The following is a 40,451-nucleotide window of genomic DNA, read 5'->3' as shown; positions in this document are numbered from 1 at the left end:
AATAAAAAACACCAACACACACCCCCCCGCCCCCGCCCCGCGGCGCGGGGGGGGGGGGGCGCGCCCCCCCCCCCCCCCCCCCCCGCCGATTTCCGCCTGCCCGCCTTCGACACCGTCACCTTGCAGAACGGCCTGACGGTCTACCTGATGGAACGCCACGAGGTGCCGCTGATCTCGGTGCGCGCCGTGGTCAAGGCCGGCGCCGTCAACGACGCCAAGCAGCCCGGCCTGTCCAACCTGACCGGCGACGCCCTGCTGCTGGGCAGCAAGCAGCACGACAAGAAATCCATCGACGAAGCCTTCGACTTCCGCGGCGCCCGCCTGGCCGGCGGCGCCGGCACCGAAGCGAGCACGGTGCAGGCCAATTTCGCCCGCGCCGACACGGCCGCGCTGCTGCCGCTGTTTGCCGAAATCGTCCAGCAGCCGAGCTTTGACGACGCCGAGCTGGCCAAGCTGCGCGAGCGCAAGGTGAATGGCCTCAAGCAGGCCAAGGAAGCGCCGCGCAACGTCGTCGGCAACTACTACCGCGCCATGCTGTTCGGCGAGAGCCCGTATGCGATACCGGCCGGCGGCACGGTCAGCAGCGTCGGCGCGCTCAAGCAGGGCGACGTGCAGCGCTACTACCAGCAGTACTACCGTCCGGACAACGCCGCCATCATCGTCGTCGGCGATTTCCAGGCCGCCGAGATGCGCAAGCAGATCGAGTCGCTGTTCGGCGCTTGGCAAGCCAGCGGCCCGGCGCCGGCGGCGCAGGACAACGGCAAGGTGCATGCCGACAAGGCCCGCGTGTGGCTGGTCAACAAGCCCGACGCCATCGAGACCACCTTCCTGATCGGCGGCGCCGGCATCGCCCGCAACGATCCGGACTACGTGCCGCTGCAGGTGCTCAACACCATCGTCGGCGGCCGCTTCACGTCGTGGCTGAACGACGAGCTGCGCGTCAACTCCGGCCTGACCTACGGCGCGCGTAGCGAGTTCGCCACCTTGTCGCAGACCGGCACCTTCGCCATCTCCAGCTTCACCGCGCTGCCGAAGACGGAAGCGGCCTTGGCGCTGGCGCACAAGACGTACCAGCGCCTGTGGGACAAGGGCATCGACAAGGCCACGCTGGAATCGGCCAAGGCCTACGTCAAGGGCCAGTTCCCGCCACGCTACGAAACCGGGGAGCAGCTGGCGGGCCTGCTGGGCGACATGTACGCGTCCAAGGTCGGCCGCGAGCAGATCGACAACTTCATGAAGGACGTCGACAGCCTGACGCCGGAGCGCGCCAAGGCGCTGGTGGACAAGCACTTCCCGCGCAACAATCTGCAGACGGTGCTGGTGGGGAAAGCCGAAGCGATACGGGGCATCGCCGCCCAATACGGCGACGTGACCGAACTGCAGATCAGCGCGGACGGCTTCCAGCCCTGAGGCCGCCATGCCAGCTTTTCGCATCGCCGTTGACGATGTCGTGGTCGCCACCATCAGCACGGACGGCCATGACATCATCGCCATCCGGGTCGCCGGGCAGCGTCACTGGGAAATGCCCGCCATGTTGAGTGCGGACGGCGGAAAATATCCGAAGGATGCGCCGTCCACGCACTTGATCTGGATACCGGAACAGGCGCTGCGGATGGGCCAGCGGGTCGACATCGATATGCTGGCGGACGGGGTCACCGCTCCGCCGGGCAGGACGATTGCAGAACTGTACCCGGACGAGCCGGAGGTGGACAAGGATTACGACTTCAGGCTCACCGATGAGAAGCTCGCAGAACTTGCCAAGCTCGAAGTGCTTCATCCGCGGCATGCGTTCGAGTTTCGCGGATCGGATGGCGCCTGCCTGTCTGCACGGACGCAACTGGGAGACGACGGTTACAGCCTCACCGTACTGTGGGACTGGGCACGTCCAGCTCAGGCGCGCCTGATGTTAGGCAGCTCCAACCTGGCCGACGCCCGGGCGGGCATCGAGAGACAATACCACGCCAGGGAAAACCTGGCTGTCGGCGCCAGCATATCGCTGCTGGTCAAGGACGCCGGTCCGCCGCATTAACCCGGCATCTAGCCACTAGGCTGCGGCAGGGTCCATCCGGCGCAGTTGCTGCTCGACGTCGTGCATCGCGATGGGGCAGGCGTCCAGCACCAGCGCCAACTGATCCCACGCGGTGGCGTTGGCGCCCTGCTTCAGCGCGCGCTCGGCCAGCCCTGCCAGGCCGGCCAGGCGATCGGCGCCGACGGTGCCGGCCAGGCCTTTGAGCGTATGCAGCGCCTGCAGCGCCTGCAGGCAGCCTTCCACATCGGCGTCGGCGAACGAGGCTTGCAGCAAGGTCACCAGCTTGGCCGCTTCCACAGCAAAACTGCGCAGGGCGATCAGGTAGACCGATTGCAGCCCGCCCATCCGCTTCAGCGCGGCGGCGCTGTTGAGGCCGGCCTCGGGCAGCGCCGCCGCGCCATTGCCGGCGTCGCCACCGTCCGTCGCGGGCGCGGCCGCGGCCGCCGCTCCCGAGCCAAGCACATGCCGGCGTATCACCTCGATCAACTGTGCCAGATCGAACGGCTTGCCGATGTGATCGGCCATGCCGGCGTCCAGCGCGGCCACGCGGTCCGCCGCCATGGCGTTGGCCGTCATCGCGACGATGGGCGGCGCGTCCGCACCCAGCAGTTGCTGGATCGCATAGGTGGCTTCGTAACCGTCCATCTCCGGCATCTGGATGTCCATCAGTATCAGGTCCGGCAGCGGGCGTGAGCCTGAGACGGCGTCGATCGCCATCTGGCCGGAACTGGCCACCTCCACTTGCGCGCCGTCGTTGCCCAGCAGTTCGCTCGCCACCTGCTGGTTGGCCGGGTTGTCGTCCACCAGCAACAGCCGCAAGCCCTCCAGCCGGCGCATCGACGGCACCGCCACCGCCGCCAGCGGCGTGCGCTTTTCCATGCGCGCGTCGGCCACCGCGTCGAACAGCATCGACGCCGTCACCGGCTTGACCACGAAGCCATCGAGCACCGGCTCCATTTCCGCATAGCGCTGCGCCAGCAGCTCGCGGTCGTGCGCGGTGACCATGACGATCAGCGGCATCTTGCCGGCCGGCGCCAGCTTGCGGATCTGGCAGCTGGTCTCCCAGCCGTCCAGCCCCGGCATGCGCCAGTCGATGAAGACGATGTCGTACGCCTGCTGCCGCTCCAGCACGGCCCCGACGGCGGCCAGCGCCTCGTAGCCGCCCTCGGCGATATCGACCTCCCAGCCGAACGAGGCGGCCATCTCGCCGAGCACGGTACGGGCGATCGGATTGTCGTCCACCACCAGGCATTTCAGGCCGCGCATCGATTCCATCGACGGCATGCCTGCCGTAAATTCAGCCAACGGCGCCTCCGGCTGCTCCGCCGCCACGCCGAACTCGACGACGAAATCAAACAGGCTGCCCTGCCCCGGTTCGCTGGTCACGCGCAAGGTGCCGCCCATCAGCTGCACCAGGCGCTGGCTGATCGCCAGCCCGAGGCCGGTGCCGCCGTAGCGGCGCGCGGTCGACGCCTCGGCCTGCGAAAAACCGTCGAAGATGCGCTGGCACTGCTCGTCCGAAATACCGATGCCGGTGTCGCGGATCGCAAACGCGACCGACATCGCGCTCTCGCTGCGCGACAGCAGTTGCGCCGACAGCACGACCTCGCCCTGCTCCGTGAACTTGATGGCGTTGCCCGCCAGGTTGAGCAGGATCTGCTGCAGCCGCAGCGCATCGCCGATCACCAGCGCCGGCAGAGCCGGGTCGATGCGGAACAGCACTTCGATATTCTTGGTGCCGACGTTGGCCGACAGGATCACCGCCAGGTCGCGCCACAGCTTGTCGAGCCGGAACGGATGCGGGTCCAGCGCCAGCTTGCCCGCCTCCACCTTGGAGAAATCGAGGATGTCGTTGAGCAGCCCCAGCAAGGCGCTGGCCGCCGAATGCGCCTTGGCCGCGTAATCCTGCTGGCGTTCGCTCATCTCGGTCTGCTGCAGCAGTTGCAGCATGCCCAGCACGGCGTTCATCGGCGAGCGGATTTCATGGCTCATGTTGGCGACGAATTCCGACTTGGCGCGCCCTGCCTTGTCGGCCTCGTCCTTGGCCAGCTGCAGCGCGGCGTGCGCGGAGCGCGACTCGGTATGGTCGGTGCTGCTGCCGACCCAGCCCAGTATCCTGCCGCGCTCGTCCTTGCGTGGCAAGGCGCGGTTGTCGAACACCCGCCAGTCGCCGTCGTGGCGGCGCAAGCGGCAATCGACGCGGAATTCGTCGCCGGCCGCGGCGGCGCGGCGCCATTCGGCTTGCAGCGCCGCGCGGTCGTCCGGATGCAGCACCGGCGCCCAGTCGCCCGCCGCGATCAGCTGCGCGGCGGGAACGCCGCTGAAGCGTTCCCAATGGTGGCTCATGAAGTCGATGCGCAGTTCCGGCGTCACGGTCCAGACCATCTGCGGCAAGCCCTCGGTCAGCGAGCGCCAGCGCGATTCGGACTCCGTCAGCTGGGCCAGCGAGCCTTGCAGCGCACGGTCGGTTTCGATCAGTTGCAGCAGCGATTGGTATTGCTTCCTCAGCGCATACCACACGCCCACCAGCAGCGCGGCCGCGAACGCCACCAGCAAGCCGAGGAAGATGATCGAGTTGCGCACCTCCTTGCGCCATGGCGCCAGGAAGTCCTCGCTGGCCAGGGCCACGGCCACGAAGATCGGATAGCCGCCGACCCGCTCCACGCTGGCGGTGCGCTCCATGCCGTCGCGCGGGCTGACAGTGTTATAAGTGGCGCTGTTGCGCTTGCCGTCGAGGATGGCCTGGGTCGGCGCCGTGACCTGGACGGCGGTGCCGATTTCCACCTCCTTGATCATGGGGTAGCGGTGGATCACGCGCCGCCGGTCGTCCAGCAGGACAATCGAGCCGTGCTGGCCGACGTTGAGCGACGAGAACAATTCGGTCAGGCGCGAGCTGTTCATGTTGACGTAGGCCGTGCCGCCGAAACTGCCGTCCGGCAGCGCCAGCGGATACACCAGCGGCAGCACCCACTCGCCGCTGATGCGCGACTTGACCGGCACGCCGATGATCAGGTCGTGTTCGGTCCGGGCGCGCTGGAAAAATTCGCGCACGCTCATGTCCTGCGGATGAGCCAGGTCGATTTCTTCGCCGTAGATCACGCGGCCGGCGGCGTCGGAGCCGCGCACGGAGCGCGCGTTGGGGATGCGCTCCCGCAGCGAGCGCAGGAAGGCGCTGAACTGGGCGTCGTCGAAACGCCCGTCGCGGTGCATGGCGGTGAATTCCTTGCCGGCGCGGCGCATGGCCAGGTCGACTTCCTCGAAATGCGAGTGCAGGAAGTTTTCCAGCGTGATGGCGAGATTGTGGGAGGTTTCGGCAGCGTTGTCGTAGTAGCGCTGCTGGCTTTGCTGCAGCACATGGGCCACGAACAGCGACACCACCAGCAGCACAGCGGCGACCGCCGCCGCCAGCATGCCGAACAGTTTCCTGAACTTCCGCAAAGTTTCGAATTTCATGGCGTTTGGCGCGCTCTCATTGCTGTTTTATAACTCTACATTACAGCAAAAAAAACCCGCCGTGTACGCCACTAGCGTCTTACAAGCCTTGACTGGCGATATCGGCCAACGATTCCCTGCCCTTGTCGCTGATGTCGAAGCCGCCCTCGGCGCGCGGCACGATGTGGGATTTCTTGCCGAGGAACATGGCGACATCGGCATCGATGGCGCTGGCCGGGTCGGCCTCGATGGCGCGCAGGCCCAGCACGCAGCGGCGCAGGAACAGGGTCTGCTCGCCCTTGTCGGTCAGCGAGATGCGGCCGTTCTTGGCGATGGTGAACAGTTTCAGGCCGGCCAGGCGCTTGGTGTTGCGTCCGACGCAGGCGCTGACGCGCTCGCCCTTGATGCCGCGCTTGACTTCATCGAGTGCGTTGTATTCGTCCTGCGTTAATTTCTCATTCTTCATTGCTATTTTTTCCATAAGAGGCTGCTGCGGCCCTCATGGTACGCGCCCGGCCGGGGGACGGCAAGAAAATGCGCCCCCGCAGCCAGAAACGATAACAATGCGCGAGAAATAAAGTGCGTTCAGAACGCTCGGATCGCCAGCCAGATCAGGCCGATGGAGGCAAACGCCGCTACACAAATCAAGGCTTGTACACGCTTGGTGCTCAGGGCAACGCTGCGACGGCCGAGGTAGATTTTGTTGTGTAATGAATTGCCCATGATGCTCTCCGTGAACGAAAAACCGATGACATGACTAAATTATAGAAACTCTTTCTTGACGCTGGTGTGACGAAGAACACAAACATGAAAATATGTATCCCTTGAGCAACAACCATCACACTTTCTCACTTGGCAAGATCAAGTCTTGATCGGCGGTTGTTTCGGCGTCGGCTCTTCGATCGGCGCCTGGTCGGGCAGCGGCATGTTGTCCGGCGGCGGATCTTTTTCCGGCTGCGGCGGCGGCATGTCGGGTTCGGGCGTGGTGTGGGCACGGATATCGGTAGCGGCCATGGCTGTTCTCCTTGAGTTGGCAGTCAAGTGACAGATCGGGCGCAAAGCGGAATAAACAAGCGGCCGATGCGGCGCCTGCGTGCGGCAGCGCACGCAGGCTGTCGCATGGCGTCGTCTGGCTTATTTGATGCGGAAAATCACGTCCACCGTTTGCGACCAGCGCAGCGCCTGGATCGACAGGAAGTCCTTCTCCGCCGACGAGGCGTTGGTGCCGCGACGGGCGTTGTAGAAGTCGGTCGGCATCAGGCCGACGGCATTGGTCAGGTTGCGCAATTGACCGGACGAGATCGCCGTCACCGCGCCCACCTTCTTGCCAAAGCCGGCAGCCATGCCTTCGGCGCGACGTTGCGCGTCCTTGATCGCTTCGGTCGTCAGTTCCTGCTCGACCTTGACGCGGTCGGACTTGCCGAAGGTGGTTGCCAGGCGGTCGATGTTGGGCTTGCCCAGCAAGCCCTGCATGACGGCGCGCCATTTGCCCAGGTCGCGCACGACGATGTGGACGGCGCTGCGGATTTCGTACTCGGGCGCGGCGTTCGGATCGGCGTTGGCGGCGGCCTTGCGCATTTCCTTGCGCATGTCGCGAAAGCCCGCCTCGGCCACGCTGTCGCCGGCTTGGGTGTTGCCCTGCTCGGCCAGCAGCGCCTGGATTTCCGCCACCCGCGCCTGCACCAGGGCCACGGCGGCATTGCTGTCGGGGTCGAAGGCGCTGACATCGAAGTCGATCTCGCCCATGTCCGGCATGACGAACACAAAACCTTCGCCGGCGGTGTGGATGAACGGATAATCGGGCAGGTTGGACGCCTGTACGGCCAGCGGCAGCAAAGCGATGGCGAGAACGATTTTCTTCAGCATCTATCTTCCTTGGTAAGCGAGATGCTGGAGTATCCGGTATTTTTTACAAATTAACAACTTACTTGGCCTTGTTGATTTCGCTCAGCAGCACGAACGCTTCGTGATGAATGGCCGGCTCGGCCGCCTTGAACTCCTGGCTGGCCTTGACGTAGGCCGGCTTCTTCAGCTCCAGCTTTTCCGCCGGCGTCGGCTTCGGATCTTCCGGATACAGGCGCGGCGGGCCATTGTAGGTCTGCATCAGCACTTTCTGGCCGTAGCTGGACTGGTAGTAGCGGGTCATCTCGGCTGCCGTCTCGGTGCTGAGCAGGCGCGCCACGGGCAGCGCCAGGCGGCTGTAGATTTCTTCGGCGGGCAGCTTGACCACCTTGGCCATCACGATTTCGCGCTGCGCCGGGCTTGGATACTTGCTCATGCCGGCCGTGGTGCGCAGCATTTTTTCCGCCTGCATGGCTGCCAGCATGTCGTGCGCGGCCTTCACTTGGGCGGCGTCCGGCGCGGCAGTCGGGGCGGCGGCGGCCCAAGCCGCGCTCATCAACAAACTGGCTGCGGCCAGCATTTTTATGGTTGTCATGTCTGCTCCTTGAATGATCGTATTGAATGGTGCCTTACCGCATCATATTGCTAAACTCGCAAACATGCCCACACGAGTAGAATGACGGCTTTCCACGCACGAGAACACCATCATGCCCAGCACGCCCCTCAACGACGACGAATACGATGACCTGGACGACCTGCTGGCCGCGCTCGGGCCGCAGGCGATGGACGTTTCGAAGCTGGAAGGATTCCTGACCGCGATCGTCATCGGCCCGCGTCAGCCGCCGCGGGAGCAATGGCTGCCGCTGGTATGGGGCGCCGATCCGGCCGGCCAGACCGTTGCTGCCGCCGGCCTGGTGCTGCGGCACTACCAATACATGGTCGAGTGGATGGCCAAGGATCCGGGCAGTTTCGAACCGATCTACGAATGCGGCGGCACCTGGACCGCCGACGCGTGGTGCGAGGGTTTCCTGGCCGGCGTGCAGCTGGATGCGGAAAGCTGGGCCCCGCTGCGGGCCAGCCAGCCGGCCTTGCTGGCGCCGTTCCAGCGCGATGACGCCAACCGCGCCGCGAAGATCGCGCCGGCGGTGATCCAGATCCACGCCTTCTGGCACAAGCCCCTGCCCAAGGCGGCCAAGGTCGGCCGCAACGATCCCTGCCCTTGCGGCAGCGGCAAGAAGGCCAAGAAGTGCTGCGGTTGACATGAACCGGCACTCAGACCCGGCGACGCCGAAATTGGATATTTGGTCCGTCAAATCCCGTCAATTCGGCTTTTCACGCCTGCGTTCCACCGACGAAAACGTCGGCAGACTGCCGCTACCCGACGCTGCAACCGACTACCTGCTGTCGATCAACCTGGCATACCTGCATCCTTATACAACCACGGCGGACGGCATCGATCGGATGCATGATCCTATCGATGAGGGCAAGATCTGCCTGATCCCTGGCGATCGCAACGTCAGCCTGAGGGTTGACCAACCGTTTGATCTGCTGCGCTTTTACAAGACCCGCAACGGGGAGGAACAACCCGTCCTGGAACCTCTGTGCGGCCACACGGATTCCATCGCCTTGAATCTGATGAAGTGCCTGCTGGAAGCTGTCGACCGGCCCAAGTCGGTGACGCCCGCCTTCGTTCATCATCTGGGACTGACGCTCGATTCGCATCTGACAAGCTGGTACGCCACGGCGCCGCGGGCGGCGCGCGAGTACCGCGGCACCCTGGCCGGCTGGCAGGTCAACCTGGCCAAGGAGATACTGGCCGCCAGCGTGGGGAAAGACGTGCTTGTCAGCGACATCGCCGAACGCTGTGGCTTGTCCACCAATTATTTTTCCACCGCGTTCAAGAACGCGACCGGAAAGTCGCCGCTCAACTGGCAACTGGAACTGCGCATAGAGCGCGCGCGCAACCTGTTGGTCAACACCGCTGATACGCTGCTCGCCATTTCGGACGCCTGCGGGTTCGCCGACCAATCGCACTTTACGAGAATATTCGCAAGGGTGGTTGGCCTGCCACCGGGAAAATGGCGATTGCAGCAGCGCAGCGGGGTTAGCCCGGCGGCTTATCGCCAGCAAAATTGAACCGATAATTTCGCCGACGCCCTGCATTCCGTGAAGGACCAATCTTTACCCAAGCACCGTTCCAAAACCGGTGCTTCGTTCAATACTTTGTGGCCGGCCGCTGCCTAGAATTCCTAAGTTCAACACCTGGGATGGGAGGATTCGATCCTGCAAACCCTGGTGAACTTACGCTAACAAGGAGCACGCATGCACAACATCTCATCCAACATCGCCCCCTCGTCCCCGCTGCCGGCATCGGTCGGCATCCCCAAGGCCGCGGCGGCCGACGACGACAAGGGCAAGCTGGTGCCGGCATCGTTCGCCCAGATCTACCGGGCGACGGTGGCGGCGGCGGTCGATACCAACGGCGACCAGGTCATCTCGGCCGACGAATACCGCACGCAAATCAGCGCCGCCGGCGGCGGCTCCGGCCAGGCGGCGCTGCAATTTCAGCAGCTCGACACCAACGCCGACGGCAGCGTCTCCGTCGGCGAGCTGGCGGGCGCGATCCACGATCCGCTGGGCGACGACTATTCCGCCGTCATCCAGCAAGTGATCCAGGAAATCCAGCGGGGACTGGGGACATCGCCGCCCGCCGGCGATGTGCTCAACGCGCAAGGCCAGGTGCGCGACAGCCATCAGGTGATGCGGTATGTGGCCGCGAACTTCCCGGGCAACATCGGCTACTGAGCCCTCCTCCGAACGGTTCACTTCCTCCCAATAGGATAGGAGCATCCCCCTCCAAAAAGAAAATCCTGACTGCCCGGCCATGCTAACTTATAAAACATGTACGAACGTATTTTATTAAAAGGAGAGCAAGTCATGGATCGTCATCAAAAATTGGCCACGGCCGGGGTGGTCGCCATCGCCGCCATCATCGGCGGAGCGATGCTGGTGTACGGCGCCCCGGCGCAAGGCGGCGCCGCCGATGCGCCGCCGCCGGCAGCGGAGATCGAGGCGGCCCAGGCGGTCGGCAGCACCATCACCGATTACCAGGGCTATTCGGGCCGGCTGGAGGCGATCGACAAGGTGGAGATCCGGCCGCTGGTGGGAGGCGCCATCGTCGCCGTGCATTTCAAGGACGGCGCGCTGGTGAAAAAAGGCGAGCCGCTGTTCGATATCGATCCCCGCCCCTACCAGGCGGAAGTCAACCGCGCCGCCGCGCAAGTGGCGCTGGCCAAGGCCAACGAGCGCTACACCAGCACCGATGCCGGCCGCGCGCAGAATCTGCTGGGCGACAACGCCATCGCCAAACGCGACTACGACCAGACGCAAAACGCCGCCAGTGCGGCGACGGCCAGCCTGCAGGCGGCCCAGGCGGCGCTGGACGCTGCCCGCATCAACCTGATGTACGCGCACATCGTGGCGCCGGTGTCCGGCCGCATGTCGCGCGCCGAGCTGACCGTCGGCAATGTGGTCTCGGCCGGCCCCGGCGCCCCGCTGCTCGGGACCGTGGTCTCGCTGTCGCCGGTCTACGCCGCGTTCGAGGTCGACGAGCAAACCTACCTGCGCTACCTGAGCCACAGCGGCAAGGCCGTGGTGCCGGTGGCGCTGGGCCTGGCCGATGAAAGCGGCTACTCGCGCAACGGCAGCGTCGACTCGATCGACAATCGCCTGGACCAGCGCTCCGGCACCATCCGCGTGCGCGCCCGCTTCGACAACGCGGACGGCGTGCTGCTGCCCGGCCTGTACGCCCGCATCAAGGTCGGTGGCGGCGCCCCGCACGCGGCGGTGCTGGTCGACGACGCCGCCATCGGCACCGACCAGGAAAAGAAATTCGTCATGGTGGTCGACGCCGCCAGCCGCGCGCAATACCGCGAGATCGAGCCGGGACCGCTGTACAACGGCCAGCGCATCGTCACGCGCGGCTTGAAGCCGGGCGAGCGCATCGTCGTCAACGGCCTGCAGCGGGTGCGCCCGAACGACCTGGTCAAGGTGAAGGCGGTGCCGATGCCCGGTGCCGGCAAAGCTGACACGCGCACGGGAACCTGACATGAACATCTCCAAATTTTTCATCGACCGGCCGATCTTTGCCGGCGTGCTGTCGATGCTGATACTGCTGGGCGGTGTGATCTCGATGTTCAAGCTGCCGATTTCCGAATACCCGGAAATCATTCCGCCGCAAGTGCTGGTACACGCGCAGTTCCCCGGCACCAATCCGAAAGTCATCGCCGAGACGGTATCGGCGCCGCTGGAAGAATCGATCAACGGCGTCGAGAAAATGCTGTACATGCAGTCGCAGGCCAACAGCGACGGCAACACCACCACCACCGTCACCTTCCAGCTGGGCACCGATCCCGACCTGGCCCAGCAACTGGTGCAGAACCGCGTGTCGCAGGCGCTGCCGCGCCTGCCCGAAGATGTGCAGCGGCTCGGCGTGACGACCGTCAAGTCGTCCGCCACCCTGACGCTGGTGGTGCACGTGGTCTCGCCCAACGGCCGCTACGACATGCAGTACCTGCGCAACTACGCGCTGCTGAACCTGCGCGACCGCCTGGCCCGCGTCAAGGGCATCGGCGAGGTCACACTCAAGGGCTCGGGCGACTATTCGATGCGGGTCTGGCTCGATCCGCAAAAAACCGCCCAGCGCGGACTGACCGCCAGCGACGTGGTGCGCGCGATCCGCGAACAGAACGTGCAGGTCTCGGCCGGCATCATCGGCGCCTCGCCGTCGGGCCCCGACGTGCCGCTGCAGCTCGATGTCAACGCCAAGGGACGCCTGACCACCGAGGAAGAGTTCCAGTCCATCGTGCTCAAGGCGTCAAGCGACGGCAGCGTCACCTATCTGCGCGACGTGGCGCGGGTGCAGCTGGGCGCGGCCGACTACGGCCAGCGCGCGCTGATCGACAACCAGCAGGCGGTGGCGATGTGGATCTTCCAGCAGCCCGGCGCCAACTCGCTGCAGATCGCCGAGGACGTGCGCAAGGTAATGGCCGAAGCCGCGACCGAGATGCCGGCCGGCGTCGAGTACCAGATCGTCTACGACCCGACCCGCTTCGTCAAGTCCAGCATCGAGGCGGTGGTGCACACGCTGCTCGAAGCCATCGCGCTGGTGGTGTTGGTGGTGATCGTCTTCCTGCAGAACTGGCGCGCCGCCATCATTCCGCTGCTGGCGGTGCCGGTATCGATCGTCGGCACGTTCACGCTGATGCTGGGCTTTGGGTTCTCGATCAACGCGCTGTCGCTGTTCGGCATGGTGCTGGCGATCGGCATCGTCGTCGACGACGCCATCGTGGTGGTGGAAAACGTCGAGCGCAACATCGCTTCGGGGCTGTCGCCGCGCGAGGCCACCTACCAGGCCATGCGCGAGGTGAGCGGGCCGATCGTCGCCATCGCGCTGACGCTGGTGGCGGTGTTCGTGCCGCTGGCCTTCATGTCGGGGCTGACCGGCCAGTTCTACAAGCAGTTCGCCATGACGATCGCCATTTCGACGGTGATCTCGGCCTTCAACTCGCTGACCCTGTCGCCGGCGTTGGCGGCGCTGCTGCTGCGCGGCCATGAGACGCCGCCGGACTGGCTCACGCGCTCCATCGACCGCGTATTCGGCGGCTTCTTCCAGCGCTTCAACAACGTGTTCCAGCGCGGCTCGGCTTTCTACGGCAAGGGCGTGGCCGGCATGGTGGGCCGCAAGGGTGCGATGATGCTGCTGTACGTGGTGCTGCTGGCCGGCGCGGTGATGATCAACAAGGCGGTACCGGGCGGCTTCGTGCCGCTGCAGGACAAGGAATACATCATCACCATCGCCCAGCTGCCCAACGGGGCGTCGCTGGACCGCACCGAGGCGATCGTGCGGCAGATGGGCGAGATCGCGCTGAAGGAGCCCGGCGTCGAGGCGGCGGTGCAGCACCCCGGACTGTCGGTCAACGGCTTCACCAGCTCGTCGAGCGCGGCGATCATGTTCGTCACGCTCAAAAGCTTCGACGAACGCCGGCGCAGCGGCCTGACGGCGCAAAAGATCGCCGACTCGCTCGGCGCCAAGTACGGCGCCATCAAGGGCTCGTATATCGGCGTGTTCCCGCCGCCGCCGGTGCTGGGACTGGGCACGCTGGGCGGCTTCAAGCTGCAACTGGAGGATCGCGGCGCGCTGGGCTACACGGCGCTCAACGACGCCACCAACGCCTTCATCGCCGCCGCGTCCAAGGCGCCGGAGCTGGGGCCGCTGTTCTCCACCTACCAGATCAACGTGCCGCAGGTGGACGTGCAGTTCGACCGCGTCAAGGCCAAGCAGCTGGGGGTGAAGATCACCGACGTGTTCGACACCATGCAGATCTACCTCGGTTCGGCCTACGTCAATGACTTCAACCGCTTCGGCCGGGTCTACCAGGTGCGCATCCAGGCCGATGCGCCGTTCCGCGCCTACGCCGAGGACATCGGCACGCTCAAGACCCGCAACGCCGACGGCGAGATGGTGCCGCTGTCGTCGCTGCTGACGGTGACGCCCACCTACGGGCCGGAGATGGTGGTGCGCTACAACGGCTACACGGCGGCCGACATCAACGGCGCCGCCGCGCCGGGCTACTCGTCCGACCAGGCGCAGGCGGCGATCGAACGGATCGCCGCGCAAACGCTGCCGCGCGGGATCAAGATGGAATGGACCGACCTGGCCTACCAGCAAAAACTGGCCGGCAACGCCGCGCTGCTGGTTTTCCCGATCAGCGTGCTGCTGGTGTTCCTGGTGCTGGCCGCGCAGTACGAGAGTCTGACGCTGCCGCTGGCCATCATCCTGATCGTCCCGGTCAGCATCCTGGCCGCGCTGGCGGGTGTCTGGATCGCTGACGGCGACAACAACATCTTCACCCAGATCGGCCTGATGGTGCTGGTCGGCCTGTCGGCCAAGAACGCCATCCTGATCGTCGAATTCGCGCGCGAACTGGAAATGCAGGGCCGCACCATCGTCGAGGCGGCGATCGAGGCCAGCCGCATGCGGCTGCGCCCCATCCTGATGACATCGATCGCCTTCATCATGGGCGTGCTGCCGATGGTGGTGTCGTCCGGCGCCGGCTCGGAAATGCGCCGGGCCATCGGCGTCGCGGTGTTTTCCGGCATGCTGGGGGTGACCCTGTTCGGACTGCTGCTGGTGCCGGTGTTCTACGTCCTGCTGCGCAAGCTGGCGGGCGGCCAGCGCCTGATCGACAAGCACGGACACAATCCGCATATCCACAGCCTGGAAGAAGGCATCGCACCGGCATACACCAAGGAGACGCCATGACATCGCCCGCCACAGCCCGCGCATTGGGCGCTTGCGCCGCCCTGCTGCTGGGCGCCTGCTCGGCGCCGCAGTTCCGCCAGCCGGAGCTGGCCGCGCCGGACGCCTACAAGGAGGCCGCGCACCGGGAGTCGGCGCCGGCGCTCACGCTGCCCGACGGCTCGCGCTGGGAAGCGTCACAGCCGGCAGCCAGCCAGCCCGACGGCGCCTGGTGGCGCGTGTTCAACGACGCTCAGCTCGACAGGCTGATCGCCGAGGCCACCGCCGCCAACCAGAACCTGGCCGGCGCCGCCGCCCGTCTGCGCCAGGCGCGCGCGATCGCCGGCATCGCCGAGGCGCAGCGGATGCCGCAACTCGACGCCGGCATCGGCGCGCAGCGGGTGCGGCAGTCGCCGCTGGAGCTGGGACTGCCGGCCGGCTCGCCGGTGGCCCCGGCCAGCATTTACCAGGCCAGGCTGACGGCCAGCTACGAGGCCGACCTGTTCGGCCGCGTGTCGTCCAGCGTGGCTGCCGCCCGCGGCGACGCCGCCGCCAGCGCCGCCATCTACCGCGCGGTGCTGCTGTCGCTGCAGGCCGACGTGGCGCAGACCTGGTTCCGGCTGCGCGAAACGGATGCCGAACTGGCGGCGCTGGCGGAGGCGGTCGGCCTGCGCGAGAAGAGCCTTGCCGTCAACCAGCGGCGCTACGACCTGGGCGACATCGGCGAATTCGACCTGGTGCGCGCCCGCACCGAACTGTCGACCGCGCGCGCCGAGGCGATCGGCCTGCAGCAGCAGCGCGCCGTCAACGAGCATGCGCTGGCGGTGCTGCTGGGCAGACCGGCCGGCGGCTACTCGGTGCCGGTGCAGCCGCTGGGCGTCGCCGCGCCGCCGGTGGTGCCGCCCGGCCTGCCGTCGTCGCTGCTGCAGCGGCGGCCGGACCTGGCGGCCGCGCAGCGGCAGATGGAGGCGGCCAACGCCCGCATCGGCGTGGCGCGCGCGGCGCGCTTCCCGGCGCTGCTGCTGAACGCCGGCGGCGGCGGCGAGGCCGCCACCTTCGCCGACGTGTTCAAGTGGAGCAGCCGTTCGTGGCTGGCCGGCGCCGCGCTGTCCATGCCGCTGATCGACGGCGGCCGCAACCGCAGCAATATCGCGCGCAGCGAGGCGGCGCTGGAGGAAGCCGTGGCGGCGTTCCGCCAGCAGGTGCTGGCCGCCTACGCCGACGTCGAAGACAACCTGGCGGGCCTGCGCATCCTGGGCGCCCAGTCGCAGCAGATCGGCGAGGCGCTGGTGTCGGCCCGGCGTTCGGCCGAGTTGGCGCAAAAGCTGTACGGCGCCGGCCGTTCCAGCTACCTCGACCTGCTCGACGCCCAGCGCAACCTGACCACCGTGCAGCGCCAGGCGGCGCAGCTTAACGGCAGCCGCGCCGTCGCCACCGTGGCGCTGATACGCGCGCTGGGCGGCGGTTGGCAGGACGCCCCCGCCGCGCTCGCGGCCAACTGAAAGGAGACATCATGACCACACCATCATTGGGCCGCCTGCTGCGGGCACAGCAGTGCGAAACGGCGGACTGCGTCAAGGAGCTGGAGCGCCAGGCCAGCGGCAAGGGGCCGTGCGCGCAACAAGACCTGCAGCTGGTGCGCGACTTCTTCCACCAGGCGTCGACCGGTTTTGCCGGCTGTATCCTGGCCGGCCTGTCGCCGCTGCCGCTGGCCATCGGCAACGGCCAGCACGACAAGATCGCCGCCATCCTGCACACCTACCGCTGGAAGGAAGGTTACGATATCCGCGACGCCACCCACCCCTACCACGGCGTGTGGCAGCCATTCCAGCGCTGGTGCGACAGCAGCGAGCTGCGGCCGGAGTTCAGCTGCCATCGCGACCCCGGCGGCAAGGAGAAGTGGTACACGCTCACGGTGCGGCCGGCCGAGCACCTGCACATGGCCGCGCCGCACGGCACTCCCCCGGCCGGGTGAGGCGCTTTCACACCATCCGGGGATACGCCCGGCGGCGGCGCCGCCTACACTGGCTGCTTCACTGGAGCCGTCATGCGCATCGCCTTATCCCCGTTGAAGCTTGAGCAGTCAGCGCCTGTCGCGCCCCGCCCCGGTGCCGGGCGCGGGCAGGATGCCGCGTCCGATCGCCAGCGCCACCGCGTGCGCGCGGTCGTTGGCGCCCAGCTTGGGCAGGATGCTTTTCATGTGGGTCTTGACGGTTTCCTCGGAAATCGACAGCGTCAAGCCGACCCGCTTGTTGGACTGGCCGTCGGCCACCAGCCGCAGCACATCGAGCTCGCGCGCGGTCAGGCGGTCGTCCGGCGCCAGCCCGCACAGGTCCATCGCCACCGTCAGCGCCACGCTGCGGCGGCCCATATGGACGCTGCGCACCATCGCCACCAGGTCGCGCCGCAAACTGCTCTTGACCACATAGCCGAAGGCGCCGGCGCGGATCGCCCGCAGCACGAAGCCGTCGCCCTCGTAGGTGGTCAGCACCACGATGCGCGCCTGCGGAAACTCGCTCAGTATCAGCGCCGTCGCCTCGATGCCGTCCATGTCCGGCATCTGGATATCCATCAGCGTGACGTCGGGACGCGTGTCGCGGTAACGCAGCAGCGCCTCGTGCCCGTTGCGGGCGTGGGCCACCAGCTGCATGCCCGGTTCGGCCGTCAGCACGCTGGCAATCCCTTCCAGGAACAGCGGGTGATCGTCCACCGCCATGACGGTGATCGGCCGCGTCGCTTCGCCGGCATCGCCGTCGCCCAGTTCATCCAGCCCCATTTCCAGCTCCCTGTTCTTGTTTTCTGATCGTTCATGCATACCAACACCAACCGCGACAAATTGCTGGCCGCCGGCAGCCAACTGATTCACGTCCATGGCTATGCCCGCTGCGGCCTGCGCGCCGTCACTGCGGCGGCCGGCCTGCCGGCCAGCAGCTTTTCCAGTCATTTTCCCAGCAAGGAAGCATTCGGGCTGGAGATCCTGGAACGCCATTTCGCCGAACACTACCGGCTGATGCGCGGCACACTGCGCAATGACGCGCTGCCCGCGCCACAGCGGCTGCGGCGTTATTTCGCGGCCCTGCTGGAGGAACTCGATGGCGAGGCCGCGCGCCATGGCTGCCTGTTCGGCAGGCTGTGCGCCGAGGGCGAAGGCATCAGCGAGCTGATGCGCAATCGGCTGGCTGACATGCTACTCCAAATCCAGCGGTCGCTTGCATATTGCTTGTCAAATGCCCGCGGCGCCGGCCTGCTGGCGCCGCACAGCGAAGTCGATGAACTGGCGGCGTTCGCCGTCGCCTCGCTGCAGGGCGCCATGCTGCTGTCGCGCGCACACGGCGAGCCGACGCCGCTGCGGCAATGCCAGCAACTGCTGCTGCCGCTGCTGGGCTGTGCGGAGCCACCCCAATATACCGTACTCTCCGGCTGAAACGGAACCAAATTCGATAATTACCACCATTACGGACACTCTTGCACAAGGCAGATTGACGCGCACTATGTATGCCCGTATTATTTTTCGATGAAAAACAAAATCTCCAATCGCGACCGCATCCTCGACGCCGGCCTGCACACGGTGCACCGGCTAGGCTTTGGCGGCGCCAGCGTGCGCGACATCGTCGAGGCGGCCGGGGTGCCGCAAGGCTCGTTCACCAATCATTTCGCCTCCAAGGAGGCGTTCGGACTGGAGATCCTCGACATTTATTTTGGCCGCCATCGCGAGCTGCTGGAACAGACGCTGCGCAACGACGCGCTGGCGCCGCTGGCCCGTCTACGTGCCTACCTGCAGGCGAACCGCGAGCGCGCCGTGCGGGAAGGCGTGGAGAACGGCTGCCTGTTCGGCAACCTGATGGGGGAAGCGATAGACCACCACGAGGCGATACGTTTGCGGCTGCTGGAGATCGTCGGCGACCTGCGGCGCGCGCTGGCGCAGTGCCTGACGGCTGCCGTCAAGGCCGGCGAGCTGGCCAAGAGCGTGGACAGCGGACCGGTGGCGGAGTTCATCGTCAGCGGACTGCAGGGCGCCACGCTGCTGGCCAAGACCCAGCGCAGCATGGTGCCGATGGAACGCTTCGAGCAGGTGTTGTTCGGCATGGTGCTGGGCCGGCCCGATCTGCTCAAGCAAGGTGCCCGGCGCGCCGGCGTGCTCACCGCCGCCTGAGACGCAACCAGCACCGCCGCCAGCGCCAGCCGCCCCGTGGCCGCTGCGCATAAGCCAGCGCGGCCGGCAACGTCAGCACCCATTCGGTGCCGCCCCCCTGGCGTGCCCGCAGCGCCAGCTCGGCCCCGATGCCCGCCGCACGCTCGCGCATGCCGGCAAAGCCCCAGTGTCCGGCACGCCCGCCTTCGGCCACCACCAGCGGCGGCATGCCCACGCCGTCGTCCGCCACCACCAGTCGCAGCTGCCTCGGCCTGTAGGCCACCACCACCGTGACCTTGCCCGCATGGGCGTGGCGGAAGGCGTTCAGCATCGCCTCGCGGCCGATGGCGAAGACCTCGCCGCCGATGCCTGGCGCCAGCGCGCACGCCTCGCCGACGCTGACTACGTCGCATGGCGGAGTATCTTCGCCGGTCAGTTCCTGCGTGACGGCGGCCAGCATCGATACCAGTTCGCGCCCCTCCTCGCGGCTGCGCAAATCGCGCACCCGGTTGCGTCCTTCGATGATGGTGTCTTCGGCCTGCACCAGCGCGGCGTCGAGCATGCCGCGCATCGGCTCCTGCGGCGCCATGCGCACCGCCACGCCGTGCACTTTGAGCACCAGGCCCTGCACCGACTGCAGCAACGTATCGTGCAGTTCGCGGGCGATGCGGCCCCGTTCGTCGAGCCGCTCATCGAGCCGCGCCCGCAATTGCGCCGCCTGCCGGCGCAAGCGCCAGCGGTGCAGCAGCCAGGCCGCCAGCAAGGCCGCCGCCGCACACAGCGCGCGGAACCAGCGGCTCTGCGTGACCGTGGGCGCAATCGAGAATTGCTGGGCCGCGCCATCGGCGGTGCGCACGCCGGCGCCGTCGAACGCCTGCACCTGGAAGCGATACTCGCCCGGCGACAGATTGGTGTAGTACGCGCTGCGCCGGCCTCCCGCCTCGGTCCAGCCATCGTCGCTGCCTTCCAGCCGATAGCGGAAATTGACCCGTTCAGCCATCGTCAGCGACAGCGCGGTGTAATCGATGCGCAGGCTGCCGGTGCCCGCCGGCAGGCGCAGGCCAGGCCCGGGCGCGTAGCTTTGCGCGTCGGTCGCCAGGGCCAGCAACCTCACCGGCGGCGCCGTTCGGCCAGGCGCCGGATGACCGGCATCGATCCAGCCCACGCTGCTGTTGGTGTGATACCAGATGCGGCCATCGCCGCCATCGAACAGCGAGGGCATGGGCCGCACCTGCGGCGCCTGGCCGACGATACCATCCTTGTAGTCCAGCCGCTCGACATCGACGCGCGCGTCGCCGCCACCCAGTGCGCGCCGGACATCGGCGGCGGCGATGCGGCTGACGCCCTCCAGGCCGTGCAGCCACAGGTCGCCGTTGTCGCGTTCGACGATGCCCGACACGCCGAGGAAGTCGCTGCCGTCGCGCCGTTGCAGCGCGACGAAGCGGCCGTTGTGGAGGAACATCAGGGCCCGCTCGCCGCCCACCCACAGCCGGGCGCCGCGCGCCAGGATGGCCAGCACGTTGCCGATCCTCAGGCCGTCCTTGTCCGTATAGCGGGTGATGGCCGCGCCGTCGGCCACCGCCACCCGGTTGTCGGTGTAGGCCTGCCACAGGCGCCCGCGCTCGTCGAGGAACAGGTAGATGGCGGTATCCGGGTAGCCCATGCGGTCCGGCCGGCGCTGCCAGGCGCCGTCGCCCAGGTGCAGCAGCTCACGCTTGCCGACCACGCTCAGCCACAAAGAGCCGTCGCGGTCCGGCGCCATGGTCTGCACCGGACCGGCCATTTCCGCCGGCACCGGCCAGCGCTGCTCGCCGCCGCCGGCATAGCGGGCGACCACGGCATGGCTCGCGGCCCAGATGGCACCGTCGGCCGCGCGCTGCAGGTTATCGACCTCGCTCAGCTGGTGGTCGATCCAGACGCCGTCGGCCCGCAATTCGCGCAACTGCGGGCCGACGTGGGTGCCGATCCACAGCCCGCCGTGCGCATCGGCGGCCACGGACGGCGTGTAATAGCCCTCCTTGGGCAGGCTGATCTCGTGCGTGGCGCGGCGGCGGATGCGGTCGACGCCGCCCGTCGTCCCCAGCCACAAATTGCCGTCGCGGTCTTCGTAGGAGGTCTGAATAATGGCGTCGCTCAAGCCGTTCTCGCGGCTCAGCGCGGCGACCGCGCCGAAGCTGCGGGTGTCGGCCAACAACTGGATGCCGCCCTTGCCGCCCATCCACGCAGAACCGTCGCGCAGGAAGTACAAGGCGTTGCCATGCTCGCTCGCGGGCGCCGGCGGGCCGCGCCGGAAGCGCCGGGCGACGGCGTCATACTGCATGAAGCCGGCGTTGGCGCCGGCCGCCCAGAAGCCGCCGCCAGGTACGGCGAACAAGGTAAAGGTCCAGGGGTCGTCGCTGTCGACCGGCGCGAACGCGCCGCCGGCCGGCCGCCGCCAGACGCCTTTGCCGCCCTGTATCCACAGCGAGCGGTCGGGCGCGACAAAGGCGTTCAGCACGCGATCGGGTCCGGTGGCGCCCAGCGGCCAGGCGCGGGTCCAGCGCTGCCCGTCCCAGTCGAACAAACCGGCCGAGGTGGCGGCGCTGACGGCGCCGCCGGCTGCCTGTTGGATCAACTGGTGGACGTTGGCCTGCGGCAGCCCGCTGTCCTTGCCGAAGTACAGCGCCTGGCCGTCCTTGAAGCGCTCGACGCCGCCGAACTGGTAGCCCACCCACAGCGCGCCGTCGATCCAGCCCAGCGCCGAGATGTGGCTTTTACGCAGCGTGCGGCCACCGATGGCATCAAGACGTTCGAAGCGGTTGCCGTCGAAGCGGTACAAGCCGCTGGCGCCGCCCACCCACAGCCAGCCCGCCGCATCCTGCACCATGCAGCGCACGCCGGCGGGGGCGCCGTCCCCGGGCGTCCAGCCGGTGTGAAAGTAAGCGGCGAACGGGCCTTCGCTGATGGCGCGGCAGGGCGACGCCATCATCGTCAGCGCCAGCCACAGGCAAGCGCGCCGGTATCTCATTTGACGCCGGCGGCGGCCTTCTCGATCACCGCCGCCACCTCCTTGGGACGCGAGATGTAGACCGCATGACTGGCCTTCACTTCGGTGACCTTGGCGCCGGCGCGCTGGTACATGAAGCGCTCCAGCTCCGGATTGATGGCGCGGTCCTCGGTGGCGACGATCGCCCAGGTCGGCTTGGTCTTCCAGGCCGGGTTGGTGATCTTGGTACCGAAGGCGGCGCCGTTGGTCATCACCTGCGACAGGGCCATGAACCTGGTCAGTTCGGCCGGCAGGTCGGCGGCGAAATCGGCGCGGAAGCGCGCCGGATCGAGGAACAGGTAACCGTCGGCGGTGGGCATGACGGCGGTCGACGCGGCCGGGATCTTCTGCAGCAGCTGGCCCGCCACCTCGCCTTCGTCCGGCGCCATGCCGGCCACATACACCAGCGCGGCCACTTTCGGATCGGTGCCGGCCTCGGTGATCACGACGCCGCCGTAGCTGTGGCCCACCAGCACCGCAGGGCCGTCCTGCATGGCCAGCACGCGCTTGACGGCGGTGACGTCGTCGGCCAGCGAGGTTTCAGGATGCTGGACCACGGCGACATGGTAGCCGTCCTTTTCGAGGATGTCGGCCACCGCGCGCCAGCCGGAGCCGTCCGCAAAGGAGCCGTGCACCAGCACCACGTTCTTGATGGCGGCGGCGGAGGCGTTGGCGGCGTTGGCTGATACTGCGGCGGCGGCGGCGACGGCGGTGGCCGTCAACAGCATGGAGGCGATTCGTTTCATGACAATTCCTTTGGTTTTACGTGGGTTAAAAAAAAACATCAGGGAGCGGTTGCGGTTGTTGCGGCGGTTGCGGCATAAGGCGCCGCCGCCCAGCGGTACGCCGCGCCGGCCGGCCGCAGGCGTCCAAAGCCGGGGAACGGCATGTGGGCGCCGGCCACCAAGGTGCCGTCGGCCGCCAGCCGGGCGAACAGGCTGGCGCGCGACGCCGTGGCGGCGCGCGGATCGATATCGAAGCCGAAAGCGATGTCCGGATGGGCCATCTGCACCGGCTCGGCGTGCACCACGTCGCCCCAGACCAGCAGCTGCTGTGCACCGGAAGCGAAGCGGTAGCCCACATGGCCCGGCGTGTGACCCGGCAGCGGCACCACGGAGACGGCCGCATCGACCGGCTCGCCGTCGCGGAACGGCTTCCAGCGGCCGGCCTGGATGTACGGCGCGGCGCTCTTGCGGGCCACGTCGAAGAACGGGCGGGCATCGGCTGGCGCGCCGGCGGCGATCTTCTCCGACAGCCAGAAATCGCTGTCAGCCTGCGCCATGCGCACCACGGCGTTCGGATACAGCGCCTTGCCGTCCTTGCTGACCAGGCCACCGATATGGTCGGCATGCACATGGGTGATCAGCACCAGGTCCACCTGCGCCGGCGTGTAGCCGGCCGCGCGCAGGTTCGCCATCACCTGGCCCAGGTTGGGCGGGCCCCAATTCAAGCCAGTGCCGGCGTCTACCAGTATCAGCTTGCTGCCGGTATTGACCAGATAGGCGTTCACGGGCACCGGCATGACGACCGGGTCGACGCCCTCGTCCTTGAGCAGCGCCGCCACCAGCGCCTGGTCGCCCTGCAGCAGCGCCGCAGGCAGGGCGCCGACGCCGTCGGCCAGCGCGGTCACTTCGAGGCCGCCGACCTGGGTGCGGAAAAATCCGCCGGGACCGCCCTTGCCCGCCGGCGCGGCGGCGCCGGCCAGGCCGGCCTGCAGCATCAGCAGCACGGCGGCCAGCGCCGCGGTTTTTTTGGTCTTCATGTTCATGATGTGATTTCCTTCAACGAGTGAAAATACCGGTGCCGGCCCGGCCTTGCAGACGCGCCGCCAGTTCCGACGAAAACGCCGCCACCTGGCTGCAGGGCCGCTGATACAGGTGAATGCCGGCGATGCGGCCCTCGCCGTCGTACGCCAGGATGGTGGCGCCGGCAATCGGAGCGCCGCGAAAGACACCCTCCCACTCCAGCACCGTGCGGCTGGCGGCGCTGGTCTCGTGCACGAAGGCGATACCGTCGTACATGGCGCGGGTGGCGTCGAAAAAACGCCGGATGGCGGCCGCCCCCCGCACGGCGCCATCGCCGGCCGAGGTTTCCAGCACCACGTCGGCGGTGAAGGCGGCGGCAAAGTCGTCCAGCGTCGGCCGGCGGATGATCGCCATCCAGGCCACGCCGGGAGCGGCCGGTTCCTGTGTCATGGCGGGGGCCTTCACGACAGGCTGATGGCGCCGAAATCGAGCGACACCAGCAGCGGTTCGGCGATCTTGCGCATGGCGTCGTCGTAGGCGTAGATGCGGCGCTTGGTCGGCATCATGATGCCCTGCACCTCGCGGTAGTCGCCGACGTAGTTGGCGCCGGTGGCGCCGCCGAGGATGTCGACCGTGTAGTCGTGGCGGCGCATCAGCCCGTCCGCGCCGAAACGGATGATCTGGGTGCGCGTGTGCGTGGCGATCTCCGGCGGGAACGAGACTTGCAGGCTGCGCCAGGTTTCGCCGTTCTCGTGCCACGGCTCGATCTCTTCGCAGAAGAAGCCGGGATAGGTGAACAGGAAGGGCGACGTCAGGTAGGTCCACAAGGCCTCGCTGGCGAAATAGGCGACGTGGAACTTGTCCCACGGCGTATCGAGCGTCTGGCCGGCGAAGGCGGCGGCGGGATTGTCGCGCGTTTCGGTCACGCCACCGGCCAGCGTCTCGAGCGCCAGTCGTTGCGGCACAAACACGCTGCGCTGCCCTTCGCTGGCGAACGGCGTGATCGACAGCCACTCGCTGCGGGTGTCGATCTCGACCTCCTTGGCCGTCAACATCCCCACTTGCTGTTTCAGGTACCAGATCGCGCCGTCGATCGACACCTGCGCCGTCAACCTGGTATAGGCATTCCAGCGCTCCAGGCCGCCATGGGCCTCGAGCGCGTATGCGAGCAGATCATTATCCATTCCCTCAGCCTCTCAATATAAAATACGGACGTACATCTTTTATTAAGATAGCATTTCCCGCGAAGACGCGCAGTTATTTTTTGAGGGAGGCCGCTCTATTCAATTCGGCAGAGCGGGTCGCAGCAGCCGGCGCAGCCAGGAACGCCGCTCGACGCCATAGGCCAGGCGCGCCGACAGGATCAGCGTCACCGTGGTGCCCTGGCCGGCGTGGCTGCCGACGTCGAGCGCCGCGCCGATGCGTACGGCCCGCTCGCGCATGCCGCGCAGCCCCCAGTGCCGATCGGCTTCGGCGCCGCCCGTGACGGTATCGGTCATGCCCACGCCGTCGTCCTTGACGGACAGCGTGAACTGCTCGGCGCCGTAGCCGATGCGCGCCATCACCTGCCCCGCGGCCGCGTGCTGGTAGGCATTGCGCACCGCTTCGGCGGCGATCTCCACGGCTTCGTCGGCCACCCTGGCGCGCAACGGCTGCCGTGCGCCATCGACCACCAGGCGGAAGACAACGCCGGGATACTTGATGGCCATCAGCCTGGTCAGTTCATACAGCGCGCTTTCGACGTCGTCGATCTGCGCCGAGCGCAGCTCGTAGACCTGGTCGCGGCCCTGGTTGATGGTGGCGCGCGCGCCATGCAATATCGGCGCCAGCGTCTTGTGCATGGCACTGTCGGACGGCAGCGCATGTACCGCCTGGTCCAGCGTCAGCACCAGCCCTTGCACGCTTTGCAGGAAGGAGTCGTGCAAGGTGCGCGCGATGCGCTCGCGCTCGGCCAGGCGCACCTGCATGCGCTCCTCCATGCGCGCCGTTGCCACATGCAGGCGGCGGCGATAGAACAGGTACAAGGCCGCCAGCACGGCCAGCGCGCAAGCGGCACGGAATCCGATGGTCTGCACCAGCGTCGGCGCGATGTCGAAATCCAGCGCAGCCGGCGCCGCGCTCCAGACGCCGTCGTCATTGACGGCGCGCACCTCGAAGCGGTGCCGGCCCGGCGTCATATTGGTGTAATAGGCCGCGCGGCGGTCGCCGGCGTCCTGCCAGGCGCTGTCCTCGCCGGCCAGGCGGTACTGGAAGCGCACGCCTTCCGGCTTGAGGGCGCCGGGCGCGGCGTACTGGATGTTCATCGTGCGCAGTCCGGCCGGCAGGCGCAGTCCCGCGACAGGCAGGTAGCGGGCGTCGGCCGTGTTCAGGCCGGTCAGGCTCACTCCTGGCGGCGCGGCCCGCCGGCCGGCGTGGCCGGCAACCAGATGGACGATGCCTTCGGTCGTGACGAACCACAGCGTACCCTGGGCATCGGTGACGGCGGTATGCAGGCGGTTGTCCAGTTCCGGCGCGCCGGTGTAGCCATCCGTTTCGCCGATCAGCTCATAGCGCAGCGCGATGTCCGGATTGCCGATGCTGGCCTCCCAGTCGGCCCGACGCACGTGCACCACGCCCTTGCCGCCGTTGATCCAGCGGTCGCCGTCGGCGCTGGCAGTCAGGCCGGACACGCTGCGCAGCACGTCGGCGTCGGCCGCCGTCAGCTGGCGAAACTGCCGCCCTTTGAGCACCGCCATGCCCCGTTCGCCGGCGGCGATCATCTCCGGCCCGTAGTGCAGGCTGGTGGCGATGCCTATCATCGGTGCATCGTAGCTGGTGAACGTGCCGTTGTCGTACAGGACCACCGTCAAGTCCGCGCAGGCCAGCCACAGCCTTCCGCCGCCTGCGGGCGTGGTGAGCATGATATTGGTTGGCATCTTGAAATGCGTGTGCGGCAGCCAACGGCCGTCGAGATAGCCCATCAGCCCCACTTCCGGCGCATACATCCACAGCACTCGGCCGTCGTCCTGCAGGCCCAGCACGTTCAGGTCGCCGGCCTGGCCGTCCGCGCGCGGCGGCAGCGGTATCTTTTCCTCATGCCCTCGATAGCGGCGCACGATCTCGCGCCGGCCCGCCAGCAGCAAGCCGCCATCGCGGTCGTTGGCGACGATGCGGAACGGCTGCGTTCTGTCGGGCACCGGCGCCGCAGCGGGCGACAGCTGCCAGGCGATGAACGACCCGGCGTCTGCGGCCCAGGCACTGCCGGCGTCGTCGGTCACGAGACTGAGTTCATTGCTGCGCGCGGGGAGCCGGAACGGCGTCAGCTTGTTTTCCCGATAGCGTTCCAGGCCCGACGGGCTGGCGATCCAGATGCTGCCCTGCGCATCTTCCAGCACGTTGCCCCGGATATCGGGCCCGGACGTCGCCGGCTGCCACTGAGGCAATGGTTCGCCGCTCTTGCCCGCGCCAACCAGGCGGCACGGAGGCTGGGCGCAATTCATGGTCCAATAATTATCGTCGCGGTCGAATTGCCCGCCCAGTCGCGACATGGCCGCGTTGAACCCCGCGGCGCGCGACCCAGTCGGCCCCGCCGCCGGCGACAGCAGGCGCAGCAGGTCTTGCTCCCGGCTCCATCCCGCCAGCCATACCCGGCCATCGGCGGACTGGATCATGCTCCCGCGCTTCGTGACGTCGCCATATGTTTCAAAGCGCGCGCTGCCGCTCCTGCGCAGAAAAATCCCCTCGATATGCTGGACCCATAATTGTCCGCGCTGGTCCAGCAGCACATTCCAGACCCATCCCTCGGGCAAACCGTCGGCGCGGCCCAGAATCCGATACTTTCCATCGGCGACCAGCGCCAGGCCCTGGCTTGTGCCCAGCCACAGCCCGCGCCCCGGTTCGACGGCGATGGTGTCCACCGCGCCCAACCTGGCGGCGCTGCCGATGATGTCGTCGAGCCGTCCGTCCGGGTGCAGCAGCGCGACGACGGTGCCGACCTCGTAGCTGATCAACAGGTCGCCGTCGGGCATTCCGATCAAGGTACGCACGCGGCTGCGTCCCACCTCGTTCTGCCTGGGCAGGTTGTAGCGTTCGAAATGCAGGCCGTCAAACCGGTACACGGCGCCGTGCGCCACCAGCCACAGCCAGCCATCCGCCGTCTGCGCCATGCCGCTGATGTCGGAGGGCGCGCCATCCTTCGTGGTCCAGACGGTGTGGTGGTAATCCCGAAGGGCGACGACGGGATTGAGGGCGGCGGCGGGGCCGGCGAACGCCAGCGCGACGACTATCCCTGTCAGAACGGCTGGCATACGCATTGGGCTCTCCCATCAAAACGGCCATTCTAGTCTACAAAATGACAATATCACCACAATGGCGCCGGCGCGCCGCTTCAGGCGGCGCGGGCGAACGCCGACGCGTGGTACGCGGGATAGTCGGTGTAGCCAACGTGGGTGCCGCCCCAGAAGGCCTCGCGGTCGTAGTCGTTGAGCGGCAGACGGTGCCGCAGGCGGTACGGCAGGTCCGGATTGGAGGCGAAGAAGCGGCCGAACGCCACCAGATCGGCGTCGCCCTTGCGCACGATGGCTTCGGCCCCTTCGCCGTTGAAGCCGCCGGCGGAGATGATGGTCCCCGTGAACACCTTGCGCAGGAACTCGGAGGCCACCGGCCGCTGATGCTCGTCCAGCGTTTCAACGCCCTTCACGCGCGGCTCGATGATGTGCAGGTAGGCCAGGCCGAATTTGTTGAGCTGCTGGGCGACGTGGGTGAACGTCGCCTCCGGATCCGAATCCGAGATCGATCCCCACTGCCCGCTTGGCGACAGCCGCACGCCCACGCGGCCCGGCCCCCACACGGAAACCAGCGCTTCGACCAGTTCGAGCAGGAAGCGGGCGCGCTTGGCGATGCTGCCGCCGTAGGCGTCGGTGCGCTTGTTGGTGCCGTCCTGCAGGAAGGTGTCGGCCAGGTAGCCGTTGGCCGAATGCAGCTCGACGCCGTCCAGGCCCGCCGCCTTGGCGCGCACGGCCGCCTTGCGGTAATACTCGATCACCAGCTGGATTTCATCGATGTCGATGGCGCGGTGCGGCGAGGCCGGCACCCAGCCGTTATGCGTCAGCACGTCGGTCTCGAACGGCACCACCGACGGCGCGATCGGCAGCGGACCGCCGGTCAGATCGACATGCGACTGGCGGCCGTCGTGGCCCAGCTGCATGAACAGCACGCCGCCCTTGGCGTGCACCGCATCGGCGATTTTCTTCCAGCCCGGGATATGGCTGTCTTCATAGATGCCGGGCGCGCCGAGGTAGCCGCGGCTGTCGTAGGAAACGTGGGTCGATTCGGTGATGATCAAGCCGCCGGCGGAGGCGCGCTGGGCGTAGTACTCGACCATCAGTTCACTGGGGCTGTCGTCCGGATTGGCGCGCAGGCGGGTGGTCGGCGCATGCACCACGCGGTGCTGCAAGGCGTAGGGGCCGAGCTGGAACGGCGAAAAGAGCTTGGACATCAGGTTCTCCTATATGGGTACGAGCAAATTGCTGCTGTAACCAATGATAGGGATGGGCCCTGCCGGGATAAAGAGGCCGGTGTTCCTTACATCCCGGACAATAACGGCGCCAATGCCGACAAGGCCTACATCATCTTCAGCATGGCCATGAAATTGCGCACCTTGCGGCTGACGGTCTGCGGCGACGGGCCGAGATTCATTTCGATGCACAGGCCGGAGAAGAAAATCAGGACGATTTCCGCGATCTGTTTTGCCGGAAGGCGGGTCTGCTCGGCGCCGATATTACGGACCAGCAGCGACAGCATGGCCGCCTGCGACGCGGCGACGATGTCGGCCGCCGCCGGCAACGACTCGACCTCGCGCATGGCGTTGATCGCAAAGCAGCCCTTGCGGCCGGCGCTGCAGGCCGGCCCGGCACGAAGCAGCCGTTCGACATTGCCCCATCCGGGCGGCTCGGCCGTCAGCAGGCCCTCGCCCGCGCGCCGCTCCACGTAATAGCGCAGCGACGACAGGAACAGGTCTTCCTTGTCCTTGAATTCCGCGTACAGCCCGGACTTGTTGACGCCGGTGGCGCGCTCGAGCTGCTGCAGGCTGGTATCGGCGTAGCCGCGCTGCCAGAACACCAGCATCGCTGCGTCGAGGAGCGCGTCGCGGTCGTAAAGTTTAGTTCTTCCCATGGGCAGGATCATACCAAAAAAGGCGCGGACCTTGCGGGCCGCGCCTTTGACTGCACATGCCGTGCTTACGCGGCCAGCGCTTCAGCCTTGTAGAACGGGTAGTCGGTGTAGCCGACTTCGCTGCCGCCGAAGAAGCTCGGACGGTCGTATTCGTTCAGCGGCCAGCCGTTGCGGAAGCGCTCCGGCAGGTCAGGATTGGCGATGAAGTGGCGGCCGAAAGCCACCAGGTCCGCGTCGCCCGCCGCCAGGAGCGCTTCGGCCGATTGCTGGTCGAAGCCGCCGGCGGCCATGATCACGCCCTTGTAATGCTTGCGGATCAGCTGCGCGGCCAGCGGCGCCTGGTCTTTGGTCTCGTCTTCGATGTTGCCGGCGATGCGAGGCTCGATCAGGTGCAGGTAGGCCAGCTTCAGTTGCGCCAACTGGACCGCCACGTAGGTGAACAGGCCCTCAGGATTGGTGTCCGACATGTCGCCCCAGTTGCCGCTTGGGCCGATGCGCACCGCGACCTTGTCGCTGCCCCAGACCGAGATCACCGCCCTGGTGGCGTCGAGCAGGAAGCGCGCGCGGTTCTCGAACGAGCCGCCGTAGAGGTCGGTGCGCTTGTTGCTGCCATCCTGCAGGAACTGGTCGAACAGGTAGCCGTTGGCGGCGTGGATCTCGACGCCGTCAAAGCCGGCCTGCTGGCCGCGGATGGCGGCCAGGCGGAAGCTCTCGACCAGGCCTTCGATCTCGGGGATCGTCAGTGCGCGGTTCGGCGTGTTCGGCACCCAGCCTTCGGTGGTGTAGGCGACGCCGCCGTGCAGCACTTCCGACGGGCCGACCGGAATGCTGCCGGCCGGCTGCACGTCCTTGTTCGACTGGCGCCCCGCGTGGTACAACTGCAGGAAGATCTTGCCGCCCTTGGCGTGCACGGCGTCGGTCGCCTGCTTCCAGCCGGCGATCTGGCTGTCGTCGTACAGGCCCGGCGCACCCAGGTAGCCGTTGCCGTTTTCGGCGGCGATGGTCGCTTCGCCGATCAGGAAGCCGCCCTTGGAGGCGCGCTGCGCATAGTATTCGGCCATCAGCGGGCCGGGCCGGGCACCGGCCTCGGCGCGCATGCGGGTCAGCGGCGCCAGCACCACGCGGTGGGAGAAGGTGTAAGGACCGACCTTTACTTCAGACATAAGCTTGGACATGATTTTCTCGATTAATATGGAATGGATAAGAGGCGCATCGCCGTGGCGGCGCCCGATGTAGCCAATGTAAGGGCCGGCGAGAGAAAGATAAATGGCTTTGGGTTCCCAAGATATCGGACAGATTCATCTATAATCGAGAACTGATCGGTTCAAAAACAAGGAATCACGGGGAAAATATGGATAGCCTGAGCGGTATTTCGATGTTTGTGACGGTGGCCGACACGCGCAGCTTCACCAAGGCCGCCACCCAGTTCGGCGTGTCGTCGTCGGCGGTCGGCAAGAGCATCGCCCGCATGGAGGAGCGGCTGGCGGTGCGCCTGTTCCACCGTAGCACGCGCAGCATCACGCTCACCAACGAGGGCATGCTGTTCCTCGAACGCTGCCGGCGCATATTGAGCGAGGTGGAGGCGGCCGAGAGCGAGCTGTCCGAGCTGTCCGGCACCCCGCGCGGGCGCCTGCGCGTGAGCACGCCGCAGCTGACGGGCCTCATCATGCCGGCGCTGACGGGCTTCATGCGGCAGTATCCGGATATCGCGCTCGACATCGACCTGTCCGAACGCATGGTCGACATCATCGAGGAAGGCTTCGACGCCGTCATCCGCACCGGCACCCAGCACGATTCGCGGCTGGCCTCGCGCCGCATAGGCTCGTGCAAGCAGGTGGTGGTGGCCACGCCTGGCTATCTGAAGCAGCACGGCACACCGGCGCACCCGCGCGAGCTGTCGCGGCACGCCTGCCTGCTGCACAAGTTCCCCGCCACCGGCCGCATCGAGCGCTGGCCCTTCAACCTGGCGGCCGACGAACCGGACCCCGAACTGAAGGAGCATCTGACCTGCAGCACCATCGAGGCCGTCACCTATGCGCTGCTGCAGGGCGAAGGCATCGCCTTCCTGCCGACCTTCATCATCGCCGACGAATTGAAGGACGGCCGCCTGGTCACCATCCTGGACGACTACATGGACCAGACCGTGACGTTCTCGATGCTGTGGCCGGCCAGCCGCTATGCGTCGCCCAAGCTGCGCGTCTTCATCGACTATGTGGTGCAGCACATGCGCATCTAGCAACCCGCAGCGGCCGATAGCGGACGCAATCCTCCTCTATGTTCGGAACTCCAGCCTGTTTATTCCCGGGCGTTGTGCTCCTACACTAGGTTGATCGAGCTAACAGCTCAATCAACCGGAGCACCTCATGACACAGCAGTCCCACCACATCCGCAGCAACGCGCCGCTTTACTGGCTGGCGTTGGGCACCTTCGCGGTCGGCACCGAGAGCTTCATGATCGCCGGCCTGCTGCCCGGCATGGCCGCCGACCTGGCCGTGAGCATCGCCACCGCCGGCCAGCTGGTCACGGTGTTCGCCCTGGCCTACGCACTCAGTTCCCCGATCCTGACCGCGCTGACCGGCCATATCGGCCGCCGCGCACTGCTGATCGTGGCCATGGGCGCATTCGCGCTGGCGAATGTCACCGCCTGGCTGGCGCAAGACTACTGGCAGCTGATGATGGCGCGTGTGCTGCTGGCGTTCGCCGCCGGCCTGTACGTCCCCGGCGCCAACGCGCTGGCCAGCGCGGTCGTCGCGCCGGAGCGGCGCGGCACGGCCATCGCCATCGTCAACGGCGGCCTGTCGCTGGCGATCGCGTTCGGCGTGCCGCTGGGGGCCATGATCGGCGACGGCATGGGCTGGCGCGCCACCTTCGGCGGCGTGGCGGCGCTGTCGGCGCTGGCTGTGGCGGGCCTGGTGTTCGGCCTGCCGGCCGGCATAGGCGCCGGCCTGTCCACCGCCACGCTGCGCGAACGCGTGGCCACGGCCGCGCAGCCGGCCATCCTCCTGACGCTGCTGGTGACCACGCTGTGGGCGATGGCCAGCTACACCACCTACACCTACCTGGCGCTGTTCGTCAGCAACGCCACCACGCTGCGCGGCGCGCAGATCGGCTACATCCTGTTTGCCTGGGGCGCCTCGGCGGCGCTGGGCCTGGCCATCAGCGGCAAGGGGATCGACCGTCATGGCCCGCGCGCCGTCATCCTGCCGGCGCTGGCCACATCCGCCCTGAGCTTCCTGCTGCTGTCCGGCAGCGCCCACCTGGTGCCGCGCGCCTGGGAGGTGGTGCCGGTGGTGGTGGCCGTCGTCGCCTGGGGCATCGCCCACTGGGCCTTCTATCCCGCCCAGCAAACCACGCTGGTCGGCGTGGCCGGCGTGAAATCGGCGCCCATCGTGCTGTCGCTGAACGCCTCCTTCATGTACCTCGGCTTCTCGCTGGGCGCCGGCGTCGGCTCGCTGACGCTGACCTTCAGCAGCGTCGCCAACCTCGGATACGCCAGCGCGGCCAGCATGATCGCGGCGCTGGCGCTGACGCTGGCCAACGGCCGCCGCCTGCAACGCAACGCCTCCGCACTTAACCTTGCTTGAACAACCAATTTAAAGGACACCTCATGAACACATCGAAAAAAATCCGCGTCGGCATTGTCGGCGTCGGTAACTGGGCCGAATATGGCCATATCCCCGCGCTGAAGCTGCTGCCACAATACGAGATCACCGCGGTCTTCAGCCGTAGCCAGGAAAAGGCCGACGCCGTCGCCGCGCGCCACGGCATCCGGCACGCGCTCAATTCGCTGCAGGCGCTGGTGCGGCATCCGGAGGTCGACCTGGTGCTGGTGCTCAATCCTGCGCCCAGCCACGAGGAAGCGATACGCGCCGCCATCGCCGCCGGCAAGGACGTCTACAGCGAATGGCCGCTGACGCCGACGACAGCGTCGTCGCGGCAGATGCTGGCGCTGGCCGAGCAAGCCGGCGTGCGCCACATCGTCGGCCTGCAGCGCCGTCTCGGCCCGGACTACCGCTATGTGCGCGACCTGCTGCGCGACGGCTACATCGGCGAGCTGCGCTCGGTGCGCCTGCACATCAGCGTCGAGTATTTCCAGAAGCTGCGCAAGGCCTCGCTGTATTTCACGGTACCGGAAGAAAACTTCTCCAGCCTGCTGTCGATCTATGGCGGCCACTTCTTCGACGCGATCTTCACGATGCTGGGCCATCCGGACAGCATCAACGCACTGACGGTGAACCAGTTCAAGGAAGTGACGCTGATCGAGACCGGTGAAACGCTGCCGCACACGCTGGCCGACCAGGTCGTGCTGAGCGGCACCTTCGCCAACGGCGCGGTGCTGTCGGCCCATATCGAGGCGGGCAAGCGCAACAACTACGGCATGCAGCTGGACCTGACCGGTTCGGAGGGCGACCTGAAGATCTGGAACAGCACCAGCTTCGGCGACGCTTTCAACATCATCGAAGGAGCCCGGGGCGACGACCAGCCAATGAAGGTGCTGCCGGTGCCGGAGCTGTACAACTGGCTGCCGAAAAGCGAGTTGGGCGGCAGCCAGCTGGAACTGGCCAATTTATATGCGGCCTATGCGCGCGACGTGGCGGATGGCACCCGTCTGGCGCCGAACTACGCCGATGCGCTGGTGATGCACGATCTGATGGACAAGATCGAAGTATCGAACCGCAGCGGCACGCGGGTGGCGCTGCGCTAAGGTCAGGCCAGCGCCGTCTCCAGGCCTACGGCCAGGAACACGTCCAGCGCGCGCCGGTCCTTGGCGACCCGTGCGCGCAAGACCGCGCCTTCCCAGGCGTCGAGGATGGCGATGGCCAGGTCGTCGGCGGCGAAGGCCGACTTGATGCTGCCGTCGGCCTGACCGGCGCGGATCGCCGCGGCGATGTCGCCGGTCCAGGCTTCGTACACGGCGGCCAGGCGCGAGCGAATCAACGGGCTGCTGTCGCCCAACTCGGCGCTCAGGTTGCCCAGCAGGCAACCGTGGACAAACTCCTTGCCGCTGAACATGTCGTTGAGGTCGGTGAAATAGCGCCGCAGGCGGTCCTTGGGCGCAATGGCCGGGTCGGCCAACACCAGCCGGCGCGTGCCGCTGAAGCCGTACAGCTCGACCACTTCGGCGCCAAGCGCCTCCTTGCTGTCGAAATAATAGTAGAACGAGCCCTTGGGCACGCCGGCGATGCGCGCGATGTCGAGGACGCTGGTGGCGTTATAGCCATGGTGGTGGAATGCCGTCAGGCCGGCAGCGAGGAGGGTATCCCTGAGATTTGGCGTAGTCATCGCCACAATATATGACCGGTCGTCTATAAAGTCAAGGCCGGCCTGGGGAAGGCGGCACCGCCCGGGGGGAGCGGCGCCGCCAGCGCCGCGTTATTGCGGCGGCTGCGACAGGATGTCGTTGAACTCGTGCACGAACGCGTATTCGTTCGGACCAGGGTTGGCGCGCATCATCCGGGCCCGCTCGACCAGCACTTCATCGGTGTCGGTGCCCAGTACGGCGATGGTTTCGGCGATGAATTCCTGCAGCGGCATCGCGCGCGGTTCTTCCTTGCTGTCCAACAGGTCGGTCTGCACCCACGGCGGCGACAGTTCCAGCACCTTGACCGAGGTGTCGCTCAGGTTCCAGCGCAGCGACATGGTGTACGAGTGCAACGCGGCCTTGGTGGAAGAGTAGACCGCGCTCATGGCCATCGGCACGAAGGCCAGCACCGACGACACGTTGATGATGGTGGCCGATGGCTGTTGCTTGAGATGCTCGACCAGGCCGGCGATCAGGCGGATCGGTCCCAATAAATTGGTGGCGACCGTGGTCTGCAGCATGGCTTCGTCGACGGCGCCGGCGGCGTTATCGATGTGCATGACGCCGGCATTGTTGACCAGCACGTTCAGGCGCGGAAAGTCGGCGATCAGCCTGGCGCTGACGGCGTTGATGCTGGCCGGGTTTTCCATGTCCAGCTCGATCGCCTGCATGCCGGGATTGGCGCCGGTGACTTCGTCGAGCAGCGCCTTGCGGCGGCCGGAAATGATGACCTGGTTGTCCAGTTTGTGCAAGGCTTCGGCCAATGCACGGCCGATGCCCGAGGTACCGCCGGTGATGAAGATAGTGTTGCCGCTGAGTTTCATGATGTTTCCTGTTCTTTTGGTGAGTTCGGTTCGAAGTTATTTTTGGACCGATCAGTTCAATAATGACGGAAAACTACGCCATTTTCAAGTTTTTTTGAACTGACCGGTTTTTTTCAGGCGGCCAATTGTTGAGCCTGGTAGAACGGGTAGTCGGTATAGCCCTCGGCGCCGCCGCCGTAGAAGCTGTCGCGATCATGCTCGTTCAGCGGCCACCGGTTGCCGATGCGGGCCGGCAGGTCGGGATTGCCGATGAAATGGCGGCCGAAAGCCACCAGGTCGGCGTCGCCCGCCTGCAGGATCGCCTCGGCGCTGTCCGGCTCGAAGCCGCCGGCGGCGATCAGCACGCCCTCGTAGTGCTGACGGATCAGCTGCGCCGCCACCGGCTGCGGGTTCTTGCCGGCGTCGACGATGTTGCCCATGACGCGAGGTTCGATCAGGTGCAGATACGCCAGCTTCAGCTTGGACAGCTGCTGCGCCACATAGGTGAACAGGGCTTCCGGGTTGCTGTCGCCCATGTCGCCGAAGGTGCCGCTGGGGCCGAGGCGCACCGCCACCTTGTCGCTGCCCCAGACGTCGATGACGGCGCGGGTCACCTCCAGCAGGAAGCGGGCGCGGTTTTCATACGAGCCGCCATAACTGTCGGTGCGCAGATTGCTGTTGTCCTGCAAGAACTGGTCGAGCAGATAGCCGTTGGCCGCGTGGATCTCGACGCCGTCGAAGCCGGCAGCCTTGCCGCGCGCCGCGGCGCTGCGGAAGCTGTCGACCAGACCGCCGATTTCGGCCGGCGTCAGCGCGCGGTTCGGCGTATTGGGCACCCAGCCGGAGGCGGTGTAGGCCACACCGCCATGCGGGACTTCGGAGGGGCCGACCGGCTGCGTGCCGTCCGGCTGCACGTCGGCGTGGGACTGGCGGCCGGCATGGTACAGCTGCAGGAAGATGCGGCCGCCCTTGGCGTGCACCGCTTCAGTGACGGCCTTCCAGCCGGCGATCTGCTCGTCGTTGTAGAGGCCGGGTGCACCCAGGTAGCCGTTGCCGTTTTCAGCGGCAATGGTCGCCTCGCTGATCAGGAAGCCGCCCTGCGACGACCGCTGGCCATAGTATTCGGCCATCAGCGGACCCGGGACGGCGCCCTGCCCGGCGCGCATGCGCGTCAGCGGCGCCAGCACCACGCGGTGGGTGAATTCATACGGACCTACTTTTACTGCGGACATTAATTTGGACATCATGCGCTCCATAATTGACCGGTCATCTATAAACCGGGAAAAGAAAAAGGTGCTGCCACCTTGAAGTTGAATGCCCGCGCTTCCGGGCCATGCATGAACTATATGACCGGTCATCTAGTAAAGCAAGCGCTTTGGCCAAATTAATTCATAAATGAATTTATTGACTCGATAGCTTGCGGCTAACCAGCACCGAACAGCGGCTGGATCTCTTCCAGCGCATCGTCGATCGAGTAATGCAGCGCCTTGGCCAGCAGGTCGAGCAGGATCAGCGCGTTGACCGTGCCGTCGCCGCTGCTGATGGCGCGCAGGCGGTTGGCCATCGCGCCGTTGACGCTCTGCAGCTCCTTGTAGCTGGCCTTCAGGCCGGCCAGCTGCCAGTCCGGCGCCCCGCCCTGCCGGCCGATGAAATACTGGGCCAGCAGATGCATGGAGGCGGCCCGGTAGATCGTCTCTTCCTCGGTCGCGAACGGCAGATGGAAATGCGCCATCGGCTTGAGGAAGGCCGTATGGGGACAGGCGCTCTCGGCCGCCAGCAAGCCCAGCAGCGAGCCTATCGCGCGCTGGACAGTGGTGTTGGTGGTCACGCTGCGCGCGGGCGTGTCGACCCGCACCGCGACCTCGTCGTAGGAGCACAGCGGCCCCATCCTGGCGATCACGTCGACGAATTGCAGCGCCATCGGGCAGCGCGGCGTGGTCGCGCTGGAGAGCGGACAGTTGGGACACTGGCTGTGTTCCAGCCGCGTCCAGTCGGGCAAGAGCGCGTCATCGGCAACGGCTTGCGGTCCCGCCTCGATCGTTTCGGCGCGGCCGTCGGGAAAATGAAAATGGTAGCTCACAGCGGGCATGCATCCCCCTTAAGTAACATCAAGCTTCGCACATCCGTTCCACCTCCGCCAGCAGTTCTTCGTTGCCGAACGGCTTGCGCAGGATGCCATGGGCGCCCAGGGCCAGCGCTTCGCGCAGACGCTCCTCCGAGTCGGCCGAGACCACCAGCGTCCTGACCGGAGCGGACGAGCCGGCCTGGCGCAGGAAGCGCAGGACCGCCATGCCGTCCAGGCCGGGCATGCGCAAATCCAGCGCCATCACCGCCGGCTTGAAGATCGACAGCATGGCTCCGGCCTCGAAGCCGTTGGCCGCCAGCGCGGTCTCGAAGCCGGCCTGGCGCAGCACGCGCTCTATCGCGTGCGCCATCGCCGGCTCGTCGTCGACGATCAGCACGCGCCTGGACGAGGCCGGCGCCGATCCGTCCGGAATGTTGTGCTCACGCATAAACCGGCGCAATTCCTCGCCCAGCACGCGCTTGTCTCCCCTGCCCGGCAACTTATAGGCCTGCAGCAAGCCGCGGTCTATCCAACGCGACACGGTCCGGAAGTTGACCCCGCAAATACGCGCAGCCTCGCCCGTGGTCAGTACCTCCGCCATCTTCGTCTCCTTTTCGCACACTGTCCGTTAAGTCCTGTTTGACAGGATAGTCAGGTTGGACTAAATTGGCAATAGGCAGTTTCCAAGTGGAAACTTCCAAGCGAAGAGGGAACACCATGAACACGCCGAGCAAATCGCAAGCCCCATCCGCCAACTGGGACGACAAGCAATATCTGGTGATCGACGATTGCGCCAGCATCCGCCAGCTGCTGCGCGAGAGCCTGCGCGGCATGGGCGCAAAACACATCGACCAGGCATCGGAGGGCTGCGAGGCGCTCGCCCTGATCGTCAACAAACGCTACGACGTCGTCCTGTGCGACTACCACCTCGACGGCGCCAAGAACGGCCAGCAAATCCTGGAAGAGGCGCGCAGCAAGAACGCCCTCATGCCTAGTTGCATATTTATCATGGTGTCGGCCGAGAAGAGCGCCGATTCGGTGATGGGCACCGCCGAACACCAGCCCGACGCCTACCTGATCAAACCCATCACGGAAGGCATATTGACCACTCGTCTGAACCGTATCTGGCAAAAGAAACAAGTATTCAAGAAGATCGACCTGGCCTATTTGAAAAAGGACTACGCCGGCGCCGCCCTGCTGTGCGACTTCCAGATCGCCGGCAATCCCCTGTACGAAAACGACTTGCTGCGCATGAAGGCCGGCCTGCTGCTCAAATGCGGCCAGCGCGACAAGGCCGGCGCGATCTATGAACAGGTATTGCGCGACCGCGACTTCAGCTGGGCCAAGGTCGGCCTGGCCAAGATCCGCCTGCTGGAAGGCGAATACAGCGTGGCCTGCCAGATGTTCCAGGAGGTGATCACCGAAAACCGCCTGTATCTCGATGCGTACGACCAGCTCGCCGCCGCGCACAAGCAGCTGGGGCAATCGGAGCAGGCGTGCAACGTGCTCGAACGCGCCGCCAAGCTTTCACCCAATTCCGTGCACCGGCAAAAGACGCTGGGCGAAGTCTCGCTGAGACTGGGCGACGTGCCACTGGCCGAGAAGGCCTTCCGCAAGTGCATCAGCGTGGGCGAACATTCGGTCCATAAAACGGCGGATCCCTATTTTGGCCTGGCGCGGGTGTGCGGCCTCAAGAAAGCGCCCAAGGAGGCCATGCAGATACTGGAGACCGTGCAAAGGAAGTTTTCAGGCGATGTGAGCCAGCTTCGCGCCAGGATCACCGAGGGGCTGGTATGCCTGGACAACGGCGACGACCAGCAGGCCATCGTCATCGGCCAGGAACTGGAAGCGATGCTGGCCGGCGCCAGCGCCGCCAGCCTCCCCGACCCCAACACCTGCCTCGATATCGCGACCTTGCTGTTCGAGGTCGGCAACAAGGAGCCTGCGATCAAGCTGCTGTGCCACATTATCCAGAACAACGATGACGACAAAGCCATACGCGACGAGGTACAAAAAGTCTTCAACTACGTGCACATGGGCGACGAGGGCACGGCGCTGATCGCGGCTGCGCGCAAGGAGGTGTCCGATATCATGAACAACGGCGTGCTGCTGTGGAAGACCCACAGGCTGGATGAGGCGGTCGACTGGATGCGCGCCGCGCGGCTGAAGTTGCCCGGCAATTTACGCGTGTTGCTCAATACGGCGCAAATCCTGATCTCGCACCTGCAAAAGCACGGCTACGATGCGGCGCTGGAAGCCGAGGCGGTCAGGGTATTGGCTGAGGTGGACAAGACGGCGCCCAACCAGCGCCGGCACAACGAACTGACCGAGCAGCTGACCGCGCTGGTGCTGGACACGGCCGACCTGGAGGCGCAAGCAGCGATATCGCATTGATGCAAATAAAAAAGGCTCCCTTGCGGGAGCCTTTCCTATTTGTTCTGGCGGAGAGGGTGGGATTCGCCTACATCCCGCAGGCCGCCCTCGCGCGAGTACGCGCGAGTCTTCGAATCCCACACGCGAGCGGTGCTCGCTCCTCTCCGCCCGCACAAATAAAAAAGGCTCCCTTGCGGGAGCCTTTCCTATTTGTTCTGGCGGAGAGGGTGGGATTCGCCTACATCCCGCA

At 66.4% G+C, this 40,451-nt stretch carries 36 protein-coding genes; 15 read left to right on the top strand and 21 right to left on the bottom strand.

Annotated features, from left to right (window positions below):
• The coding region (locus tag ACCD07_RS29170; protein ID WP_413449372.1) for a M16 family metallopeptidase at positions 1–1,410 on the top strand (1,410 nt) is incomplete at its 5' end.
• Positions 1,411–1,417: 7 nt separating this feature from the next.
• The gene (locus ACCD07_RS29165) at positions 1,418–2,029 is read left to right on the top strand and encodes a hypothetical protein (RefSeq protein ID WP_413449371.1); all 612 of its coding nucleotides are present in this window, start codon (positions 1,418–1,420) and stop codon (positions 2,027–2,029) included.
• A 15-nt stretch (positions 2,030–2,044) separates the two neighbouring features.
• Here ACCD07_RS29165 and ACCD07_RS29160 read toward each other — a convergent pair whose 3' ends face one another.
• The 6 genes from ACCD07_RS29160 to ACCD07_RS29135 all read right to left on the bottom strand — a co-directional run bounded on the left by ACCD07_RS29160 (position 2,045) and on the right by ACCD07_RS29135 (position 7,898).
• Positions 2,045–5,482, bottom strand: coding sequence for a response regulator (locus ACCD07_RS29160; RefSeq protein ID WP_413449370.1), 3,438 nt, complete (start codon positions 5,480–5,482; stop codon positions 2,045–2,047).
• A gap of 79 nt (positions 5,483–5,561) precedes the next feature.
• Positions 5,562–5,927, bottom strand: coding sequence for a hypothetical protein (locus ACCD07_RS29155; RefSeq protein ID WP_176654071.1), 366 nt, complete (start codon positions 5,925–5,927; stop codon positions 5,562–5,564).
• Between the two features lie 119 nt (positions 5,928–6,046).
• Positions 6,047–6,184: a hypothetical protein gene (locus ACCD07_RS29150; RefSeq protein ID WP_176653761.1), complete on the bottom strand. Its 138-nt coding sequence runs from the start codon at positions 6,182–6,184 to the stop codon at positions 6,047–6,049.
• A 138-nt stretch (positions 6,185–6,322) separates the two neighbouring features.
• Positions 6,323–6,475, bottom strand: a complete 153-nt coding sequence (locus tag ACCD07_RS29145; protein ID WP_176653760.1) for a hypothetical protein — start codon at positions 6,473–6,475, stop codon at positions 6,323–6,325.
• Between the two features lie 120 nt (positions 6,476–6,595).
• The gene (locus ACCD07_RS29140; RefSeq protein ID WP_176653759.1) at positions 6,596–7,327 is read right to left on the bottom strand and encodes an SIMPL domain-containing protein; all 732 of its coding nucleotides are present in this window, start codon (positions 7,325–7,327) and stop codon (positions 6,596–6,598) included.
• A 58-nt stretch (positions 7,328–7,385) separates the two neighbouring features.
• Entirely contained in the window at positions 7,386–7,898 is a 513-nt protein-coding gene (locus ACCD07_RS29135; protein ID WP_353402184.1) for a hypothetical protein, read from the bottom strand.
• Positions 7,899–8,010: 112 nt separating this feature from the next.
• On the opposite strand from ACCD07_RS29135, the gene ACCD07_RS29130 reads away from it, so the two are divergent.
• The 7 genes from ACCD07_RS29130 (at position 8,011) to ACCD07_RS29100 (ending at position 16,578) form a co-directional block, all read left to right on the top strand.
• The gene (locus ACCD07_RS29130) at positions 8,011–8,562 is read left to right on the top strand and encodes a UPF0149 family protein (protein WP_413449369.1); all 552 of its coding nucleotides are present in this window, start codon (positions 8,011–8,013) and stop codon (positions 8,560–8,562) included.
• Position 8,563: 1 nt separating this feature from the next.
• Positions 8,564–9,439 (top strand): helix-turn-helix domain-containing protein, encoded by an 876-nt coding sequence (locus tag ACCD07_RS29125; protein ID WP_413449368.1) that lies wholly within the window; start codon positions 8,564–8,566, stop codon positions 9,437–9,439.
• A 186-nt stretch (positions 9,440–9,625) separates the two neighbouring features.
• The gene (locus ACCD07_RS29120) at positions 9,626–10,108 is read left to right on the top strand and encodes a hypothetical protein (protein WP_413449367.1); all 483 of its coding nucleotides are present in this window, start codon (positions 9,626–9,628) and stop codon (positions 10,106–10,108) included.
• A 132-nt stretch (positions 10,109–10,240) separates the two neighbouring features.
• Positions 10,241–11,410 (top strand): efflux RND transporter periplasmic adaptor subunit, encoded by a 1,170-nt coding sequence (locus tag ACCD07_RS29115; protein ID WP_413449366.1) that lies wholly within the window; start codon positions 10,241–10,243, stop codon positions 11,408–11,410.
• A gap of 1 nt (position 11,411) precedes the next feature.
• Positions 11,412–14,627, top strand: coding sequence for an efflux RND transporter permease subunit (locus ACCD07_RS29110; protein ID WP_176653754.1), 3,216 nt, complete (start codon positions 11,412–11,414; stop codon positions 14,625–14,627).
• Positions 14,624–16,105: an efflux transporter outer membrane subunit gene (locus tag ACCD07_RS29105; protein WP_353402174.1), complete on the top strand. Its 1,482-nt coding sequence runs from the start codon at positions 14,624–14,626 to the stop codon at positions 16,103–16,105. Before ACCD07_RS29110 ends, ACCD07_RS29105 begins: the two co-directional genes overlap by 4 nt.
• An 11-nt stretch (positions 16,106–16,116) precedes the next feature.
• Entirely contained in the window at positions 16,117–16,578 is a 462-nt protein-coding gene (locus ACCD07_RS29100; RefSeq protein WP_353402172.1) for a hypothetical protein, read from the top strand.
• A gap of 108 nt (positions 16,579–16,686) precedes the next feature.
• On the opposite strand, the gene ACCD07_RS29095 is transcribed toward ACCD07_RS29100, so the two are convergent.
• The gene (locus ACCD07_RS29095) at positions 16,687–17,418 is read right to left on the bottom strand and encodes a response regulator transcription factor (protein WP_353402170.1); all 732 of its coding nucleotides are present in this window, start codon (positions 17,416–17,418) and stop codon (positions 16,687–16,689) included.
• Between ACCD07_RS29095 and ACCD07_RS29090 the strand changes: the two genes are divergently transcribed.
• Together ACCD07_RS29090 and ACCD07_RS29085 are read left to right on the top strand one after the other, a co-directional pair.
• A complete protein-coding gene (locus ACCD07_RS29090; protein WP_413449365.1) occupies positions 17,413–18,027 on the top strand; it encodes a TetR/AcrR family transcriptional regulator in 615 nt (204 codons plus the stop codon). The genes ACCD07_RS29095 and ACCD07_RS29090 overlap by 6 nt on opposite strands.
• Positions 18,028–18,117: 90 nt before the next feature.
• Entirely contained in the window at positions 18,118–18,756 is a 639-nt protein-coding gene (locus ACCD07_RS29085; RefSeq protein WP_413449364.1) for a TetR family transcriptional regulator C-terminal domain-containing protein, read from the top strand.
• Here ACCD07_RS29085 and ACCD07_RS29080 read toward each other — a convergent pair.
• The 9 genes from ACCD07_RS29080 to ACCD07_RS29040 all read right to left on the bottom strand — a co-directional run bounded on the left by ACCD07_RS29080 (position 18,743) and on the right by ACCD07_RS29040 (position 30,833).
• On the bottom strand, positions 18,743–21,742 hold the full coding sequence (locus ACCD07_RS29080) for a two-component regulator propeller domain-containing protein (protein WP_413449363.1): 3,000 nt from the start codon (positions 21,740–21,742) through the stop codon (positions 18,743–18,745). The two genes, ACCD07_RS29085 and ACCD07_RS29080, sit on opposite strands and share 14 nt — an antisense overlap.
• Entirely contained in the window at positions 21,739–22,506 is a 768-nt protein-coding gene (locus ACCD07_RS29075) for an alpha/beta fold hydrolase (RefSeq protein WP_413449362.1), read from the bottom strand. Before ACCD07_RS29075 ends, ACCD07_RS29080 begins: the two co-directional genes overlap by 4 nt.
• Positions 22,507–22,544: 38 nt before the next feature.
• On the bottom strand, positions 22,545–23,528 hold the full coding sequence (locus tag ACCD07_RS29070; RefSeq protein ID WP_413449361.1) for an MBL fold metallo-hydrolase: 984 nt from the start codon (positions 23,526–23,528) through the stop codon (positions 22,545–22,547).
• 13 nt (positions 23,529–23,541) lie between these two features.
• Complete coding sequence (locus ACCD07_RS29065) at positions 23,542–23,955, bottom strand: nuclear transport factor 2 family protein (protein ID WP_413449360.1); 414 nt, start codon at positions 23,953–23,955, stop codon at positions 23,542–23,544.
• Between the two features lie 11 nt (positions 23,956–23,966).
• Positions 23,967–24,689 (bottom strand): hypothetical protein, encoded by a 723-nt coding sequence (locus ACCD07_RS29060; protein WP_413449359.1) that lies wholly within the window; start codon positions 24,687–24,689, stop codon positions 23,967–23,969.
• A 99-nt stretch (positions 24,690–24,788) separates the two neighbouring features.
• Positions 24,789–27,797 (bottom strand): triple tyrosine motif-containing protein, encoded by a 3,009-nt coding sequence (locus tag ACCD07_RS29055; protein WP_413449358.1) that lies wholly within the window; start codon positions 27,795–27,797, stop codon positions 24,789–24,791.
• Positions 27,798–27,871: 74 nt separating this feature from the next.
• Positions 27,872–28,981, bottom strand: a complete 1,110-nt coding sequence (locus ACCD07_RS29050) for an alkene reductase (protein ID WP_413449357.1) — start codon at positions 28,979–28,981, stop codon at positions 27,872–27,874.
• Between the two features lie 125 nt (positions 28,982–29,106).
• Positions 29,107–29,658, bottom strand: coding sequence for a TetR/AcrR family transcriptional regulator (locus ACCD07_RS29045; RefSeq protein WP_413449356.1), 552 nt, complete (start codon positions 29,656–29,658; stop codon positions 29,107–29,109).
• Between the two features lie 65 nt (positions 29,659–29,723).
• The gene (locus ACCD07_RS29040) at positions 29,724–30,833 is read right to left on the bottom strand and encodes an alkene reductase (RefSeq protein ID WP_176653741.1); all 1,110 of its coding nucleotides are present in this window, start codon (positions 30,831–30,833) and stop codon (positions 29,724–29,726) included.
• Between the two features lie 176 nt (positions 30,834–31,009).
• Here ACCD07_RS29040 and ACCD07_RS29035 point away from each other — a divergent pair, with 176 nt between their 5' ends.
• The 3 genes from ACCD07_RS29035 (at position 31,010) to ACCD07_RS29025 (ending at position 34,363) form a co-directional block, all read left to right on the top strand.
• Positions 31,010–31,894: a LysR substrate-binding domain-containing protein gene (locus ACCD07_RS29035; protein ID WP_176653740.1), complete on the top strand. Its 885-nt coding sequence runs from the start codon at positions 31,010–31,012 to the stop codon at positions 31,892–31,894.
• Between the two features lie 127 nt (positions 31,895–32,021).
• Positions 32,022–33,242, top strand: a complete 1,221-nt coding sequence (locus tag ACCD07_RS29030; protein ID WP_413449355.1) for an MFS transporter — start codon at positions 32,022–32,024, stop codon at positions 33,240–33,242.
• Between the two features lie 23 nt (positions 33,243–33,265).
• A complete protein-coding gene (locus ACCD07_RS29025) occupies positions 33,266–34,363 on the top strand; it encodes a Gfo/Idh/MocA family protein (protein ID WP_176653738.1) in 1,098 nt (365 codons plus the stop codon).
• Between the two features lie 2 nt (positions 34,364–34,365).
• Here the strand turns inward: ACCD07_RS29025 and ACCD07_RS29020 are convergent, their stop codons facing one another.
• From ACCD07_RS29020 to ACCD07_RS29000, 5 genes are all read right to left on the bottom strand, one after another.
• On the bottom strand, positions 34,366–34,941 hold the full coding sequence (locus ACCD07_RS29020) for a TetR/AcrR family transcriptional regulator (RefSeq protein ID WP_176653737.1): 576 nt from the start codon (positions 34,939–34,941) through the stop codon (positions 34,366–34,368).
• Positions 34,942–35,031: 90 nt separating this feature from the next.
• Positions 35,032–35,784, bottom strand: a complete 753-nt coding sequence (locus tag ACCD07_RS29015; RefSeq protein WP_176653736.1) for an SDR family NAD(P)-dependent oxidoreductase — start codon at positions 35,782–35,784, stop codon at positions 35,032–35,034.
• 113 nt (positions 35,785–35,897) lie between these two features.
• The gene (locus ACCD07_RS29010) at positions 35,898–37,007 is read right to left on the bottom strand and encodes an alkene reductase (RefSeq protein ID WP_176654068.1); all 1,110 of its coding nucleotides are present in this window, start codon (positions 37,005–37,007) and stop codon (positions 35,898–35,900) included.
• 179 nt (positions 37,008–37,186) lie between these two features.
• Positions 37,187–37,852 (bottom strand): DUF6901 family protein, encoded by a 666-nt coding sequence (locus ACCD07_RS29005; protein ID WP_176653735.1) that lies wholly within the window; start codon positions 37,850–37,852, stop codon positions 37,187–37,189.
• Positions 37,853–37,871: 19 nt separating this feature from the next.
• Positions 37,872–38,429: a response regulator gene (locus ACCD07_RS29000; RefSeq protein WP_413449354.1), complete on the bottom strand. Its 558-nt coding sequence runs from the start codon at positions 38,427–38,429 to the stop codon at positions 37,872–37,874.
• A gap of 116 nt (positions 38,430–38,545) precedes the next feature.
• Here ACCD07_RS29000 and ACCD07_RS28995 point away from each other — a divergent pair, with 116 nt between their 5' ends.
• On the top strand, positions 38,546–40,222 hold the full coding sequence (locus tag ACCD07_RS28995) for a response regulator (RefSeq protein WP_413449353.1): 1,677 nt from the start codon (positions 38,546–38,548) through the stop codon (positions 40,220–40,222).
• Positions 40,223–40,451: the final 229 nt, after the last annotated feature.

This window comes from Duganella sp. Dugasp56 (assembly GCF_047304105.1).
Classification (GTDB): Bacteria; Pseudomonadota; Gammaproteobacteria; order Burkholderiales; family Burkholderiaceae_D; genus Rugamonas; species Rugamonas hordei.
Note: the sequence above shows the minus strand (reverse complement) of the source record. Positions and strands in the feature narration are given on the sequence as shown.

What these genes read in the sequence shown, in the direction of transcription:
- ACCD07_RS29000 (WP_413449354.1), bottom strand. Translation starts at nt 38,429, where the DNA reads ATGGCGGAGGTACTGACCACGGGCGAGGCTGCGCGTATTTGCGGGGTC.
- ACCD07_RS28995 (WP_413449353.1), top strand. Translation starts at nt 38,546, where the DNA reads ATGAACACGCCGAGCAAATCGCAAGCCCCATCCGCCAACTGGGACGAC.
- ACCD07_RS29105 (WP_353402174.1), top strand. Translation starts at nt 14,624, where the DNA reads ATGACATCGCCCGCCACAGCCCGCGCATTGGGCGCTTGCGCCGCCCTG.
- ACCD07_RS29085 (WP_413449364.1), top strand. Translation starts at nt 18,118, where the DNA reads ATGAAAAACAAAATCTCCAATCGCGACCGCATCCTCGACGCCGGCCTG.
- ACCD07_RS29065 (WP_413449360.1), bottom strand. Translation starts at nt 23,955, where the DNA reads ATGACACAGGAACCGGCCGCTCCCGGCGTGGCCTGGATGGCGATCATC.
- ACCD07_RS29055 (WP_413449358.1), bottom strand. Translation starts at nt 27,797, where the DNA reads ATGCGTATGCCAGCCGTTCTGACAGGGATAGTCGTCGCGCTGGCGTTC.
- ACCD07_RS29070 (WP_413449361.1), bottom strand. Translation starts at nt 23,528, where the DNA reads ATGAACATGAAGACCAAAAAAACCGCGGCGCTGGCCGCCGTGCTGCTG.
- ACCD07_RS29130 (WP_413449369.1), top strand. Translation starts at nt 8,011, where the DNA reads ATGCCCAGCACGCCCCTCAACGACGACGAATACGATGACCTGGACGAC.
- ACCD07_RS29075 (WP_413449362.1), bottom strand. Translation starts at nt 22,506, where the DNA reads ATGAAACGAATCGCCTCCATGCTGTTGACGGCCACCGCCGTCGCCGCC.
- ACCD07_RS29020 (WP_176653737.1), bottom strand. Translation starts at nt 34,941, where the DNA reads ATGACTACGCCAAATCTCAGGGATACCCTCCTCGCTGCCGGCCTGACG.
- ACCD07_RS29090 (WP_413449365.1), top strand. Translation starts at nt 17,413, where the DNA reads ATGCATACCAACACCAACCGCGACAAATTGCTGGCCGCCGGCAGCCAA.
- ACCD07_RS29060 (WP_413449359.1), bottom strand. Translation starts at nt 24,689, where the DNA reads ATGGATAATGATCTGCTCGCATACGCGCTCGAGGCCCATGGCGGCCTG.
- ACCD07_RS29035 (WP_176653740.1), top strand. Translation starts at nt 31,010, where the DNA reads ATGGATAGCCTGAGCGGTATTTCGATGTTTGTGACGGTGGCCGACACG.
- ACCD07_RS29155 (WP_176654071.1), bottom strand. Translation starts at nt 5,927, where the DNA reads ATGAAGAATGAGAAATTAACGCAGGACGAATACAACGCACTCGATGAA.
- ACCD07_RS29080 (WP_413449363.1), bottom strand. Translation starts at nt 21,742, where the DNA reads ATGAGATACCGGCGCGCTTGCCTGTGGCTGGCGCTGACGATGATGGCG.
- ACCD07_RS29015 (WP_176653736.1), bottom strand. Translation starts at nt 35,784, where the DNA reads ATGAAACTCAGCGGCAACACTATCTTCATCACCGGCGGTACCTCGGGC.
- ACCD07_RS29045 (WP_413449356.1), bottom strand. Translation starts at nt 29,658, where the DNA reads ATGGGAAGAACTAAACTTTACGACCGCGACGCGCTCCTCGACGCAGCG.
- ACCD07_RS29040 (WP_176653741.1), bottom strand. Translation starts at nt 30,833, where the DNA reads ATGTCCAAGCTTATGTCTGAAGTAAAGGTCGGTCCTTACACCTTCTCC.
- ACCD07_RS29160 (WP_413449370.1), bottom strand. Translation starts at nt 5,482, where the DNA reads ATGAAATTCGAAACTTTGCGGAAGTTCAGGAAACTGTTCGGCATGCTG.
- ACCD07_RS29100 (WP_353402172.1), top strand. Translation starts at nt 16,117, where the DNA reads ATGACCACACCATCATTGGGCCGCCTGCTGCGGGCACAGCAGTGCGAA.
- ACCD07_RS29135 (WP_353402184.1), bottom strand. Translation starts at nt 7,898, where the DNA reads ATGACAACCATAAAAATGCTGGCCGCAGCCAGTTTGTTGATGAGCGCG.
- ACCD07_RS29005 (WP_176653735.1), bottom strand. Translation starts at nt 37,852, where the DNA reads ATGCCCGCTGTGAGCTACCATTTTCATTTTCCCGACGGCCGCGCCGAA.
- ACCD07_RS29125 (WP_413449368.1), top strand. Translation starts at nt 8,564, where the DNA reads ATGAACCGGCACTCAGACCCGGCGACGCCGAAATTGGATATTTGGTCC.
- ACCD07_RS29140 (WP_176653759.1), bottom strand. Translation starts at nt 7,327, where the DNA reads ATGCTGAAGAAAATCGTTCTCGCCATCGCTTTGCTGCCGCTGGCCGTA.
- ACCD07_RS29030 (WP_413449355.1), top strand. Translation starts at nt 32,022, where the DNA reads ATGACACAGCAGTCCCACCACATCCGCAGCAACGCGCCGCTTTACTGG.
- ACCD07_RS29010 (WP_176654068.1), bottom strand. Translation starts at nt 37,007, where the DNA reads ATGTCCAAATTAATGTCCGCAGTAAAAGTAGGTCCGTATGAATTCACC.
- ACCD07_RS29115 (WP_413449366.1), top strand. Translation starts at nt 10,241, where the DNA reads ATGGATCGTCATCAAAAATTGGCCACGGCCGGGGTGGTCGCCATCGCC.
- ACCD07_RS29150 (WP_176653761.1), bottom strand. Translation starts at nt 6,184, where the DNA reads ATGGGCAATTCATTACACAACAAAATCTACCTCGGCCGTCGCAGCGTT.
- ACCD07_RS29095 (WP_353402170.1), bottom strand. Translation starts at nt 17,418, where the DNA reads ATGCATGAACGATCAGAAAACAAGAACAGGGAGCTGGAAATGGGGCTG.
- ACCD07_RS29050 (WP_413449357.1), bottom strand. Translation starts at nt 28,981, where the DNA reads ATGTCCAAGCTCTTTTCGCCGTTCCAGCTCGGCCCCTACGCCTTGCAG.
- ACCD07_RS29145 (WP_176653760.1), bottom strand. Translation starts at nt 6,475, where the DNA reads ATGGCCGCTACCGATATCCGTGCCCACACCACGCCCGAACCCGACATG.
- ACCD07_RS29165 (WP_413449371.1), top strand. Translation starts at nt 1,418, where the DNA reads ATGCCAGCTTTTCGCATCGCCGTTGACGATGTCGTGGTCGCCACCATC.
- ACCD07_RS29025 (WP_176653738.1), top strand. Translation starts at nt 33,266, where the DNA reads ATGAACACATCGAAAAAAATCCGCGTCGGCATTGTCGGCGTCGGTAAC.
- ACCD07_RS29110 (WP_176653754.1), top strand. Translation starts at nt 11,412, where the DNA reads ATGAACATCTCCAAATTTTTCATCGACCGGCCGATCTTTGCCGGCGTG.
- ACCD07_RS29120 (WP_413449367.1), top strand. Translation starts at nt 9,626, where the DNA reads ATGCACAACATCTCATCCAACATCGCCCCCTCGTCCCCGCTGCCGGCA.